Source organism: Actinophytocola sp. (assembly GCF_036555685.1).
In the GTDB taxonomy this organism is placed as follows: domain Bacteria; phylum Actinomycetota; class Actinomycetes; order Mycobacteriales; family Pseudonocardiaceae; genus Actinophytocola.
Genome location: NZ_DATBKY010000016.1, coordinates 1 through 57,671 on the forward strand (window position 1 = coordinate 1; position 57,671 = coordinate 57,671).

Sequence of the window (57,671 nt, forward strand, 5' to 3'; positions counted from 1 at the left end):
CTTGCCGCCGGGGTGGTCGTCGGGGTGCTGACCAACGGTGAGCACGAGCAGCAGGCCGCGAAGCTCGAGGCGACCGGGTTGGCGAGGGAGGGGCTACGGCTGATCGCGTCGTCCCGGCTGCCGGCCGCCAAGCCGGATCCAGGGGCGTTCATCGCGGCGTGCGACCTGCTCGGCGTCCCGGCTGGCGAACGTCCGTTCGGTGCGCCGGGCGGGATCCGCGGTCAGTGCGACCGCACGCTTCAAGAAGGCGGCCGCGGCTGCCATTCCGCCACGTGCCTGCGCGCGGCCGGACGACGCATCGAGCTCGGCGGCGACCTGTTCGTCCCTGCCAGGGTGGCGTGGGCCTGGTGCCAGGCCCGCCGGTCGGGATCGACCTGGGGGTCTGTTGCCTCGGCCAGCGCGAGGTGGGCCGCCTGGCGCGCTCGGAGCGATGCGGAACGGTAGGCGACCGACCGGACCAGGGGATGCCGGAACCGCACCCGCGCGCCGACCTCCAGCAAGCCTGCTTCTGCGGCCGGTGTCGCCGCCTCGGCTCGAATTCGCAGGCGCTCGGCGGCCCGCCACAGCAGCACCGGATCTCCGACCGGTTCGGCCGCCGCCACGAGCAGCAGCCCCCGGCTCTCGGTGGGAAGCGCTCCGGGCGCCTGCGGAAGCTTTCCTCGATCCGTCCCGACAGCGGCATCGCATCCGGGAGGGCGAATCCGCCGGCCAGCTCAGCTGGCGTCAGGCCCTAGAAAATTTATGGCGGCCGGAGTAGACATCCAGCGGCCGGTGTGTGTAATGTTCTGCTCGTACCGAGAGAGACAACGTTACGCGAGCGCGGGAGATGACGTAACTACCCGCGAGGTGAGGCAACACGGTCAGGCAGCACGGAGCCACGCAGCAGACCGGTTCGGCTGGCGACCGGGCAGGACCCGGGACCATGCAGTGAAGAGGCGAAGAGGTAGCTGGTCCCGAGCTAGTGCAGTGCAAGACGCGGGCGAAGTCTGGTGCCCGTGGAGTAGTGAAGAAGGCGGTCAGGTGTGCCGGAACCGATCAGTGAAGTGGTTCCGGCACACCTGGCTATCAGGTAAGGAATTTCAGGAGAGAAGGGAGAGGGCGCATCATTGGATCGCCCGCCCTGGCTGTCTCTCGCCGGGCGGGTACCGCAGGCCCATCGGATTGGTAGGTGGTTCTCGGTTACTGATACGCGATCCCCGCACGGTCCGTTTCTCGACCGGACATAGCGGGTGCACAACGCCGACTCACGGTCGGCTGACAATGGTGAAACCCAACCCCTGGGCCCCTGGATGCCGTGCCCGGCACCCAGGGGCCCTTATGACGTGGAGGTGGAATGATCCCTGACCAACCCGACGCGACCGCGCCGAACGCGGGCGACAAGTTCGATGATGAGCACTACCCCGGCTATACCATGGGCCGGGCCGCGGACATGCTGGGCACCACCCAGGGATTCCTGCGCAGCCTCGATGAGAACGGGCTGATCCAACCGCAGCGTTCCGCCGGCGGGCACCGCCGCTACTCCCGTCACCAGCTGCGCTTGGCCGCGCGTGTGCGGGAACTGGTCACTCAGGGCACCCCGGTCGACGCGGCCTGCCGCATCATCAGCCTCGAAGACGAACTCCACGAAGCCCAGCAATCTAACGCCCAGCAACGCGACGCCCAAAACCGCGGCGCCGAGATCCGTTCCTCCGAGTGAATCTGTGCTGGTGTGCCTCCCCGCGGCTCACCGGCGCACGACGGAACCGTCGCCGGCGAGATCTGGTCCTTCGGTCGTCCCCGCACCCGCGGGGCTGTTCCCCCGCGCCGACACCGGCGATGATCGACGCGCCGTCGTCCTCGCGCCCGCGGTGGGTGTTCCCACCTGGTAGCCCTGCTCGGGCGGGGATGTCCGCGTCGTCCGTGCGCTCGCGGGTTGTTCCTCGGCCGGGTCGCGCTCATTCGGGCCGGTGGCCGGGCCGACCTCCCCGCGGCGTTGACACCAACGCCACCGACAGCGAACCGGGCGGTGGAGATGCCTTCTCCCGATGGGGCCGCCTGGGTTGCTTGACTCTATGTGACATCGCTCTGCATTCTGGGGAGGTAGTCGTCTCTGGCGGAGATTGGCTGTGACGACAACATCTATGGACGAATCTGCCGCACATCCTGGCTATCTGCCGCAGTTCAGAAGAGTGGCGTCTGTAGCTCAGGACGTGGGCGTGTCTCCGATGACGTTGTATCGGATGATCAGCGAGGGGCAGTATCCGGCGGTTCGGATCCGGACCCGGCTCGTCGTTCCTGTTGAGGACGCCTCCGAGGTGGGGCGTGATCATCTGCCGAGGCTGAGGACTTCCAAACCCGCATGGCCGCCAACACAACGAACCTCGGCCATGATCTCTCCATGACCAGGTTCGAAAGAATCATTCCTGGTGTCCCCGGCAGGATTCGAACCTGTGACCTGCCGCTTAGGAGTTGGTCATTGTCCGGCGATCGAATCAGCCACTCGCGCTGGCAGTTGGCTAGACGCCATTCTTGCTCGGTTGTGTGAGCCGACTTACTGTGCATGAGCAGCGAGTCCCCCCGATAGATGGAGGGGGACCGTGCGTCGGATCATCGTGTTGCCGCTGGTCGGGTTTCCGTTGGAAGTTGGTTCAGCGCTGGCCGCGGTCGCGGAGGTTGTTGCGGGCGTCGCGCCTGAGCGGCTTGTGATCGCGGGTCTGCGGTTCGGGCCGGCTGGGTGCGCAATTGATGGTCGGGTGGGGGTCGGCGAGCGGGAGTTGGTGGCGGCTGTTGATCAGCTTCGCGCCACACATCGGGGAGCGATCGACGTCTTGGGCCTGGACGAGTTGCATCGGCTGGCTGGCGAGCGATGTGGCCGCGGTGTCGGCGAGCAACTGGGCCTTCAGCCCGTACCCACCGTGTACGGTGTCGCGCCCGGCTGGTCGGTTGTCGCGCGCCGACGGCGGGTCCGGCCAGGCACCTTGCCAGCCGGTACGAGTGCTCTTTCCGCGGCGCGTGCTCTTGGTGGTTCGGTCGTCCTCGGTGACTCCGGGCGTCTGGGTGTCGGGCGAGTTGTGACCAGGCACGCGGACGCGGTGGAGACACTCATGGGTGTGGAAGCCGGCGCGCCGGTCGACGAGACCACTGTCGACGCTCGGGTTGATCGGCACCGGTACTCCGAGCGGGGACTCGTCGTCCTCACGATCGACGACGACGGGCAAGCGAGCGCGGAGTGCCAGACGCTCTGACAGGGTTGGCTCTGCTACTGCAGTTCGTCCGGGATGAGCTTCAGGCTGATCGAGTTGATGCAGTAGCGCTGGTCGGTGGGTGTGGGGTAGCCCTCGCCTTCGAAGACGTGGCCCAGGTGGCTGTGGCAGTTGGCGCAGAGGACCTCGGTGCGGGCCATGCCCAGGGAGCGGTCCTCGCGGAGGATGACCGCCGCGTTCTCGGGGGCGTAGAACGACGGCCAGCCGCAATGCGAGTCGAACTTGGTGTCGCTTCGGAAGAGTTCCGCGCCGCAGGCCCGGCATTCGTAGACGCCGACCGCCTTGGTGTCGGTGTACTCGCCGGTCCACGGGCGCTCCGTGCCGGCCTGGCGCAGGACCGCGTACTCCTCGGGCGTCAGCTCCTTGCGCCATTCCTCGTCCGTCTTCACCACGTTCGGGGCGGCTAGCTCCTGGCTCATGCCATCCACGTTACTTGGCGAGCGCCGAGATCGCGTACACCAGCGCGTCCCACAACGTCACGGTCACGCCCAGCAGGATCAGCAGCACGAGGATGCTCGCCATCAGCTTGCGATGCCCGCCCAGCCGGTTCGCGGACGCGGCGAAGTCCGTCATGTCCGACAGGTAGCCCTCGACCGTGAAGCTGGGGTGCACCTGACGCTGCCGCTGGAGGTGCTCGGCGAAGGCCCGGGCCTCCGGATCGTTCGGGTCCAGGCCCAGCAACTCGTCGCTGAACAGCGGATCCACCCCGCGGCGCGGGTTCTCCTCCGGCTCCTGGATCCCGTTCACCGACATGCCCCCACGGTAACCTGACGCCGTGGCGGAGGCGATCGAACTGACCGTGGGCGAGCGCACGGTCCGGGTGTCCAACCCGGGCAAGACCTACTTCGCGGAGAAGGGGATCACCAAGGGCGACGTCGTCCAGTACTTCCTCGCCGTGGGCGAGGGCATCCTGGGCGCGCTGCGCGACCGGCCGACCACGCTCGAGCGCTGGCCGGGCGGCGTCTTCGAGGGCGCCAAGCTCTCCACCCGCGCCGACAACCGCGGCGACGCCTTCTACCAGAAGCGCGCTCCCAAGGGCGCCCCCGACTACGTCGAGACCGCCCGCATCACCTTCCCCAGCGGCCGGCCCGCCGACGAGGTCTGCCCGACCGAGCTCGCCGTGGTCGCCTGGGCGGTCAACCTCGGCACGCTGACCTTCCACCCCTGGCCGGTCCGCCGACCGGAGGTCGACCACCCCGACCAGCTGCGCGTCGACCTCGACCCCCAGCCAGGGACGTCGTTCAAGGACGCCGTCACGGTGGCCCACGAGCTGCGCGGGCTTCTCGACGAGCTCGGCATGGCCGGCTTCCCGAAGACGTCCGGCGGCCGCGGCATGCACGTCTACGTCCCGATCGAGCCGCGCTGGAGCTTCGTCGAGGCGCGCCGGGCGCTGATCGCGCTCGGCCGGGAGCTCGCCCGGCGCATGCCCGACCAGGTGACCGTCAACTGGTGGAAGGAGGAGCGCGGCGAGCGGATCTTCATCGACTTCAACCAGATGGCCCGCGACCGCACGATCGCCTGCGCCTACTCGATCCGCCCGACGCCCCGCGCGCTCGTCTCCGCCCCGCTGACCTGGGACGAGATCGACGACGTCGCGCCCGGCGACTTCGACGTGCACACGATGCCGGCCCGCTTCGCGAAGGTCGGTGACCTGCACGCCGGCGTCGCCGAGCAGGCCTACTCGCTCGAGCCGCTCCTGGAGATGGTGGCCCGCGACGAGCGCGACGGCCAGGGCGACATGCCCTACCCGCCCGAGTACCCGAAGATGGCCGGCGAGCCCAAGCGCGTCCAGCCGTCGCGGGCACGCCCGGCGGAGTGAGTCAGGTCCCGCGGCGCCACGGCAGGCAGCCGGCCGAGTCGATGCGCTCGCCCTTGCGGACGGTCACCGAGCCCGGCTTGTTGACCACGCCGTTCTTGATCACGTCGCCGCGCGCGTCGCTGCGGCTCCAGTAGCAGCCGCCGGCGTTCGTGCCGTTCGGGCCCTCTGTCCGGTAGGTCCCGGGCTGCACGTCCACGCCCACCAGGAACAGGCCGTCGGAGAACTCCGCCTTCGGGCCCGGAGGCGGAGTCGCGGTCACCGTCGCGGTGATCGTCTTCGTCTCGAACTGGGTCGCGGTGATCGTCACCCGGGTCGCGGCGGGCGGCTCGCCCCCGGACGAGTTGGAGCTCGCGACAGTCCCCACGATCGCGGCCACCGCGGTGACCACGATCCCCGCGACGGTCAGGACCAGCCACGGCCAGAGTGGCCACCGGTGCCCCGTACCGCTGGTCTCCTTCTCCATTCCCGCTCCTTGCGCCGCTGCCTGGCAGTCGTCACGTCGTCCGTTTCCGTTACGGTTTCACCGAACGTGCCCCGGTCTGGCGCCGTTCCAACGCCCTGACCACGGATTTCTAGCCGCGCACGACCCGATGGTGCGAACCGGAGTTGATTTCGGCCCACTCAAGAGGAAGCATCGATAGGGACCGGCGAACTCCGAGCCGAGAGGGGCATCGTGTCGCAGCCGTACGTCGTTCGCTATGTCGGCGGGCCACTCGACGGTCGGGTGGACACGCTGGCCGAGCTGCCCGACGAACCGCGCAGCACGGTGACCCACGTGCACCTGCACGAAGGTCCGAAGATCGTTCATCACTACGACCTCTGCTACGCCGTCGAGTACGGCTGCGAGTACCGCGTCCGCGCCGAGGAAGAGTAGTACTGACGGCGTTCGCGCAATACGCCCATTCGTGGTCGAAACGCGGCCAATCCGGCCACGCACCGCGAGATCGGCTAGCGATGTACCGCCAGATCGGTGACAACAGGACGGTGATCGGAGGCCAATGTGTCGACGACCACCGAATCGAGCGCCCGCACTCCCGGTGAGACGGTGACGTAGTCGATCCGCTTCTGGGGCACGTCCGCCGGATACGTCAGGCCGGGTTCGGCCGACGTCCACGCATCTGACAGGTGCATCCACAGTGGAGCGAGTTCGGGTGCGTCCGGCTCCGCGTTGAAGTCGCCCAGCAGCACCTGCCGCGCGCCGCCCGGGTCCTCGGACAGGATCCGCAACGTGTCGGCAACCTGCATCTCCCGCACCGCGGGGTCCGGCCGGTAGTCGAGGTGTGTCGTGTAGACGTGCACGGGGATCCCGTGCACCAGCACGACCGCCTCGGCGAACCCGGGCGCCGGCGCGGGCACCGGGTTCGGGTCCTGGGTGGACAGTCGGGTGATCCAGTGGTTCTCCGCGCGCAGGATCGGGTAGCGGCTCAGCACCGCGACCCCGTACCGCCGCCGCGGCGCGCCCTCGGTCAGCGGCGGCAGGTCGTAGATCGGCGCGAAGAACACCCGCATGTGCAACAACTCCGCGAGGTCGCGAGCCTCGTCGCGGAAGTCGCTTCGCGCGTCCCAGTGCACGTCGACCTCCTCGAGGCCGACGACGTCAGCGCCGCTGTCGCGGATCACCGTCGCGGTCCGGGCGAGGTCCAGCGCGCCGTCGGAGCCGATGCCGGTGTGGATGTTGTAGTTCATCACCCGCAGCGCGACGTCGCGGCCGGGCGTGGCCGACGCCGCGGGGGTGGCGACGGACAGGGCGAGAAGTGCGGCCAGGAGCAGGGAAATCCGGCGCATTCGAAGACCTTTCGTGCAGTGCCCGTGAAGTGCCTGTGCAGTGCCTGTGAAGCGCCCGTGCCGGGCACGTCAGGGTGGGCAGACCGTCCCGTTCCGCGGCACTTTAGCGTCGGAGAGGAAACTCAGGGCGGCATCGGTGGCACAGGCGGAGTAACCGAGGGCCCCGTGCCCGCCGCCCTGCCACGACACGTACACGCCGGAGTCGAGCTGTTGCACGGCCCGCTCGGTGCCCTCCTCCGGCGTGACCGGGTCGGCCGCGGTGCCGAGCACGAGGATCGGGGGCGCGCCGGCCGCGGTCGGCGTCGGCAGCGGCTGGTTCGGCACGGTCCACGGGCTGCACAGCGCGAGCCGCTCCACGACGAGCGCGCCGAAGAGCGGGTACTTCTTCGCCCAGTCCTCGCCGTACTGCTTGATCCGCTCCGGCGACAGCCGGGTCTTGGTGTCGTTGCAGGTGGTCACGAGCACCGAGTCCAGGGTCGCGACCTGCTCCTTCGTCCCGATCACCACCGGCACGAGCAGGTCGACGAGCCCCGAGGGGTCGCGGTCGTGCGCCTTGGCCAGCGCCTGGGACAGGGCGGGCCACGTGGCCCGGTCCGACAGCGCTATCAGGACCGCGTGCATGGCCGACCCGGCGGTGATGTCGAGCTCCTCGGGGTCGGTGACTGGGTTCTCGCGCAGCTCGCCGAGCAGGTTGAGCAGCGCCCGCTTGGGCTGGGTGCCGACCTCGCAGCCGCGGCCGATGCAGTCCGAGGAGAACGCGTTGAACGCCGCCTCCGCGCCCTTGGCCACGCCCTCGAGCGAGGTCGCCGCGTCCTGCGTCGGGTCGGGCAGCCCGTCGAGGACGAGCCGGCCGACGCGCTCGGGGAAGCGGTCGGCGAAGACGGACAGCACCCGCGAGCCCTCACCGTGCCCTATGCCGTTCAGCTTCGGCACACCGAGCGCGTCGCGCAGCGTCTCGAGGTCGGCGGCGGTGCGCCAGGTGTCGAACGCGGGGAGCTGGGTCTCCAGCTGGATCGAGCACTGCTGGCCCGCGGTCTGCGCGGCCTGCAGCCACACGTCGATCGGCAGGTCGGCGGGGTCGGGATCCACCATCGCGCGCCGGATCTCCTCGGGCACGCAGCCCGCGGGCGCCGACTTGCCGGTGCCCCGGCGGTCCACGCCGATCAGCGTGAACTTCTCGAAGAACTCCTGGGGTAGCGACTTGGCGAGGTGAGCGGCGTAGATCGAGCCCGGCATCCCGTCGATGTCGTTGACGACGACCAGCGGCACGTTGCCCGACCCGACCCGCAGCAGCTGCAGCCGGGTGTTGCCGCGGCCGGGCGCGTACGGCGAGTCGAGGATCGCGTTGATCTTGCCGCACTGCACGGTCAGCCAGCCGGGCAGCGCCTCGGCGGCGAGCTGGACGCGGATGTCCTCCGGACACGACCGCCAGGCCATGCCCTGGGTCATCTCCTCCAGCTTCGGCACCTCGGGCTTGCCGCCGGACTTCTGCGTGGTCGCGGCCGGAGCGTCGTGCACGACGATGCCGGGGCGGGCGGACGGACCGGCGGTGCAGGCGGTCGCCAGGCCGGCGGTGACGAACAGGAGGGCGATCCGCCTCGCCCAGCGCCGGCCGGTCAACAAAGTCCTCCCCAAACACCTGGTGAGTCCGCAGCGTCGCACGCGCGCGGTGAGGCTGCGGTGAGCGCGGTGGCGCGGATCGTCGGCACCGTGAGCGAGAGTGGAGCCGCGTCCGCCGTCTGGACTGACGAGCAGCGCAGCCGTGAGGAACGATCGGCGAGCAGCGCGGGAGGGAAGACGGCGGGGTTGCGGCGGAGCGCAGCGAACCATGGACACTGTGCGTAAGAATGGCCGGGTGCAGCTGCCTGTGATGCCACCCGTGTCCCCCATGCTGGCCAAGGCCGTCCCGTCGATCCCGGACGGCCAGTTCTACGAGCCGAAGTGGGACGGCTTCCGCTCGATCATCTTCCGGGACGGCGACGAGGTCGAGATCGGCAGCCGCAACGAGCGGCCGATGACCCGGTACTTCCCGGAGGTCGTCGAGGCGGTCAAGGCCAACCTGCCGCAGCGGTGCGTGATCGACGGCGAGATCGTGATCGCCAGCACCGAGAAGAAGGGCCTCGACTGGGAGGCGCTGCAGCAGCGGATCCACCCCGCGGCGAGCCGGGTGAAGCTGCTGAGCGAGCAGACGCCAGCGAGCTTCGTGGCCTTCGACCTGCTGGCGCTCGGCGACGAGTCGTACCTGGAGCGCCCGTTCGGCGAGCGCCGTGCCGCGCTGGAGAAAGCGCTGGCGTCGGCGACGGCGCCGGTCCACCTCACGCTCGGCACGACCGACAAGGACAAGGCGGCCGAATGGTTCGACCTGTTCGAGGGCGCCGGGCTCGACGGGCTGATCGCCAAGCACCTCGACGAGACGTACCAGCCGGACAAGCGGGTGATGAAGAAGATCAAGCACGAGCGCACCGCGGACTGCGTGCTCGCCGGGTACCGGGTGCACAAGTCCGGCCCGGACCGGATCGGCTCGCTGCTGCTCGGGCTGTACAACGAGGAGGGCAAGCTCGCGTCGGTCGGCGTGGTCGGGGCGTTCCCGATGGAGCGGCGCAAGGAGCTGATGGTCGAGCTGCAGCCGCTGGTCACGACGTTCGACGACCACCCGTGGGCGTGGGCGGCGCACGAGGCGGGGGAGCGGACGCCGCGCAAGAACGAGGTCAGCCGGTGGAACGCGGGCAAGGACCTGTCGTTCATTCCGCTGCGCCCGGAGCGGGTGCTCGAGGTGCGCTACGACTACATGGAGGGCCCGCGCTTCCGGCACACGACGCAGTTCGTCCGCTGGCGCCCGGACCGCGAGCCGGAGTCGTGCACCTACGACCAGCTGGAGCAGCCGGTTCGCTTCGACATCGCGGACATCCTCAAACCGTAGGCCGCAAGCTGGGGTCACGAGCCGAGAACCCGCCGCTCAAGAAGGCTGCCGGCGGTAGCGCAACATCAGGAAGCCCTCGTCGGTGAGGACGGACGCGAGGTCCATCCGCAGTGGCTCGGGCGGGAAGACGCCCTCGGCGATGCGCGGGGCGTCGCCGCCCATGAGCAGGGGGGCGAGGGTCAGGCACAGCTGGTCGACGAGGTTCTGCGCCATCAGCTCGCCGAACAGGTGCGGGCCGCCCTCGCAGCAGACGCGGTGCAGGCCGCGCTCGCCGAGCTCCGCGAGCGCGCGGTGCAGGTCGACCTTCTCCTCGCCGGCGACGATCACCTCGGCGCCCGCCTCGGTCAGGTCGTCGCGGGAGCGGGCCGGCGCGGCCTTCGTGGTCAGCACGATCGGCGGCACCAGCGTGTCGGCGACGAGCGGGGTGAGCGGCCCGATCGAGCAGCGGCCGGTCACCACGGCGATCGGCGGGAGCTCGGACAGGCCCAGCCGGGCACGGCGCTCGGCGCGCACCTCGGTCCGCTTGACGCCTCGATAGCCCTCGACGACCGCGGTGCCCGCGCCGACGAGCACGACGTCGGCCAGGTCGCGGCCGAGCGCGAAGATCTTCTTGTCCGCGGGGCTGGACAAACCCGCCGACCGGCCGGACGCGGTGGCCGCGCCGTCCGCGCTGCTCACGAAGTTGACCTGTACCCACGGACGGTCGAGCTCCGGCGGGTAGGCGTAGATCTCCTCGAGCTCGCGGTCGCTCAGGGGCGGGGCGTCCGCGTTCAGCGGCAGGAGGTGCACCGGTTCATCTCAGCACGCCGCCGGGGCGGCTGCGCGGTCAGCGGCGCTTGCCGTTGCGGTGCTGGTTGACCAGCGCCCACACCGAGACAGCCTGGCTCGACTCGCCGGCGCGCGATCGTCGGGCGAGCGGCTCGGACCGGTCGGCGCCCGCCTCGAGCTCCTGGCGGATCTGGTCGTAGATCGGGGTGTCGGTCAACGCCAATCCCTTCCCGTCGCAGCAGCCCTCGCAGGCTACGCAGCGTACTCTCTTCGATCCGCAGCGACGCACGGCCTCCCCTTGTGCGAGCAGCGGAAAACCGTTCGCGTCCGGCCGTCGGATAACGGACGATTTCCGGAATGGGCACGGGTTTCCTCGAGGCGAACGGGCTGGGTCATCGGCTCGACGACGGGCGTGAGCTGTTCGCCGACGTGTCGTTCCGGGTGAGCACCGGCCAGGTCGTCGCGCTCGTCGGCGCCAACGGTGCCGGCAAGACCACGTTGCTGCGGATGCTCGCGCGGGAGCTCGCGCCGCGTGCCGGTGGGCTCACCGTCCAGGGCGGGCTCGCGGTGATGCCGCAGTTCATCGGGTCGGTGCGCGACGACCGGACGGTCCGCGACCTGCTGCTCGCGGTCGCCTCGCCCGCGCTGCGCTCGGCCGCCGCCGGGCTCGAGGCAGCTGAGCTCGCGCTGATGGACGCCGACGACGAGCCGACGCAGCTGCGGTACGCGAACGCCCTGCACGAGTGGGGCGAGGCCGGCGGGTACGACGCCGATGTCCTGTGGGACACGGTGACCGTGGCCGCGCTCGGCGTGCCGTTCGACCGCGCGCGGTTCCGCGAGGTGCGGACGCTCTCCGGCGGCGAGCAGAAGCGGCTGGTGCTGGAGGCCATGCTGACCGGCCCGGAGCAGGTGCTGCTGCTCGACGAGCCGGACAACTACCTCGACGTGCCCGGCAAGCGGTGGCTGGAGGGCCGGCTCGCGGAGAGCGGCAAGGCGGTGCTGCTGGTCAGCCACGACCGGGAGCTGCTCGCGGCCGTGGCGACGCACGTGGTGACGCTCGAGGGCGGCACGACGTGGGTGCACGGCGGCGGCTTCGGCACGTGGCACGAGGCGCGGCTGGCGCGCTGGGAGCGGATGGCGGAGGTGCGCCGGCGGTGGGACGAGGAGCACGAGCGGCTCAAGGAACTGGTCCGGTGGCTGCAGCAGCTGGCGAAGACCAGCGAGGCGATGGCCCCGAAGTACAGGGCGGCGCAGACGCGGCTGCGGAGGTTCGAGGAGGCCGGGCCGCCGCCGATGCCGCCGCGGGAGGAGCGGGTGCGACCGCGGTTGCGCGGCGGGCGGACAGGACTGCGCGCGATCACGTGTGAGGCACTCGAGCTGACCGGGTTGATGAAGCCGTTCGATCTCGAGGTGTTCTTCGCCGACCGCGTGTGCGTGCTGGGGTCGAACGGGTCGGGCAAGAGCCACTTCGTACGGCTGCTGGCCGGTGATCCCGTCGAGCACACCGGCGTGGCGCGCCTGGGCGCGCGCGTGGTGCCGGGACTGTTCGCGCAGACCCACCAGCATCCGGAGTGGGTCGGCCGCACGCTGACCGACATCCTGTGGCAGGGCGACGACTCCCGGTCCGGCATGGATCAGGGCAGGGCGTCGGCGGTGCTGTCCCGGTACGGCCTCGCCGCGGCTCGCGAGCAGCGGTTCGAGACGCTGTCGGGCGGGCAGCAGGCGCGGTTCCAGATCCTGCTGCTGGAGCTGTCCGGCGCGACGCTGCTCCTGCTCGACGAGCCGACCGACAACCTGGACCTGACGTCGGCGGAGGCGTTGCAGGACGCGCTGGAGTCCTATGAGGGCACGGTGGTGGCGGTGACGCACGACCGGTGGTTCGCCCGCTCCTTCGACCGGTACCTGGTGTTCCGCTCGGACGGCGTCGTGTCCGAAGTAGACACCCCGGTGTGGGACGAGGGCCGGGTGCAGCGCGCCCGCTGAGCCGCGGCCGCTGGTCGCCGACCGGGCCACTGTGGTCAGGACACGCTAGCCGGCCAGTACGTCGGCGATCGTGTCGATGCCGTGGTCCAGGTCGGCCTGCGAGATCACCAGTGGCGGCGCCACGCGCAGCGTCGTGTCGTGTGTCTCCTTGCAGAGCACGCCGCGCTCCATCAGCGTCTCGCTGATCTCGCGCGCGCGCCGGCCCGGCGCGATCTCCACGCCCGCCCACAGGCCACGCCCGCGGACCTCGGCGACCCCGCGCCCGACGAGCTCGCCGAGCCGGCGGTGCAGGTGCTCGCCGAGCGTCCGCGACCGCTCCTGGATCTCGCCCGTCTCGAGCAGCTTGATGACCGCCCGGCCGATGGCGCACGCCAGCGGGTTGCCACCGAAGGTCGAGCCGTGCTCGCCCGGCCGGAGCACTCCGAGCACGTCGCGGCGGCCGACCACCGCGGACACCGGCAGGATGCCGCCGCCGAGGGCCTTGCCCAGGGTGTACAGGTCCGCGCGGATGCCCTCGTGCTCGGACGCGAACAGCGTGCCGGTCCGCGCGAGGCCGGACTGGATCTCGTCGGCGATCAGCAGGATGTTGTTGTCGTCGCAGAGCTGGCGGACCTCGCGCAGGTAACCGGCCGGCGGCACGAGCACGCCCGCTTCGCCCTGCACGGGCTCGACCAGCACGGCAGCGGTGCGCGGCGAGATCGCCGCTTCCAGCGCCTGCAGGTCGCCGTACTTCACCACCTGGAAGCCCGGCGTGTACGGCCCGAAGTCGTTGCGCGCCACCGAGTCCGTGGAGAACGAGATGATCGTCGTGGTCCGGCCGTGGAAGTTCGAGCCGGCCACGATGATCTCCGCGGTGCCGTCCGGCACGCCCTTGACCTGGTACGCCCACTTGCGCGCGACCTTGATCGCCGACTCGACGGCCTCGGCGCCCGAGTTCATCGGCAGCACCATCTCGGTGCCGGTGAGCTCGGCGAGCTCGCGGCAGAACAGCCCCAGCTGGTCGTGGTGGAAGGCGCGGCTGGTCAGCGTCACGCGCCCCAGCTGCTCGACGGCGGCGGCGATGAGCGCGGGGTGCCGGTGGCCGAAGTTGAGCGCCGAGTACCCGGCCAGGAAGTCCAGGTACCGCTTGCCGGCCACGTCGGTCACCCACGCGCCCTCGGCCGCCGCGATGACCACGGGCAGCGGGTGGTAGTTGTGCGTGCTCCACGCCTCGTCGAGCGCGATCAGGTCGGCGGCATTCTGTGGCATACCAGCTGGCATACGACCAGGTTAAGGCCCGGCGCCGATGGTTTCATCCGCAGACCATTGCGCGGAGCGTGCCATCGTTGCGTCGTTCGAGCCGATCGCGACCGATCGTTGCTCAAGTCGTGAGCTTGGGGATGATTTCGTTCCCGTACGCCGCCAGAGTCTGCTCCTTCTGATCGTGCATGAGGTAGACGGCGAACTGGTCGACACCCAGCTCGGCCAGCTCGGTCAGCCGGTCCACGTGCGCGGCCGGCGGGCCGAGCAGGCAGAACCGGTCGACGATCTGGTCGGGCACGAAGTCCGTCGACGGGTTGCCGGCCTTGCCGTGGTGGGCGTAGTCGTAGCCCTCCCGCTCGCGGATGTAGTCGGTCAGCTCGTGCGGCACCGGGCCGGACTCGCCGTACCGCGCGACGAGGTCCGCCACGTGGTTGCCGACCATCCCGCCGAACCAGCGCAGCTGGTCGCGCTGGTGCGGCAGGTCGTCGCCCACGTACGCGGGCGCGGCGACGCACATGGTGATGCCACCCGGGTCCCGCCCGGCATCGCGTGCCGCGGTGCGGACGGACTCGATGGTCCATCGCGCGATCGCCGGGTCCGCGGTCTGCAGGATGAACCCGTCGGCGTGCTCGCCGACCAGCTTGAGCGCCTTCGGCCCGTACGCGGCCATCCAGATCTCGAGCCGCCCGTCGCGTACCCACGGAATCCGCACCGGCGCACCGTGATGCTCGACCTCCCGCCCCTCGGCCAGCTCCCGGATCACGTGCATGGAATCACGCAGCACCGACAGGTTCGCGGGCTTCTGGCCGATGACCCGCCGGGCCGAGTCGCCGCGCCCGATCCCGCACACCGTGCGGTTGCCGAACATGTCGTTCAGCGTGGCGAACAGCGACGCGGTGACCGACCAGTCCCGGGTGGACGGGTTGGTGACCATCGGCCCGACGACCATCGACTTCGTCTGCGCCAGGATCTGCGAGTAGATGACGAACGGCTCCTGCCACAGCACGCACGAGTCGAACGTCCAGCCGTAGTTGAAACCCAGCCCCTCCGCGGATCTCATCAGCCGGACGACCTCGCTCGCCGGCGGGTCCGTCTGCAGCACGACACCGAAGTCCATCAAGGACCCTCCCAATCAGACGAGGTACTGCGACAGCTCTCGGGACAGGAACTTGCCGTGGCCTTCGGCGCCGTGGAACGCGCCGTCGGCGATGACCACCGAGCCGCGCGACAGCACGGTCTCCACCTTGCCGGTGATCGCCATGCCCTCGTAGGCCGAGTAGTCGACGTTCATGTGGTGCGTCTCGACCGACAGCGTCTGCCGCGCGGCCGGGTCGTAGACCACGACGTCCGCGTCCGCGCCCGGCGCGATGACGCCCTTGCGCGGGTACAGGCCGAACATCCGCGCCGGCGTCGCCGAGCACACCTCGACCCACCGGGTGAGCGAGATCTCGCCGGCCACGACGCCCTGGTGCAGCAGGTCCATCCGGTGCTCCACGCCGGGCATGCCGTTCGGGATCTTCGAGAAGTCCCCGCGGCCCAGCTCCTTCTGGTCCACGAAGCAGAACGGGCAGTGGTCGGTCGACACCACCGACAGGTCGTTGGTGCGCAGGCCCCGCCACAGGTCCGCCTGGTGGTCCTTGGGCCGAAGCGGCGGCGACGCCACGTACTTCGCGCCCTCGAAGTTCGGCTTGGCCAGGTCCTCGATGGACAGGTAGAGGTACTGCGGGCAGGTCTCGGCGAACACGTTCTGGCCGGTGTTGCGGGCCTCCGCCACCGCCTCCAGCGCGTGTCGCGCGGACAGGTGCACGATGTAGAGCGGCGCGCCGGTCACCTTCGCGAGCCGGATCGCCCGCGACGTGGCCTCGCCCTCCAGCTCCGGCGGCCGGGTGATGCCGTGCTCGACAGGGTCGGTCCGTCCGGACGCGACGGCCTGCGCGACCAGCTCGTCGATCGCGATGCCGTTCTCCGCGTGCATCATGATCGTCGCGCCGGTCTCGGTGGCCTTCTGCATCGCGCGCAGGATCTCGCCGTCGGTCGCGTAGAACACGCCCGGGTAGGCCATGAACATCTTGAAGCTGTTCACGCCCGCGTCGATGCAGGACTCCATCTCCTTCAGCGACTGGTCGTTGACGTCGGAGACGATCATGTGGAAGCCGTAGTCGATCGCGCAGTGCGAGTCGGCCTTCTCGTGCCACTTGTCCAGTGTGGACAGCAGCGAGGTGCCCTTGGCCTGCACGGCGAAGTCGATGATCGTCGTCGTGCCGCCCCACGCCGCCGCCGTCGTGCCGGTGGCGAACGTGTCGGCGGAGAACGTGCCGCCGAAGGGCATCTCCATGTGGGTGTGGGCGTCGATGCCGCCGGGGAGCACGTACTTCCCGGCGGCGTCGATGACGGTGTCGGCCGTGTCGAACACGCCCGGGGCGGTCACCGCCGCGATGGTCTCGCCGTCGACTAGGACGTCCGCGGCGACCGCGCCGCCGGCGTTGACCACCGTGCCGTTGCGAATGAGTGTGCGCATGAGCCTTTCCTTGGCGGTAATGATCCAGCGCTGATGATCTAGGCGCTGGTGAGCGAGTCGTAGCTGTCCGGCCGGCGGTCACGGTAGAACTGCCACAGGTCGCGCACCTCGGTCAGCACGCTCATGTCCAGGTCGCGCACGAGGACCTCGTCCTTGTCGTCCGTCGCCGCGTCGCCCACGAGCTGCCCCCGCGGATCGGCGAAGTAGGACTGACCGTAGAAGTCGTTGTCGCCCAGGGGCTCCGTGCCGACCCGGTTGATCGCGCCGACGAAGTACTCGTTGGCCACGGCCGCCGCGGGCTGCTCGAGCCGCCACAGGTACTGCGACAGCCCCCGGCTCGTGGCCGACGGGTTGAACACGATCCGCGCCCCGCCGAGGCCCAGCGCCCGCCAGCCCTCGGGGAAGTGGCGCTCGTAGCAGATGTAGACGCCGATCTTGCCGACCGCCGTGTCGAACACCGGGTAGCCGAGGTTGCCGGGCCGGAAGTAGAACTTCTCCCAGAAGCCCTTCACCTGCGGGATGTGGTTCTTGCGGTGCTTGCCGAGGTAGGTGCCGTCGGCGTCGATCACCGCGGCGGTGTTGTAGTAGACGCCGGGCTGCTCCTGCTCGTACATCGGCACGATCAGCACCATGTTGTGCTGGTCGGCAAGCTCGCACATCAGCTGCGTGGTCGGTCCGTCGGGGATCTGCTCGGTGTAGGAGTAGTAGTCCGCGTCCTGCACCTGGCAGAAGTAGGGGCCGTAGAACAGCTCCTGCAGGCACAGGACCTGGGCGCCCTGCGAGGCCGCGGTCGCGATGTGGGCCACGGCGGCCTCGATCATCGACTCCTTGTCCCCGGTCCAGCGCTGCTGGACGAGTGCGGCCCTGATGATCTCAGACAATGACTTCTCCCTCTTGCATGCGAGCGGGTGTGCTCGCCGTGCTCGTTCGCGTGATCGACAGCGCCCAGTAAACAACGAAACCGACGACGAGGCCCGCGACCCAGCTGTAGTCGTAGAACGGCTTCAGGAACGGGATGACCCCGTCGGCGGGGAACGGTCCGGCGGTGCCGGGCGCGGTGTAGGCACCGCCGACCGCGATCAGCGCGCCGACCACGGTGGCGGCCACGGCGCGCCAGTTCCAGCCGCCGGAGAACCAGTACCGGCCGCGGTCGACGTAGAGGTCGGACAGGAAGAGCTGCGTGCGGTCCCGCAGCCAGTAGCCCGCGATCAGCACGCCGGCCACCGCGCCGAGCACGCCGCCGTAGAACCCGAGCCAGGTGAAGATGTAGATGTTCGGGTCGGAGATCAGCCGCCACGGCTGGATGGCGATGCCGATGACGCCGGTGATCAACCCGCCGACCGCGAAGCTGATCCGCTTCGGGAAGGCGTTGGAGAAGTCGTACGACGGGCTCACGACGTTGGCCGCGAGGTTGCACGACACGGTGGCGAGCACCAGGGCGACCATCGCGATGACCACGAGGGCGGGGCTGGAGAACCGCGCGGCGAGCTGCGCCGGGTCCCAGATCGCGTCGCCGGGGAAGAGCAGCTGCGCGCCGGAGGTCGTGAAGATCGCGACCAGGGCGATGAACGACATCGTGGTCGGCAGGCCGAGGATCTGGCCGCGGACCTGCTGGCGCTGGCCCTTGCTGAACCGGGTGAAGTCCGGCATGTTCAGCGACAGCGTCGACCAGAACGCGATCATGGCCATCAGGGCCGGCGCGAACACCTTCCAGAAGTCGGCGCCCCAGCCGAGCTTCGACGGCGCGGACAGGATCGGGCCGACGCCACCCGCCTTGACCAGCACGTACGCCATCAGGATGAGGAAGCCGACCGACACCAGCGGCGCGGTCCAGTTCTCGAACCGGCGCACGGCGTCCATGCCCCGCCAGATGATCAGCATCTGGAACACCCAGAAGATCGCGAAGCACAGCCACAGCGTCCAGGGCTGGCCACCGATCTGCGAGGCGTTGATCCACGAGTCGCCGACCAGCTTGCCGACGATCACGTAGAGCGCCTCCGAGCCGACCCAGGTCTGGATGCCGAACCAGCCGCAGGCGATGAACGCGCGCAGCAGCGCCGCGAGGTTGGCGCCGCGCACCCCGTAGTAGGCGCGGGCGAACACCGGGTACGGGATGCCGTACTTGGTCCCGGGGTGGCTGTTCAGCAGCATCGGGATCAGCACGATCAGGTTGGCGATCGTGATCGTGAGGAAGGCCTGCAGCCAGTCCATGCCGAGCACGATCAGCGACGCGGCGAGGGTGTAGCTGGGGATGTTGTGCGCCATCCCCATCCAGAGCGCGAAGTAGTTGTAGGTGGTCCAGGTGCGCTTCTCGACCGGCACCGGGGCGAGCTCAGAGTTGTAGAAGCGGCTGTCGCGTATTTCGGCGTGGTCGTCGAGATCGACCCGGCCGTCCGGGAGAGTGCTCTGCGCCATCCCGGCATGGTGGGCGCAGTTACTAGGGGTGAGGCAGTGGCACTGTGTACGCCGTTGGCGGACACGGTGGACACTCTGACACTTGCGCGCTCCGCTCGGCCGTGCCCGGTTACGACCCGGCTACACGCAGGTCACGAGCTTGCCACTCGATCTTCGAGCTGGTTGAGCAGCCAGCGAGGGCCTGTTACCTCGGCCCCCTTCGCGATGACCCTGCGGCGCAGCTCACGGTCCGCCGTGACGACCACGCACAGCACGTCCGGCCCGGTGGTCGAGGCGACCGTGTCGACGATCGTGTCGTCGCCTTCGTGCGGCGCGGAGACCACGCGCACCGAGTCGCCGTTGTCCCGGCCCGGCCCGATGTCGCGCGCCTTGCCCTCCACGACGAGGATCTTCTCCGGGTACGCCAGGTCGAACGGGCCCATGTCCGCCACCCGCTCGAGCCGGGCCACCTGGTCGCGCAGCCGGGCCGCCGCGCCGGCGCGGTCGCGCCACCAGCCGTCCGCGCGCGAGCCCATGACGTTGGCCGCGTCGACGACCAGCACCGGCCGGCGCAGGCACCGGCGCAGGCGCGGCCAGGTGTTCGCGAACGCGGGGAACAGGTCGTAGCCCTCGACCTCGTCGACCGGGGCCCACGCCGCGTCCCTGGTCTCCCACGACGCCGGCCGCACGTCCAGCAGCTGCGGCACCGTGCCGACCACCGTGTCGTACGCCCAGTTGCCGTGGTCGTCGTGGACGAGCCCGTGCACGGTCACCCTGCTGATGTCCAGAGTGGACTCCTCGGCCGCCTCCCGGAGGGCCGCCGTGACCGGGTCCTCGGCGCTGTGGCGCGCCCCGCCGAACACCCCCCACGTGCCGCCGCCGATGGTCATCTTCGCGCGGTGCTGGAGCAGTACCCGCCCGTCGTGGTGGGCGAGCAGCCCCGCCGCGCCGAACCGCCCCCAGTGCGTGTGCCCCTGCGCGCAGCGGGCGAACCCGTCGCCGTCTCCCCGATTCACGGTGCCTCCGGTTCGCTCTCGCTCACGTGGCCATCTTCCGCCCACCCACCGACAGCGTGCTCAGCCGATGTCGCTCACCAGCAGCGCCACGTGCAGCGACAGCACGGACTCGGGGTCGTCCAGCGACACACCCAGCACCTGCTCGATGCGGGACAGCTGCTGGTAGTAGGCGGTCCGCGACATGTGCGCGGCGGCGGCCGCGGCGGACTTGTTGCCGCCGTGCTCGCAGAAGTGGCGCAGCACCTCGATCAGCCGGCTCGCGTGTGCCGCGTCGCGGGCCAGCAGCGCGCCGAGCTCCCGCTCCGCGAACGCCGTGACCCGGTCGTCGTCGGCGAGCAGGTGCAGCAGGCCGCGCAGCCGGACGTCGTCGAGGCGGTGGTAGGGCCGCGAGTCGGACGAGGCCGGCGCCCGCAGCGCCGCCTTCGCCACGTGCGCGGCCTCGACCAGGCTGCGCCGCGCGTCGGGGACCCCGTCCACGGTCGTCCCCACCGCGAGCACGACCGGCAGCGCGCGCGGCGACGCGGCCGCCGCCTGGTGGATCTCCTTCGCGAGCCGTCGTACGACCATGTCCGCGTCGGCCTGCGGGGTCAGCGACAGCAGCGCCCGTACGGAGATGTCGTCGACCACGCCCACGAGCGCCGCCACCCGGGCCCGGCGCGCGGCGAGCGCGGTCGCCTCGGCCAGGTCGCGCAGCACCTCCTGGGTCGCCATCGTCGGCGCGAGCACCCCGGACGGGCGGGCCGGCGCCACCGCGGAGGGCCGCACCGAGACACCGACCAGCTGCCGGCGCTGCAGCGGCACCCCCAACGCCGCCGACCGCGCGGTCAGGTCGGCCGGCGTGGTGGCCGAGGCGAGCAGCTCGGTCAGCAGCGTGCGGTGCGCGTGCCGCTCGAGGCCTTCCCGGTCGCGGGCCACGAGCCGGTGCACGGCGAGCGCGGACGCGGCCCGCTCGGCGATCACGACCTGCCGGTGTGCCGGCTCGGCGGGGCAGACGAGCACCAGCCGGCCCCAGTCGTTGCCCCGCGCGCCGACGACGGTGACGAGCCAGCCCGCCTCCGCGTCGTAGCTCGTGCGTGCGGTGCCCGCGACCGCCCGCGAGCGCGCCGCCCAGTCGGCGACCAGCTCGCTCGGGTCCGCGCCGGCGGCGTCGTACGCGAGCACGTCGTGGCCGAGCGTCTCCAGCACGACCGGCAGCCCGGACGCCCGCGCCACCTCGCGCAGCACCTCGCCCGGCTCCGCGCCCGCGACCGTCAGCGACGTGAACGTCTCGTGCACCCGCTCCGCCGCGCGCAGCTCGGCCACCTGCGCCTCGACGATCAGCCCGACCACCGCCTCGGTGACCGCGACGAACCGGGTCTCCCGCGACAGCGTCACCAGGGGCAGCGAGTGCTCCTCGGCGGCCACCACGAGCGCGGCCGGCAGCTCGTGGCTCCAGTGCCGGACGAGCTCCACGACCACGCCCACCACCCCGGCCGCCGACAGCTCGCGGACGTAGCGCGCCAGCGCGTCCGCGTCGTCGGGCAGGGCGATGCCAGTGGTCAGCACCAGCTCGCCGCCCTTGAGCAGCGGCGCGATGTCGGCGATTTCGGCCACGTGCACCCAGCGCACCCGCCGCTCGAGCCCGCTCGCGCCGGCGACCACGGTGGCGCGGCCCTGCTGGATCACCGGCAGCGCGAGAACGTCCGAGACGGTGGGGTACATGTTGTGCACACTCTACGGCTCCGGCGATACACAGTGTCCATGGCGCGCGAGCGGTGGCCCGGCCACACTCGGACCATGGGTGAACCGCGTCTGATCGATCGCCACCGCGCCGTCATGCCGAACTGGCTCGCGCTGTACTACGACGACCCGATCGAGATCGTGCACGGGCACGGTCGCCGGGTCACCGACTCGGACGGCAAGTCGTATCTCGACTTCTTCGCCGGCATCCTGACCAACGCGATCGGCTACGACGTGGCCGAGATCAGCGACGCCGTGCGCAAGCAGCTGGACTCCGGGATCCTGCACACCTCGACGCTGTACCTGATACGCAACCAGGTCGAGCTCGCCGAGCAGATCGCCCGGCTGTCCGGGATTCCCGACGCGAAGGTGTTCTTCACCAACTCGGGCACCGAGGCCAACGAGACCGCGCTGATGCTCGCCACCCAGTACCGGCGCAGCAACCAGGTCCTGGCGCTGCGCAACTCCTACCACGGGCGCGCGTTCGCCACGGTCGGCGTCACCGGCAACCGCGGCTGGTCGGCCTCGGCGCTCTCGCCGGTCAAGGTGTCCTATGTGCACGGTGGGTACCGGTACCGCAGCCCGTTCCGGGACCTGTCCGACGCCGACTACATCGCCGCCTGCGTGGACGACCTGCGCGACGTGCTGAACACCGGCACGTCCGGCGACGTCGCCTGCATGATCGCCGAGCCGATCCAGGGCGTCGGCGGCTTCTCCTCGCCGCCGGACGGCCTGCTGGGCGCGTTCGCCGAGGTGCTCGCCGAGACCGGGATCCTGCTCATCTCCGACGAGGTGCAGACCGGCTGGGGCCGCACCGGCGACCACTTCTGGGGTATCCAGGCGCACGGCGTGACGCCGGACATGATGACCTTCGCCAAGGGGCTCGGCAACGGCCTCGCGATCGGCGGCGTCGTCGCGCGCGGGGAGATCATGGACTCGCTCGGCGCGAACTCCATCTCCACCTTCGGCGGCAACCCGGTGTCCACAGTGGGCGCACGCGCGGTGCTGGACTACCTCGTCGACCACGACCTGCAGGCCAATGCCGCGAAGCTCGGCGCGCGGCTGCTCGGCGGGCTGCGCGAGGTCGCCGGCAAGCACAAGGTCGTCGGCGACGTGCGCGGCAAGGGCCTGATGGTCGGCGTCGAGCTGGTCGAGCCGGGCACCATGACGCCCTCGCCGCCGGCCGCGGTGACCGTGCTCGAGGAGACCCGCCGGCGCGGGCTGCTCGTCGGCAAGGGCGGCCTGCACAACAACGTGATCCGCCTCGCGCCGCCGATGACGCTCACCGCCGATGAGCTGGAGGAGGCGCTGGACATACTGGCCGCGGCCATCGCCTCGGCGGACGGGGGAAGCTAGGTGTCTCGCGGGTCGGTGTGCATGGTCTTGTACCGACAAACGGAACCCCAGGGGACCGTGACGGCACCCAGCCACGAACAACTGCGTGTCCGAACCGTTCGCCGGAACGCAACCAACACTGTTAATTCCGGGGAGGCGGCATGAGAATCAGCCACTGGATCGACGGCAAGCCGTGGGCGGGCGTCGCCGAGCGGACCGGCGACGTGTTCGACCCGGCCACCGGCGAGGTCACCGGCCAGGTGGACTTCGCCGCCCAGTCCGAAGTGGACGAAGCGGTGGCAGCCGCCGCGCGGGCCTTCCCGGCGTGGCGCGACACCTCGCTCGCGGCCCGGTCGAAGATCCTCTTCGCGTTCCGCCAGCTGCTGCACGAGAACCGCGACGAGCTGGCCGCGATCGTGACCGCCGAGCACGGCAAGGTCCTCGACGACGCGGCGGGCGAGGTGCAGCGGGCGATCGAGAACGTCGAGTTCGCGTGCGGGATCCCGGCGATGCTCAAGGGCGGGTTCAGCGAGAACGCCTCGACCAGGGTCGACGTGTACTCGATCCGCCAGCCGCTCGGGGTCGTCGGCGTCATCTCGCCGTTCAACTTCCCCGCGATGGTCCCGCTGTGGTTCACGCCCAACGCGATCGCGTGCGGCAACACCGTGGTCCTCAAGCCGAGCGAGAAGGACCCGTCGGCGTCGAACTTCGTGGCGGAGCTGTGGGCGCGCGCGGGCCTGCCGGACGGCGTGCTGAACGTGCTGCACGGCGACAAGGTCGCGGTCGACGGCCTGCTGACTCATCCGACCGTGCGCGGCGTCTCGTTCGTCGGCTCCACCCCGATCGCGCGCTACGTCTACGAGACCGGCACCGCGCACGGCAAGCGGGTGCAGGCGCTGGGCGGGGCGAAGAACCACATGGTCGTGCTGCCCGACGCCGACCTCGACCTCGCCGCGGACGCCGCCGTGTCGGCCGGCTTCGGCTCGGCCGGCGAGCGGTGCATGGCCGTGTCGGTCGTGGTCGCCGTCGACCCGGTCGGCGACGAGCTGGTCGCCAAGATCCGCGAGCGGATGGCGAAGCTGCACGTGGGCGACGGCCGGCGGGCCGGCTGCGAGATGGGCCCGCTGGTGACCGGCGCGCACCGCGACCGGGTGACGTCCTATCTGGACGCCGGGGTGTCGGCGGGCGCCTCGCTCGTGGTGGACGGCCGCGACCACGAGATCGACGGCTCGGCCGACGGCTTCTGGCTCGGCCCCACGCTGTTCGACCACGTCGAGCCGCCCATGTCGGTCTACACCGACGAGATCTTCGGCCCGGTGCTGTCGGTGGTCCGCTCGGACAGCTACGAGTCGGCCGTCGGCCTGGTCAACGACAACCCGTACGGCAACGGCGTCGCGATCTTCACCAACGACGGTGGCGCCGCGCGGCGGTTCCAGAACGAGATCGAGGTCGGCATGGTCGGCGTGAACGTGCCGATCCCGGTGCCCGTCGGCTACTACTCCTTCGGCGGCTGGAAGGCCTCGCTGTTCGGCGACACGCACGCGTACGGGCCGGACGGGCTGCACTTCTTCACCCGCACGAAGGTCGTCACGTCGCGCTGGCTCGACCCCTCCCACGGCGGCGTCAACCTGGGGTTCCCCCGCAACGACTGACCAGCGGGCGGCAGCTGACCGGCGACTGACCGGACCCGGACACCCCGGTGGGGGCGAAACCTCCCACCGGGGTGTCTCGTTTGCCGTATGGTCGCCTCGCCGGTGGGGGCATGGGGGAACCGGCAACCGATTTCTCCCGTCCCACCTCAAGGTGTACGGCCTGGTCATGGCCGCTAGGCTGGACTTTCGATCATTTGGGGACGTAGCGAGGGGTGTGGTGGGCGTGCCCGACGGCACAAACGCTGACACGAATCCGGGTACGCCGGAGGAGCAGATCAACAACACCGTGACGTCGGTGTCGCTCTACGAGACGGTCTCGAACGCCATGGCGCCGGTACTGGGGATCCTCGGCGCCGGCATGCCCACGGCGCTCCCGACCGGGGGCGGTGGGGGCGGGGGCTCCTACATGTTCGCGAACCTCGAGGAGCTCGACGGCGTCATCAGGCAGTGGCGCGACCTCGTCGACGAGCTCAAGGCCGACCAGGGCCGGGTTCGGCACGCGGTCGACAACCTCGCCCGCCCGGCGGGCGACGACGTGAGCGGGGAGAACTTCCGCGAGTCCAACAAGGTCGTGTCGGCCATGCAGCGCCACAACGAGACGCTGATGAAGTATGCCGCGCACTACGTGAAGAAGCTCGAGGACTGTCGCAAGCAGATGGCGACCACCGAAGAAGGCAACCAGACCTCGATGAACCAGGTCCACTGACCACCGGGAGACGACAAGCATGGCGCCATCAGGCATGACCGGTGAGCAGATCTGGAACAACTTCCACAGCGGCACCGGGGACGACGGCCGGGGGTTCACGGCGTCGGCGACACAGGTGAACGTGGTCGCGCAGGCCTACGCCGACCGCGCTGACTCGATCATGCGGCTCACCAAGCGCATGGAGGCGTCCTGGCAGGGCAACGCCGCGGGCGCGGCGCAGCGCGGAGCCGGCCCCCTCGCGGTAGAGCATCTCGTCGCGGCCCGCGAGATCGACCGCACGCAGCAGGCGATCAACGACCAGGTCAGCGCGTTCACCACGGCCAAGTCGACGGTGATCCAGGTGCCGCCCGTGCCGGACAAGCCCGGCTTCTGGGACAACCTCACCTCGCTGGGCGGCGCGAGCGACAGCTACGAGAAGAAGATGGCCCAGGTCAACGCCGCGAACGACACGAACCTCACGGCGATGAACGTCTACGACGACGCGAGCTCGAGCGCACGCAACGCGATGCCGACGTTCACCTCGAACCTGCGGGACGACAAGTCCGACGTCGGGATCGTGAAGCCCCCGCCGCCGCCCCCGCCGCCACCGGTCCAGCCGCCGCCCCAGACCCGGCCAACGCGGCCGGGTGGCGGGACCAACCCGCCCGGCACGTCCAACCCGCCCGGCACGAACGACCCGTCGAACCACGGCGGCACGTTCGTCCCGGCCGGCCAGAGCCACGACCCGGGCCAGAACCAGACGACGACGCCCGAGCAGACCGGTCCCGGCCTGCCCGGACGTCCTGGCGGTCCTAACGGACCCTTCGGACCGAACGGCCCGTTCGGTCCCGGTGGCCCCAACGGGCCGTTCGGTCCCAACGGTCCGGGCGGCCCCAACGGTCCATTCGGGCCGATGGGACCGGTCGGGCCCTTCGGGCCTGGCGGTCCGGGGGGCACGGGTGGCCCGCGCGGGTTCGGACCGGGCGGCTCGGGCTTCGGGCCCGGCGGTTCCGGTGGTCCGGGCTCGGGCGGGCCCGGCTCGGGTGCTGGCGGCCCGGGTGCCCGCGGCGCCGGCGGGTTCGGTTCCGGGGCCGGCGCGGGCGCCGGCGGCGCGGCTGCCGCCGAGGGCGCGGCCGCGCGTGGCGTGGGTGCCGCCGGTGCGGCCGGCGGCCGTGGCGGTGCCGGGGGCATGGGCATGGGCGGCGCCGGCCGGGGTGGCCGCGACGACGACGCCGAGCACGAGCGGCCGACGTACCTGGTCGAGCCCGACCCGCACGAGACGTTCGGCACCGACGAGATCACCGCGCCGCCGGTGATCGGCGAGTAGGGCCGCGGTGGTCCTGTCCCGCCCCCTGACGCTCGACGCCGAGGCGCTCGCCCGGCTCGTGCGCCTCGAGAACCTGGGGGAGCTGCACGTCACGCTCAAACCGCTGGGCGTGTGGCGCCCGCGTGCCGAGGAAGTACGGGTCGAAACCGAGACGCGAGCGCGGTTGCTGCGCGAGGGCCTGCTCGACCGGCGCGGCCGGCTCGATGTGGAGGTGGCCGCGTCGCTGGCCGTGCTCTGCCGCGCCGGCGCGGAGTTCTACGGCTGGATCAACGAGGGCGAGCGCACCCGGGCCGTGCTCGCGGCGGCCATCGGCCGGGAGGCGGTCCTCGCGATCCGCGAGGACGACGAGGTGACGATCGCGCAGATCCGGCCGGAGTCGCTGCCGCAGGTGCTGGTCGCGCAGATCCCCGACGTGCCGCCCGCGCGCGGCGAGGCGCACAACATCATGCGCTCGGAGGCCGTCGCCGCGGTCGGCGGCCGCCACCGCACCGAGGCCGGCGTGGGCAGCCGCCCCGCGCCCCGCGAGGTGCGTGCCGTCCAGCAGATCGCCGCGCTGCCCACCACCGGCGGTGGCGAGCTGTACGTGGCGGTGCGCGACCGGGCCTCGCGCCGCAGGCCGGTCGCGAACCCGTTGCGCTACGCCGACACCTCGATGGGCCGCTGGCTCAACCTCATGTCCGACGCGGGTGGCGGGGAGCAGCGCGTGCTGGTCGCCCCGGCCACGAAGGCCGACCTGATCCGCCGGCTGCAGGAGATGCACCGGTCGCTGGCCGGGTGAGCCGTCAGCCGGTGCCCGACTCCGGCTTCGTGACCGCACGCAGCCGCGCCAGGGCGCGGTGCTGGGTGAGGCGGACGCCGGCCGGCGACATGCCGATGGCCTCCGCGGTCTCCTCGGTGGACAGCCCGACGACCGTGCGCAGGATGACGACGTCGCGCTGGGCGGCCGGCAGCCGGTCCAGCGGGTGGCCGGGTCGCGGCCCTGCCACGCCGTCCACCGTGGCCGCGGCGATGTCGTACACGAAGGCGAGGAAGGGCCTGCTCTGGTCGGGATAGCGGGGGAGCGCGGCCAGCACCGAGAGGCACGCGCGCTGCGCGATCTCGTCGGCGGCCAGGAAGGTCCCGCCGTCGCCGCCGAGCCGCGCCCGGCAGTAGCGCCCGACGATCGGGCGGAAGGCGGCCAGCAAGCGCTCGACGGCCCGGGGGTCTCCCCCGAGCGCGGCAGGCAGGTTGGTTCGCAGAGCTTCGCGGTATGTCATCGTCCATGCTTCGGCGCGGTGCTTCCCCCAGGCTGCGCCGGACGCCGAGGCTACCGCACGACCCCGTACCGTTGGCGTGTGGACACGTGGACCTCGTGGCTCGCTCTGGTGCTGGTCCTCGCGGCTTCAGTGGTGCTCGTCCGCGCCGTCGTCGAGGTGCGCAGGCTGCGTGCGGACGTCGCCGCTCTCGAGGAGCACGCCGGCGAGGTCGCCGGCGAGCTCGGCGCGCTGCCGCCCGAGCTCTCCCGGACCTTCGGCACCGGCGCACGGCACCTGATCTCCGTGGAGATCCTCAACCTCTTCGAGCTCGCGCACCGGGAAAGCGCGCTCACCCGGCCGCTCACCGCGCTCACCCCGCGGCTGCTGCGGGACGTGGTGCATCGGCGGATCATCGGCCGCGTCCGGCAGAACCTGAACGAGCAGGGCGTCCGGGCCGACGTGCGGTTGCACCGTGCTCGCTGAGCTGACCGTCGCCGCCGGGGTGCTCCTCACGGCGGCCGCCGCCGCGCTCCTGGTCTGGGCGCGGCGGCTGCGCAAGACGGTGCGCAGGGCCGACTGGCTGCTCACCCGCGCGTCGCTGGCGGTCGCCGAGGCGCGGCGGGCGAGCATCACGGTCGGCGGCTCACAGCTGGTCGATCACCTGCTGGGCGGTGTTGCTCGGAATCGCGAAGCCGATCCCGACGCTTCCGGCTGACCCGTCCGGTCCGGACACGGGGGAGTAGATCGCCGAGTTGATGCCGACCACCTCGCCGGCCGCGTTGAACAGCGGGCCGCCGGAGTTCCCCTGGTTGATCGACGCGTCGGTCTGGATCGCCTTGTAGCTCACGGTGTTCTGCGAGCTCTGGTCCTCCTGCTGCATGTACGGGAACGGGCTGTTCTCGTCCTGCTGCTGCGGTTCCTGCTCCTCGCCCGGCACGGTCACGTCGCGGTTGAGCGCGCTGACGATGCCCGTGGTCACGGTCCCCTGCAGGCCGGCGGGCGAGCCGATGGCGATGACCTCGTCGCCGACGTGCACGGAGCTCGAGTCGGCGAACTTCGCCGGGGCCAGTCCGGAGACGCCGTCGGCCTGGATGACCGCGAGGTCGCTCGACGGGTCGGTGCCCACGACATGCGCGTCCACGGTCTTGCCGTCGGCGAGCGTCACGGAGAGCTGCTCCGCGCCCGCGACGACGTGGTTGTTCGTGAGGATGCGGCCGTCGGCGCTGATGATGACGCCCGAGCCGACGCCCTGCGCGTTCGCGGTCCGCATGTTCACCTGGACGACGCTGTTCTGGACCTTGGCGACGACGGAGCTGACGTCGACCGGCCTGGTGTCCGACGTCGTGGCGGCCGGTGCCGAGGTGGTCTGGACGGCGGCGCCGTCGTCGCCCGCGACGAGCGCGCCCACCGTGCCGCCGATCCCGCCCGCGGCGAGCGTGGCGGCGGCGAGCAGGGCGACGGTGTTGCGGCGGAAGCGGTTCTTCTTCTGCGGCGGCTCCGGCGGCAGGACGCCTGAGCCGGGATAGGTCCACGGCGGGATCGGTGGCTGTCTGGGGGGCAGGTAAGTCTCGGTCATGCCTCTACATTGAGGCCGCTACCTGGGAAGAGTCTGTGAGTAGCCGGAGGCCTCACCAAGAAGTTGCCGTGGATTGCCGTTGACTCCGGAATCGGTAAGTTGTAACTTACGGTTCGTGTCGACTTACCAAGTGGCCGCGCTCGGCGCGCTCGGCGATCCCACCCGCCGGGCGATCTTCGAGCTGCTGGTGACCCGGCCGCGGGCCGTCGGTGAGTTGGCGAACGAGCTGCCGGTGAGCCGGCCGGCCGTCTCACAGCACCTGAAGGTGCTCAAGGAGGTGGGTCTGGTGACCGACCACGCACAAGGCACCCGCCGGCTCTACCGGGTCGAACGCCGCGGCATCGCGGCACTACGCGAATACCTCGACCGCCTCTGGGACGACGCGCTCCTCGCGTTCGCCACGGAGGTCGAGCGTGGCGACGACACAGCCGCCGAGAACGCCGACAAGGAGCAGTCATGACAACCGAGACCAAGAACCTCACCATCACGAAGACGATCACCGTGCGGGCCGGCCGGGAGCACGCGTTCACCGTGTTCACCGAGCGGTTCTTCAGCTGGTGGCCGAAGGGCCACCACATCGGCGAGGCCGACCTCGCCGACGCGGTCATCGAGCCGCGCGAGGGCGGCCGCTGGTACGAGCGCGGCGCGGACGGCAAGGAATGCGACTGGGGCCGGGTGCTGGGCTGGGAACCGCCGGGCCGGCTCGAGCTGTCCTGGCACCTGAACGGCGACTGGGCCTACGACCCAGACCCCGCGAAGGCCAGCGAGATCGAGGTCCGGTTCGTCGCCGAGTCGGCCGACGTGACCCGCGTCGAGCTCGAACACCGGCACATCGAGCGGCACGACAAGGCCGACGACGTACTCAGCGGCGTCGGCGGGTCGGGCGGCTGGAGCGGCATCCTGGCGGCGTTTGCGGCGCAGGCCGCCTGACCGCTTAGGGTCTGGGGGTGACCAACGAGAGCTCCTTTCTCCGCCTCCAGGCGCGGACCCAGCGGTTCACCCTCGGCACCCCGCGAGGCTTCCAGGTGTCGCCGGACGGTGCGCGCGTGCTGTTCCTGCGCTCGGCGTCCGGCGAGGACCGCCGGCACATCCTGTGGCGGCTGGACGTGCGCAGCGGCGTGGAGACCCGCCTCGCCGACCCCGCCGAGCTGCTGGGGCAGGGTGACGAGGACCTGCCGCCGGAGGAGCGCGCCCGCCGCGAGCGCAGCCGGGAGCAGGGCGGCGGCGTGGTCGGCGGCGCCGCGGACGCGGACGTGCGGATCGTCGCGTTCGCGTTGTCCGGCAGGCTCTTCGTGGTCGACGCGGTCACCGGCGAGAACCCCCGGGAGCTCGCCACCGCGCCCGGCGTGATCGACCCGCGGCCCGACCCGACCGGCCGCCACGTCGCGTACGTGTCCGGTGGCGCGCTGCGGGTCGTGGACGTGGACGGGACCGGCGACCGGGCACTCGCCGAACCGTCCGGCCCGGACGAGGCGTGTGGCGTCGCGGAGTTCATCGCGGCGGAGGAGATGGGCCGCGCGCGGGGGTACTGGTGGTCGCCCGACGGCACCCGGCTGCTGGTCGCCTTCACCGACAAGAGCCCGGTACGCCGCTTCCACATCGCCGACCCCGCCAACCCGGAGACCGAGCCGAACGTGGTGGCCTACCCGGCGGCCGGCACCGACAACGTCGAGGTCCGGCTCGCCGTGCTGAGCCTCGACCGCGACGACGTGTCCCGCGTGGACGTCGATTGGCACGGCGGCGAGCTGCCCTACCTCGTCACCGCGAACTGGACCGCCGCGGGCCCGCCGCTGATCGCCCTGCAGAGCCGCGACCAGAAGCGGCTGGAGCTCCGCTCGGTCGACCCGGCCACCGGCGTCACCACGCTGCTCGCCACGGAGACCGACGACACCTGGGTGGAGATCGCGCCCGGCGTGCCGGCGTGGACGCCCGACGGCCGGCTCGTGCGCATCGGTGTCAGCCAGGGCGGCTACCGGCTCGTCGTGGACGACAAGGAGATCACCCCGCCCTCGATGAACGTGCGCGCGGTGCTCGACATCGGCCGCAACGTCGGCACCGACATCCTGTTCACCGCCACCGAGTCCGACCCGACGCAGGTGCACGTCTACCACTACGACGACGCCGGCATCACCCGCGTGTCCACTTCGGACGGTGTGCACTCGGCGGCGCGCGGCGGAGCCACGACCGTGCTGTCGTCGTGGACGCTGGACCGGGCGGGCGTCACCGTCGAGCTGCTGCGCGGCGTCGGCGACGTCGCGGAGCGGATCGGCCAGGTGGAGTCGCGCGCGGTCGACCCGGGCGTGACGCCGAACGTGCGGCTCCTGACCCTCGGCAAGCGCGAGCTGCGGGCCGCGCTGGTGTTTCCCACCGGGCACGAGCCGGGCAGCGGCAAGCTGCCGGTCCTGCTCGACCCGTACGGCGGGCCGCACGCGCAGCGGGTGCTGTCGACCCGCAACGCGTTCCTGGGCCCGCAGTGGCTCGCCGACCAGGGCTTCGCCGTGCTGATCGCGGACGGGCGCGGCACGCCGGGCCGCGGGCCGGACTGGGACCGGCAGGTCGCCTTCGACTTCGCCGGCGCCACGCTCGACGACCAGGTCGACGCGCTGCGGGCGGCCGCCGAGCAGTACCCCGACCTCGACCTGTCCACTGTGGCCATCCGGGGCTGGTCGTACGGCGGGTACCTGGCCGCGCTCGCCGTGCTGCGCCGCCCGGACGTGTTCCACGCCGCGATCGCCGGCGCACCGGTGACCGACTGGAAGCTGTACGACACCCACTACACCGAGCGGTATCTGGGCCACCCGGACGAGAAGCCCGAGGTGTACGCGGCGAACTCGCTCATCGACGACGCCCCGAAGCTCGAGCGCCCGCTGCTGATCATCCACGGCCTCGCCGACGACAACGTCGTGGTCGCGCATTCGGTGCGGCTGTCGGCCGCGCTGGTCGCCGCCGGCCGCCCGCACGCGCTGCTGCCGCTGCCCGGCGTCACCCACATGACCCCGCAGGACGACGAGGTGGCCGAGAACTTCATGACCATGCAGATCCAGTGGCTGCGCGACGCGCTGGGAGTGGCGCGCGAGCGGAGCGAACCACGGAGCACCGAATGAACCGCTGGGGCATCACGCTGCCGCTGACCGGCGTGCCGCTGGCCGCGCACCGCGACCTGGTCCGCGAGCTGGCGGACATCGGCTACACCGACGTGTGGTCCGCGGAGACCGCCGGCACGGACGCGTTCACGCCGCTCGCGCTCACCGCCGAATGGGCTGGGATGTCGCTCGACCCCGCAAGCGGGTCTTCGGCCGGACTTCGGCTCGGCACGGCCATCGCGCCCGTCTACACCCGCGGCCCGGGCCTGCTGGCCATGCAGGCAGCCACGATCGCGGAGCTCGCGCCCGGCCGGTTCGTGCTGGGCGTCGGCACCTCGACGCCGACGATCGTGACCGGCTGGAACGCCACGGCGTTCGACGAGCCGTACGCGCGCGCCCGCGACACCGTGCGCTTCCTGCGCGCGGCGCTCGTCGGCGGCAAGATCAGCGAGTCGTACGAGACGTTCTCGGTGGCGAAGTTCCGCCTCGAGCGGCCGCCGAACCCACCGCCGCCGATCGTGCTCGCCGCGCTGCGCCCGGGCATGCTCCGCCTCGCGGCGCGCGAGGCGGACGGCGCGATCACGAACTGGCTCGCGCCCGACGACGTGCCGACCGTGCGCTCCGCCCTCGGCGACGGGCCCGAGCTCGTGGCCCGCATCTTCGTGTGCCCCACCGACGACGCGGACGCCGCCCGCGGCCTCGGCCGCATGCTGATCAGCAGCTACCTCACCGTGCCGGTGTACGCGGCGTTCCACGAGTGGCTGGGCCGCGGCGACGCGCTCGCCAGGATGCACGAGGCGTGGGCGGCCGGTGACCGCCAGGCCGCCAACGCCGCGATCCCGGACGAGGTCGTCGACGACCTCGTCGTGTGGGGGCCGGTCGAGAAGTGCCGCGAGCGGGTGGCCGCGTACGTGGAGTCCGGTTTGGACACGCCGGTGATCGGCGTGCTGCCGACGGGTGGGGACCCGGCCGAGCTGGTCCGCTCGCTCGCCCCGGCCTGACCCGATAGTGGTGGGCCCGCGCCCGGCCGTATTGTGGCCTCGAGTTAGGTGAACCTAAGAAGGGGTCCGATGGGCGCTTCGATCTCCGCCTCCGCCGAGCCCGCGCTGGCCGGCGGACCCGCGGGCGCGGCACGGGTGCGTGCCCTCGCGGACGCGGCGATGACCGCGATGGCCGACACGGCGGCGACCCGGCAGGGCCCGGTCCCGGGCGGCGGCCCGGCCGCGGTGGCCGCCGTGCTCGCCGCCGCGCTCGGCGAGCCGGGCCTGCTGCCCGAGCGCGGGGTCGGCGAGCGGCGCGCGCTCGACGAGCTCACCCGGGTGCTGACCGCGGGCTCCGTGGACCCGGGACACCCGTGGTGCGCCGCCCACCTGCACGGGCCGATCCTGGCCGTGGCGGCCGCGGCCGACCTCGTCGGCAGCGTGCTCAACCCGTCGATGGACTCGTGGGACCAGGCGCCGATCGCGAGCGAGCTGGAACGCGAGCTCACCGCCACGCTGGCCCGGCTGTGCTTCCCCGACGCCGTCACCCCGGACGCCGTGCTCACCAGCGGCGGGACCGAGTCGAACCTCGTCGGACTGCTGCTCGCCCGCGAGCACGGGCACACCCGGATCGTGTGCGGGGCGAACGCCCACCACAGCGTCGCCCGCGCGGCCTGGCTGCTCGGCCTGCCCGCACCCCGGGTCGTGCCCGCCGAGCGGGGCCGGCTGCGCGCGGACGCGCTGGACCTGAGCGGTGGCGAGGTCGTCGTCGCCACCGCGGGCACCACCGACGCCGGCACGATCGACCCGTTGCCCGAGATCGCCCGGGCCGCCCGGCGGGCCGGGGCGTGGCTGCACGTCGACGCGTCCTACGGCGGCGCCGCGCTGTTCTCGCGGCGGCTCGCCGGCAGGCTCGCGGGCCTGGCGCAGGCCGACTCCGTCGCGCTGGACCTGCACAAGTTCGGCTGGCAGCCGATCGCCGCCGGCGTCCTCGCCACCCGCGAGACCATCACCGCGCTGCACGTCCGCGCCGACTACCTCAATGCCGGCGACGACACCGAGGCCGGCCTGCCCGACCTGCTGGGCCGCTCCATCCGCACGTCGCGCCGCCCGGACTGCGTCAAGATCGCGGTCACCCTGCGCGCGCTCGGCCGGGCCGGCATCGCCGGGCTCGTCGAGCGCTGCTGCGACCTCGCCCGGGAGGTCGCCCGCGAGGCCGGCCGGCACCCGGACCTGGAGCTGTGGGGCGAGCCGGCGCTGTCCACGGTGCTGGTCCGGCCGCGGCACGGGGACGCCGCCGGGCACGCCGCCGCGATCCGCCGGCGGCTGCTCGAGGACGGCACCGCGGTGGTCGGCCGGGCCACGGTCGACGGCGCGGTCTGGCTCAAGCTGACCCTGCTCAACCCGCGCGCGACCGTCGACGACTACCGCGGCCTGCTCGACCTCGTCGGGAACCTCGCGGACGAGACCGCGCGCCGGGCGATGCCGTGACGCTCGACCTCGCGGGTGTGGGGATCGGCCCGTTCAACCTCTCGCTGGCCGCGCTCGCCGAGCCGGTCGCGGGCCTGGACGCGGCGTTCTTCGAGCGGGAGCCCGAGTTCCGCTGGCATCCCGGGCTGATGATCGAGGGCGCCGCGCTGCAGGTGCCGTTCCTCGCCGATCTGGTGTCGCTCGTCGAGCCCGCGCACCCGCTGTCGTTCCTGAGCTACCTGCGCGACCGCGGCCGGCTCTTCCCGTTCTACTTCGCCGAGCGCTTCCACATCCCGCGCGCGGAGTACGAGGACTACTGCACGTGGGCCGCCGGGCGGATCACCAGCGCCCGGTTCGCCCGCGACGTCCGCTCGATCGGCTGGTCCGGCGGGACCTTCGAGCTCGCCGTCGAGCCGGGCGGGGTCGTGCGCGCGTACCACGTCGTCCTCGGCGTCGGCACCGAACCCGTGCTGCCCGAGCCGCTGGAGCACCTCGCCGGCGAGCGGATCCTGCACTCCGCGGACTACCTGCCCGCACGCGACCGGCTCCTCGCGGCCGACGACGTGACGATCGTCGGCTCCGGCCAGTCCGGCGCCGAGGTGTTCCTGGACCTGCTCCGCGCCCGCCCGCGCGGCGGCCTGCGCTGGCTCACCCGCACGCCCGCGTTCGCGCCGATGGAGTACTCCAAGCTCGGCCTCGAACAGTTCACCCCGGACTACACGCGCTTCTTCCACGGCCTCGACGAGCCGACCCGCGACCGCCTGGTGCCGTCGCAGTGGCAGCTGTACAAGGCGATCAGCGCGGACACGATCGGCGCGATCCACGACGAGCTGTACGAGCGCACGGTCGGCGGCGGCTGGCCGGACGTCACGCTGGCGCCCGGAGTCGAGGTCACCGCGGCGGCCGAGCGCGCGGGCCGGGTCGAGCTGGAGCTGCGCCACGTCCAGCAGGACCGCAAGGCGACCGTGACCACCGACGCGGTCGTGTGCGCGACCGGGTACCGCGAGCGCGCCCTCGACGAGCTGCTCGAGCCGCTCGCCGGGCGGATCGAGCGGGACGCGGCCGGGCGGATCGCGGTCGACGCGGACTACCGCGTGCGGCTGGATGCCGGTGGATCCCTCTTCGTGCAGAACGCCGAACGGCACACGCACGGGGTCGGCGCGCCGGATCTGGGGTTGGCCGCGTGGCGCTCGGCACGGATCCTGAACGTGGTGTGCGGGCGGCCGGTGTACCCGTTGCCGGACCGGACCGCGTTCACGACCTTCGGGCTGGAGCAGCCGTGAGCGAGAGTGACGGAGCGAACCATCGGACGCAGCATGAGTAGCTCATGGCGGGCGGCAGGGACGCTCGTCGTGCACAAGATGCTCGGGGAGCTGAGCTACGAGGGCCTGCTCGAACCCAAGCCGGACGGCCCGGACGGCTGGGTCCTCGAACTGCCCGCGGGCGTCGTCTACCGGTTCCGCGCGCGGCGCGGGGCCTTCGAGTCCTGGCACGTCGAGCCGGGCAGCGCCACCCGCGACGGCGAGCCGGCCACCGACCCGCGCGCGCTGGTCGTCGACGCACGGGAACGGCTGGGGCTCACCGGGTTGCGGCTCGCCGACGTGCTGGGCGAGCTGACCGCGACCGTCGCGAACGAGGCCGTCCGGCTCGACCGCGCGCCCACCGCGGCCGAACTGTCCACGATGGACTACGACCGGGCGGACGGGCACCTGACCGGCCACCCGCGGCTCGTGCTCAACAAGGGCAGGGTCGGCTTCTCCAAGCCCGACCGGGAGCGCTACGCACCCGAGTCCGGACCGGAGTTCCCCCTGCGGTGGTACGGCGTGCACCGCGACCACGCGTCGTTCCGGTGCGTCGCGGAGCTCTCTGAGGAGCGCCTGCTCGCCGAGGAGCTCGGCGACCTGCTGCCGGCGTTCCGCTCGCGGCTGACCGACCCGGAGCGGTACGCGCTCGTGCCGGTCCATCCGTGGCAGGCCGACGAGATCATCGGCACGCTCTACGCCGCCGAGCTGGCCGAGGGCATCGTCGTGCCGCTGGGTGAGAGCGCCGACCGCTACCGTCCACACCAGACGATCCGGACGCTCGCCAACGCGAGCCACCCGACCCGCCGCGACGTGAAGACCGCGGTCTCGGTGCGCAACACGCTCGTCTACCGCGGCCTCGCGTCCGCCGCGACGCTCGCCGCGCCGGCGGTCACCACGTGGCTGCGCGACGTCTCCGCGGCCGATCCGCTGCTGGGGGAGAAGTACCGGTTCGAGCTGCTCGGCGAGGTGGCGAGCGTGTCCGTGCGGCACCCGGTGCTGGGCAACCTGGCCGAGCTGCCGTACCGGTTCCACGAGACGCTCGGCGCGCTGTGGCGGGAGCCGGTCCGCACCCGGCTCGGGCCGGGGGAGCGGGCGATCTCGTTCGCCGCGCTGCCCTACCGCGGCCCGGACGGCGAGGCCGTGGTCACCCGGCTCATCCGCGAGTCCGGTGTGGACCCCGAAGTGTGGCTGGGCAGGGTGCTCGACCTGCTGCTCACGCCGCTGCTGCACTGGCTGCTGCGCTACGGGGTCGGGTTCTGCCCGCACGGCCAGAACCTCGTCCTGATCGCCGACGAGCGCGGGCTGCCGCGGCGGGTGGCGATCAAGGATTTCGCCCAGGGCGTGGACCTGCTCGACGAGGACGTGCCGGAGTACGCCGCGCTCGCGACCGAGGCGACCGCGCACATGCTGCGCTGGCCCCCGCACCTGCTCGCCCAGTCGCTGTTCAGCTCCGTCTTCGCCGGTCAGCTGCGGTTCCTGGCGGAGATCCTGCTCGACGACCTCGCCTACCCCCGCGGTGCGCTGTGGGCGCAGGTCAGGGAGGTGACCGGCCGCTACCGTGACGAGCATCCGGAGTCCGCGACGAGGTTCGACGCCTGCCGGCTTTTCGCGCCGGACGTCGAACGTGTGACACTGAACCGGGAGCATCTCGCGGGGCAGGGATTCGACAAGGTCGACCGGGACGACGAGTTCGACGTACGGTTCGGGCGGGCACGCAATCCTCTCGCGGGGCCCGCGGAGGACGGTGCATGGTGATGGAGCATCAGCGACCCGGCGGACCGCGCACGCTGGCGGCCCGGGACGAGGCGGCGGCGACGCTCGCCGAGGCGGTGCGCACGGAGGTGCTGGCCCGGACGGTGACCGGGCTGGTGCTGCTCGTGCCGGACCCGCATGCCCGTTTCGCGGCGGTCGGGGTCGGCGCCCGGTTCTTCGCCGACACGGTGCTCGAGTACGGGTACGGCGTGTGCAGCTACGTGTTCGGCTGGACGCCCGAGCGCGAGGCGATCGAGGCGCCGGTGTTCCGGCCCTACCTCGAGCACTACGGCGACCTGCGGATGCGCCCGGACATGGCCACGCTGGCGCCGCTGCCGGGGCAGCCCGGCACGTGGCTCGTGGTCTGCGACGTGGAGTGGCCGGACGGGTCCCAGGTGCCGATCGCGCCGCGGTCGCTGCTGCGCGAGCAGCTGGAGGCGGCCGAGGCGGAGGGCTTCGTGCCGTCGGTCGGGCTGGAGCACGAGGTCACGTTCATCGACTCCTACGGCGCGCCGCTGACCGCGGACGGGCTCGACTACGCGGCTGGCGGGCTGGACGCCATGCACCCGCTGCTGGCGAACGTGCAGTCCGATGTGGACGAGCTGGATCTCGGCGTGGAGTCCCGGCGCGGCGAGTGCCACCCGGGGCAGTACGAGAGCGTGCTCGGCCACCGCGACGCGCTCGCCGCCTGCGACGACGCCATGATGCAGCAGCTGGCGATCCGGCGGGCGGCGTCCGCGGCGGGCGTGCGGGCGAGCTACCTGGCCGCCGAGCGGGCCGGGACGGGCAGCTCGTGCCACGTCCACCTGTCGCTGTCCGATGTGGACGGCAAGCCGCGGTTCGGCGAGCTGTCCGTGATCGAGCACTTCACCGCCGGCGTGCTGACCGCCGCGCCGGACCTCACGGCGATCTGGGCGCCGACGTGGAACTCCTACGTGCGGCTGCGTACCGGCCCGTTCGCGCCGGGCGAGGTCCGCGCGGGCGCCGACGACCGCACGGCGGCCGTGCGCATCGCCGGCTCGCAGGACTCGCTGCGCATCGAGGCCCGGTTCGCCGGCGCGGACGCGCAGCCGCACCTGGTGGTGGGTGCCCTGCTGGCGGCGGGCATGTGGGGCATCCGCGAGGAGGTGCCCATGCCCCAGCCCGGCCGGCTGCACGACACGCCGTGGGAGGCGGTGCGTGCGCTCGAGCACTCCGAACTGGCCCGCAAGCTCCTGGGCGACGCCATGGTCGACGCCCGCGTCGCCCTGCTGAACGAGGAGATCACCTCGGGCCTCGAAACCGTCACCGACTGGCAGCGCACCCGCGGCGACCGCCGGGTCTGAGCCCACTTCGAACGCCGCTGCCGTTCGGGTGATCTCGGTAGAAAAATCAAGCATGCATGCTTGAAATGGCCGTGCGCCCCGTGCCATGGTTGTCGCCGTGGTTGAGCTCAAGGGGCTGCTGGCCGACCTCCGCGACGAGAGTGCCGAGATAGACGCGCTGGTCAGCGGGCTGTCCGCGGAAGGCTGGGCGACGCCGACGCCCGCCCCGGGGTGGACTGTCGCGCATCAGGTGGTGCATCTGGCCTGGACCGACCAGCGGGCGCTGCTCGCGGTCCGGGATCCGGCGGCCTTCCAGGCCGAGCTGGCCGAGGTCGTCAAGGGCTCCCGGGAGCGGATGGAGCGGCTCGTCGACGCCGCCGCCGAAGACGGGGCGCGTGCGCACCACTCGCAGCTGCTCTACGAATGGCGCCAGGGCCGCGACGACCTGGCGGACGCGCTCGAGAAAGTGCCCGACGGGACCAAGCTGCCCTGGTACGGCCCGCCGATGTCGGCCGCCTCGATGGCCACCGCCCGGCTGATGGAGACCTGGGCGCACGGCTACGACATCGCCGACGCGCTCGGCGTGCGCCGCGTGCCCACCGCCCGGATCCGGCACGTCGCGCACATCGGTGTGCGCACCCGTGACTTCGCCTACGTGGTGCGCGAGCTCACGCCGCCCGCCGAGCCGTTCCGCGTCGAGCTGACCGGACCGTCCGGCGAGGTGTGGACCTGGGGCCCGGCCGACGCCGGGCAGCGCGTCACCGGCCCGGCGCTGGACTTCTGCCTGCTCGCCACCCAGCGGACCAACCGTGCGGACACGACGCTGAAGGCCGTCGGCCCGGACGCCGACCGGTGGCTGGACATCGCGCAGGCGTTCGCCGGGCCTCCCGGCGACGGGCGGGAGAAGGGAAGCCGGGAGCGGAGCGAACCATGACCACCGGGGTGATCAGGATCGGCAACGCCTCCGGTTTCTACGGCGACCGGTTCTCCGCCGTGCGGGAGATGCTCACCGGCGGCGCGCTCGACGTCCTCACCGGCGACTACCTCGCCGAGCTGACCATGCTCATCCTCGGCCGCGACCGCATGAAGGACCCCACCCGCGGCTACGCCCGCACGTTCCTGCGCCAGCTCGAGGAGGGCCTCGGCCTCGCACGGGACAAGCGGGTCAAGATCGTCACCAACGCCGGCGGGCTCAACCCGGCCGGCCTCGCGGCGGCCATCCGCGAGCTGGCCGACCGGGTCGGCGTGCCGGTCGGGGTGTCCCACGTGGAGGGTGACGACCTGCTGGGCAAGGGGTTCGAGGGCGCGCTCACCGCGAACGCCTACCTCGGCTGCTGGGGCATCGTCGAGTGCCTGAACGCCGGCGCGGACATCGTGGTCACCGGCCGGGTCACCGACGCCTCGCTGGTCGCCGGGCCGGCCGCCGCACACCACGGCTGGGACCGCTCGGACTTCGACGCGCTCGCCGGCGCGACCGTCGCCGGGCACGTGATCGAGTGCGGTGCCCAGGCCACCGGCGGCAACTTCGCGTTCTTCACCGACGTGCCCGACCTGGCCCACCCCGGCTTCCCGATCGCCGAGATCGACGCGACCGGTGGCGCGGTGATCACCAAGCACCCCGGCACGGGCGGCGCGGTCACCGTCGACACCGTCAAGGCCCAGCTGCTGTACGAGATCGGCGGGGCGCGCTACCTCGGCCCGGACGTCACCAGCCGGTTCGACACGATCGAGCTGGCCGACGCCGGCCCGGACCGGGTCGCGATCACCGGGACCCGCGGCGAGGCACCGCCGGACACCGTCAAGGTCTGCGTCAACACGCTCGACGGCTTCCGCAACAGCATGACGTTCGTCCTCTGCGGACTCGACATCGACGACAAGGCCGCCCTGGCCCGCCGCCAGCTCACCGACGCCGTCGGCGCCGAGGGCCTGCACTGGACGCTCGCGCGCACCGACCACGCGGACGCGGACACCGAGGAGGCCGCGAGCGCCCTGCTGCACGTCACGATCAAGACGCCGGATCCCAAGCGTGCCAAGGCGTTCTCCCGCGCGTCCGTCGAGCTGGCGCTGGCCTCCTACCCGGGCTTCACGCTCACCTCGCCACCCGGCGACGGCACCCCGGTCGGCGTCTACCGCCCGGAGTACGTGCCGCAGCAGGCGATCGAGCAGGTCGCCGTGCTGCCCGACGGCGAGCGGCGCCCGATCGACCCGCCCGCCGCGACGGCCACGCCGCACGGCGAGGTCCACCACGACGAACCGGCCTACGTCGCCGCTGGCGCGGCCCGCCGCCTCCCGCTGGGCACGCTCGCCGGTGCCCGCTCGGGCGACAAGGGCGGCGACGCGAACCTCGGCGTGTGGGTCCGCGACCCGGCCGCCTACCCGTGGCTCGCGAGCGAGCTGACCACCGACCGGCTCCGCGAGCTCCTGCCCGAGACCAAGGATCTCGACATCGAGCGGCACCCGCTGCCGAACCTGCACGCGATCAACTTCGTGCTGCACGGCCTGCTCGGCCAGGGCGTGGCCGCGTCCACCCGGTTCGACCCGCAGGCCAAGTCGCTCGGGGAGTGGCTGCGCTCCCGGCTCGTCGACATCCCGGAGGCACTCCTGTGACCGATCCGTTCAGGACACCGGAGCGCGTCGCGCTGCGGGAGACGACCCGCCGGTTCGTGGCGAAGGAGATCCTGCCGCACCTCGACGAGTGGGAGCGCGCCGGCGAGCTGCCGCGCGAGCTGCACCGCAAGGCCGGCGAGCTCGGCCTGCTCGGCGTGGCCTTCCCCGAGTCGGCCGGCGGCGGGGGCGGCAACGTCATCGACGCGATGACCGTGACCGAGGAGATCCACTACGCGGGCGGCTCCGGCGGGATCGTCGCGGGCCTGTTCACCTCCGGCATCGCGCTGCCGCACATCGCGCACGCGGGTGACGCCGAGCAGATCGAGCGCTGGGTCAAGCCCACGCTCGCGGGCGAGCTGATCGGCTCGCTGGCGGTCACCGAGCCCGACGGCGGCTCCGACGTGGCCAACGTGCGGACCACCGCCAAGCGGGACGGCGACCACTACATCGTCAACGGCGCCAAGACGTTCATCACCTCCGGCGCCCGCGCCGACTTCGTGACCACCGTCGTGCGCACCGGCGACGCGGGCGCGCACGGGCTCTCGCTGCTCGTCGTCGAGAAGGGCACGCCGGGGTTCACGGTCAGCCGCAAGCTCGACAAGATGGGCTGGCTCTGCTCCGACACCGCCGAGCTGTCCTACGTGGACGCGCCGGTGCCGGCGGCGAACCTCGTCGGCGGCGAGGGCACCGGGTTCGCCCAGGTCGCCACCCACTTCGTCACCGAGCGGCTCGCGCTCGCCGTCCAGGCGTACGCCACCGCGCAGCGCGCCCTCGACGTGACCGTCGAGTGGTGCCGGCTGCGCGAGACGTTCGGCCGGCCACTGATCTCCCGCCAGGTCGTCCAGCACAAGCTCACCGAGATGGCCCGCCGCGTCGACGTCGCTCGCAGCTACGCCCACCAGGTCGCGATCCGCCACAGCGAGGGCGAGGCGATGGTCGCCGAGGCGTGCTTCGCGAAGAACACCGCGGTCGAGGCGGGCGAGTGGGTGGTCAACGAGGCCGTCCAGCTGCACGGCGGCCTCGGCTACATGCGCGAGTCGGAGGTGGAGCGCCACTACCGCGACATCCGGATCCTCGGCATCGGCGGCGGCACCACCGAGATCCTCACCGGCCTGGCCGCCAAACTCCTGGGATACACATGACACCGCGAGTCCAACACTCACCCCCCGCGAGTCCAACCCCCAGCCCGGCCGAGTTCAACGCTCCGGTCCGGGTGCGGGGCCCTGGTCTGAACGGACGACTCGCGAGGGTCGAACGTTGGACTCGCGCGTGCGGAGCGTTGGACTCGCGAGGGGAGGTGCGGGGATGACACGGATCCGCTCCACGGTGGACACCACGACGGCCGAGTTCGGGGCCAACCGGGAGGCCATGCTGGGCAAGCTCGCCGAGATCGAGGCCGAGCAGGCCAAGGCGGTCGCCGGTGGCGGCGAGAAGTACGTCGAGCGGCACCGCAAGCGCGGCAAGATGCTGGTGCGCGAGCGGATCGAGATGCTGCTCGACGAGGACTCGCCGTTCCTCGAGCTCTCCCCGCTCGCCGCGTGGGGCAGCGACTACCGGGTCGGCGCGAGCGTGGTCACCGGCATCGGCGTGGTCGAAGGTGTCGAGTGCCTGGTCAGCGGCAGCGATCCGACGGTCAAGGGCGGCGCGAGCAACCCGTGGACGGCCAAGAAGTCCTACCGGGCCGCGGACATCGCCGCACAGAACCGGCTCCCGGCGATCCACCTGGTCGAGTCGGGTGGCGCGGACCTGCCCACGCAGAAGGAGATCTTCATCCCCGGTGGGCGGATCTTCCGCGACCTGACCCGTTCCTCGGCCGCCCGCATCCCGACCGTGGCGCTGGTGTTCGGCAACTCCACGGCGGGCGGCGCGTACCTGCCCGGCATGTCGGACTACGTCGTCATGGTCAAGGAGCGCGCCAAGGTGTTCCTCGGCGGACCGCCGCTGGTGAAGATGGCCACCGGCGAGGAGTCGGACGACGAGTCGCTCGGCGGTGCCGAGATGCACGCCCGCACGTCGGGCCTCGCCGACTACCTCGCGGCCGACGAGCAGGACGCGATCCGCATCGGGCGGCGGATCGTCGCGCGGCTGAACCGGCGCAAGCAGGGCGACCCGCCGGACGCGGAATACGCCGAACCCGAGTACGACGCCGAGGACCTGCTCGGCATCGTGCCCACCGACCTCAAGGTGCCGTTCGACCCACGCGAGGTCATCGCCCGGGTCGTGGACCGGTCGGACTTCGACGAGTTCAAGCCGCTCTACGGGACGAGCCTGGTCACCGGCTGGGCGCGCGTCCACGGCTACCCGGTCGGCATCCTGGCCAACGCCCGCGGCGTGCTGTTCAGCGAGGAGTCGCAGAAGGCCGCGCAGTTCATCCAGCTGGCCAACCAGATCGACACGCCGCTGCTGTTCCTGCACAACACCACCGGCTACATGGTGGGCAAGGAGTACGAGCAGGGCGGCATCATCAAGCACGGCGCGATGATGATCAATGCGGTGTCCAACTCGAAGGTCCCGCACATCTCGATCCTCATGGGCGCCTCCTACGGCGCCGGGCACTACGGCATGTGTGGCCGGGCCTACGACCCGCGCTTCCTGTTCGCCTGGCCGAGCGCGAAGTCCGCGGTGATGGGCCCCCAGCAGCTGGCCGGCGTGCTGTCGATCGTGGCCCGGCAGGCGGCCACTAGCCGCGGCCAGGAGTACAGCGAGGAGCACGACCAGGCGATGCGCACGATGGTGGAGAACCAGATCGAGGCCGAGTCGCTGCCGATGTTCCTGTCCGGCATGCTCTACGACGACGGGATCATCGACCCGCGGGACACGCGGACCGTGCTGGGCATCTGCCTCTCGTCCATCCACAACGGACCGATCGAGGGCGCGCGCGGCGGCTTCGGCGTCTTCCGGATGTGAGCACCATGATCACGAACCTGCTCGTAGCCAACCGCGGTGAGATCGCCCGGCGGGTGTTCCGCACCTGCCGCACGCTCGGGATCGCGACCGTGGCCGTCCACTCCGACGCGGACGCGACCGCCCTGCACGTGCACGAGGCCGACGCCGCCGTCCCGCTGCCGGGCACCGCCCCCGCCGACACGTACCTGCGCGCCGACCTGCTGGTGGCCGCCGCGACCGGGGCCGGCGCGGATGCCGTCCACCCCGGCTTCGGGTTCCTCTCCGAGAACGCCGACTTCGCCCGTGCCGTGCTCGACGCCGGGCTGACGTGGGTCGGCCCGCCGCCGGAGGCCATCGAGGCGATGGGCTCCAAGATCGAGGCCAAGCGGCTGATGGCGGACGCGGGCGTGCCCGTGCTGTCCGAGCTGGACCCGGCGAAGATCACCGAGGCCGACCTGCCGGTGCTGGTGAAGGCGTCGGCCGGCGGCGGTGGCCGGGGCATGCGGGTGGTCCGCACGCTCGCCGAGCTCGAGTCGCAGGTGGAGGGTGCGCGGGCCGAGGCGGCGTCGGCGTTCGGCGACGGCACGGTGTTCTGCGAGCCGTACCTGGAGACCGGCCGGCACATCGAGGTGCAGGTGCTCTGCGACCTGCACGGCACGGTGTGGGCGGTCGGCGAGCGGGAGTGCTCGATCCAGCGGCGGCACCAGAAGGTCGTGGAGGAGTCGCCGTCGCCGCTCGTGGAGCGCACGGCCGGAATGCGCGACGAGCTGTTCGCCGCCGCCCGCAACGCGGCGAAGGCCATCGGTTACGTCGGCGCCGGCACCGTGGAGTTCCTCGCCGGCGAGGACGGCCGGTTCTACTTCCTGGAGATGAACACCCGCCTGCAGGTCGAGCACCCGGTCACCGAATGCGTCACCGGCCTGGACCTCGTCGAGCTGCAGCTCGCGGTCGCGGAGGGGCGGGCGCTCCCGGCCGGGCCGCCGGAGCCGCGCGGGCACGCGATCGAGGTCCGGCTCTACGCCGAGGACCCGGCCGCGGACTGGCGGCCGGCGAGCGGTCCGCTGCACCGGTTCGACGTCCCGGGTGTGGCCGCCGAGTTCACCCCGCCGGCCCGCGGGATCCGGCTCGACTCCGGCGTGGCGAGCGGCGACGTCGTCAGCCCCCACTACGACCCGATGCTCGCCAAGGTCATCTCGGTAGCGCCCACCCGCGACGTGGCCGCCCGCGGGCTCGCCGCCGCGCTCACCCGCGCCCGCGTGCACGGCGTGACCACCAACCGGGACCTGCTCGTGCGGATCCTCACCCACCCGGCGTTCCTCGCCGGCGACACGGACACGGCGTTCTTCGACCGGCACGGCCTCGGCACGCTCGCCGCCCCGCTCGCCGGCGACGACGCCGTGCGGCTCTCCGCGCTGGCCGCCGCGCTGGCGCACGCCGCGGCCAACCGCGCGAACGCGCGGGTGCTCGGCCGGATCCCGAGCGGCTGGCGCAACGTGGTCGCCGGACCGCAGGTCAAGACCTACCGCGCGGGCGATACCGAGCACGAGGTCCGCTACCGGCTGACCCGGTACGGGCTGGCCGGTCCGGCGGGCGTGTCGCTCGTGTCGGCGACGCCGGCCGAGGTCGTGCTGGACGTCGGCGGGCTGCGCCGCCGGTTCGAGGTCGCCACCTACCCCGGCCTGTCCTGCGTGGACTCCGCGCTGGGGTCGGTGTCGCTGGTGCCGGTGGAGCGGTTCGCGGACCCGGCCGATCAGGTCGCCGCCGGCTCGCTGCTCGCCCCGATGCCCGGCACCGTGGTCCGGGTCGTGGTGGCGGCGGGGGACAAGGTCACCGCGGGCCAGCCCCTGCTGTGGCTCGAGGCCATGAAGATGCAACACCGGATCGACGCTCCGGCCGACGGCGTGGTGGCCGAGCTCGGGGTGTCGGTCGGGGACCAGGTCGAGGTCGGCCGCGTGCTGGCCGTGGTGAGTCAGGAGGACCAATGACAGCGTTCAGCGAGTCCGCGGAGCGGCAGGCCCTGCGCGCGGCGGTGGCCGACCTGGGCAGGCGTTACGGCGGCGAGTGGTTCCAGCGCAAGGCCCGGTCGGGTGAGAAGACGACCGAGCTGTGGGACGAGGCCGGCAAGCTCGGCTACCTCGGCGTGAACGTGCCGGAGGAGTACGGCGGCGGGGGCGGCAACATCGGCGACCTCGCCGCGGTGGCCGAGGAGCTCGCCGCGCGGGGCTGCGGGCTGCTGCTGATGGTGGTGTCGCCGGCCATCTGCGCCACGATCATCACCCGGTACGGCACCGACGAGCAGAAGCAGACCTGGCTGCCGCGCTTCGCGGACGGCTCGCTGCGCATGGCGTTCGCGATCACCGAACCGGACGCGGGCTCGAACGCCCACAAGCTCACCACCACGGCGCGCCGCGACGGGGACGGCTGGGTCCTGAGTGGACGGAAGATCTACATCTCCGGGGTGGACGAGGCGGCGGCCGTGATGGTCGTCGGCCGCACCGAGGACGCGAAGACCGGGCGCCTCAAGCCGGCATTGTTCATCGTGCCCACGGACGCGCCGGGCTTCGAGTACAAGCCGGTCGAGATGGACCTGATCAGCCCGGACAAGCAGTTCATGCTGTTCCTCGACGACGTGCGGCTGCCGGCCGACGCGCTCGTCGGCTCGCAGGACGCGGCGCTGCTGCAGCTGTTCGCTGGGCTCAACCCGGAGCGGATCATGGCCGCCTCGTTCGCGATCGGCATGGGCCGCTACGCGCTGGGCAAGGCCGTCGAGTACACGAAGACGCGGACCGTGTGGAGCACGCCGATCGGCGCGCACCAGGGCGTCGCGCACCCGCTCGCCGAGGCCAAGATCCAGCTGGAGCTCGCGAAGCTGATGACGCAGAAGGCCGCGGCGCTGTACGACTCCGGCGACGACACGGGCGCGGGGGAGTCGGCGAACATGGCCAAGTACGCGGCCGCCGAGGCCACGGCCAAAGCCGTGGACACCGCGATCCAGGTGCACGGCGGCGCCGGGCTGACCGCCGAGTACGGCCTGGCCGCGCTGCTGCCGGCGTCCCGGGCGAACCGCGTCGCACCGGTGAGCCGGGAGATGATCCTCAACTACGTCGCCCAGAACACCCTGGGCCTTCCGAAGTCCTACTGAGATGCCCGACGTGCCCAGAACTCCTCAGCAGGACCGCAGTCGTGTTACGCGACGGCGGTTGCTGGAGGCGGCGATCGAGTGCCTGGCGGAGGTCGGCTGGTCGGGCAGCACGGTCGCGGTGGTCGCCGAGCGGGCCGGCGTGTCCCGCGGCGCGGCCCAGCACCACTTCCCGACCCGCGAGGACCTGGTGACCTCGGCCGTCGAGTACGTCTCGCAGGAGCGGCTCGCGCTGTTGCGCTCGCACGCGGCCGACCTGCCGTCGGGGCCCGGCCGGACCCAGGCCGTGGTCGACATGATCGAGCAGTGCTACACGGGCCCGGTGTTCCGTGCGGCCATCCACCTGTGGGTCGCCGCGTCGTCCGACGAGCGGCTGCGCGAGCGGGTGCTGCGCCTCGAGGCCCAGGTCGGCCGCGAGACGCACCGGCTGGCGCTGGACCTGCTCGGCGTGGACGAGTCGGTGCCGGGCGTACGCGAGGCGGTCCAGGCGACGCTGGACATGGCGCGCGGGCTGGGGCTGGCGAACCTGCTGTCGGACGACGGCAAGCGGCGCGCGCGGGTGCTGCGGCAGTGGGCGGTCATGCTCGACGTGGCACTCGCCGACGCGCGGGTCGCCTGATCGCTACCGGCGTTTGGGCGCCGGGACAACGGGGCCTTCGCCGGGGCCCGCCGCTGAAGTAGCCCCGGGCGGGCTCGAACAGCTCGAGCACGCCGGGTTCGTCCTCGGGCTTCAGGTGCCGGATACGAAACCGCGGATCCGCACTTGACATAGTGAGTAATAATCGATTGTTCGCATATTCCGGCGCTGACACGGAATTAGCGGGAATTGCGGTTATGATAGCGGATGAGGGGCACGTTTGTCAAAGCCAGGGCTGGATAAAGCACGGTATGATACCGAGCTCGCAGCGGAACGAGAGCACATCGCGTTTCTCTACCGCCGGCTCGACGCCGAGCGGGCGGCGGCGTCCGCCGAGCTGAGCGGTGTGCTGCGCAACGGTTCGACCGAGACCACCGAAGACCTGTGGCAACGCGACGTGGCGGCCAGTACGGTCAACGCCCGGCTCGGGCGCCTGCGGGTGGCTGACAGCGGGCTGTGCTTCGGTCGGCTCGACCAGGAATCGGGCGAGACATTGTACATCGGCCGAATCGGTTTGTTCGACGAGAACGATGATTACCGGCCGCTGCTCACCGATTGGCGTGCGCCGGTGGCGCGGCCATTTTACTGTGCCACCGCCGCCAATCCCGAGGGGGTCACCCGGCGTCGTCATTTCCGCACGCGGGGGCGCCGCGTCCTCGATTTCCACGACGACGTCCTCGACCACGGCGTGGCCGACGGCGACGAGGTGCTCCTGGCCGCGCTGAACGCCCCACGCGGCGAGACCATGGGCGACATCGTCGCCACGATCCAGGCCGAGCAGGACGAGATCATCCGGCTCGGCCACACGGGCGTGGTCGTCATCGACGGCGGGCCCGGCACCGGCAAGACCGTGGTCGCCCTGCACCGGGTCGCCTACCTGCTCTACGCGCACCGCGAGCGGATGTCCCGGCGCGGCGTGCTGATCATCGGCCCGAACACGGGCTTCCTGCGCTACATCGGCGACGTGCTGCCCTCGCTCGGCGAGACCGACGCGGTGTTCGCCACACCGGGCGAGCTGCACGTGGGCCTGGAGACCTCGGCCACCGACCCGCCGGACGCACGCCGGGTGAAGGGCGGCCTGGCGATGGTCGACGTGCTCGCGGCCGCGGTGGCCGACCGCCAGGAGCTGCCCGGCACCCCGATCGAGATCGAGCTGGACGACGTGACCGTCGAGATCGACGACCGGGTCGCCGCCCGTGCCCGGGAGCGGGCCCGCGCGTCCGGGCTGGTGCACAACCAGGCCCGGCCGACCTTCCGCGACTCGTTGATCCTCGACCTGACCGAGCAGGCGGTCGGCCGTATCGGCGGCGACTGGCTCGAGGTGCGCGACATGCCCGAGCTGGCCGACGACATGCGGGCCGACCTCCGCGCGGAGCTGTCGCGCAGCCGCGCGCTGTCGGCGGCGGTGAACCGGCTGTGGCCACGGCTGACGCCGTACGGGCTCCTGGTCGAGCTGTACGGCTCGGCCGCGCGGCTGGCGGCGGCGTGCGACGGGATCCTCCCGGCGGCGGACCGCGACGCGCTGTACCGCGAGGCCGGCTCGGCGTGGACGGTGTCCGACGTGCCGCTGCTGGACGAGTCCCTCGAGCTGATCGGCCCGCTGACCAGCGATGACGGCGCCGTCGAGCGGATCCGCCGCGCGGAGCGGCGCTACGCGCGTGGCGTGCTCGCCATCCTGGACACCGACGAGGACCCGGACGAGGAGACGCTGCGCGCGGTGGACCTGATCGGCGCGGAGACACTGGCCGAGCGGCACGAGGAGCGCGACCACCGGTCGCTGGCCGAGCGCGCGTCGGCCGACCGGGAGTGGACGTACGGGCACGTGGTCGTCGACGAGGCGCAGGAGCTGTCCGAAATGGACTGGCGGCTCGTGATGCGCCGGTGCCCCAGCCGCTCGATGACGATCGTGGGTGACCTGGCCCAGCGCGAGTCGCCGGCGGGCGCGCGGTCGTGGGCGCGGATGCTCGAGGACTACGTGCCCTCCCGGTGGGCCTACCGCCAGCTGACGATCAACTACCGCATGCCGGCGGAGATCATGGAGGTGGCGGCCGGGGTGCTGGCGGAGATGGACCCGTCGCTGCAGCCGCCGAAGTCGGTGCGGCACAGCGGCGTCCGCCCGTGGTCGGCCTCGTGCGACCCCGGGGAGCTCCCGACGGTGGTCGCCGAACTCGCGCGCGCCGAGCAGGCGGCTGTCCCGGACGGCACGCTGGCCGTCATCGCCCCGCCGGACGTGGCCGCCGGCGTGGCGACGGTGACCCCGCGAGCGGCGAAGGGCCTGGAGTACGACGCGGTCATCATCGTTGAGCCACAACGGATCCTGGCCACGGAACCGTCGGGCGCGGCCGACCTCTACGTGGCCCTGACCCGCGCGACGCAACGCCTGGGCGTGATCCACACCGAGCCCCTGCCGGACGCGCTGCGTGGCCTGGAGTCCCGGGAGGTCACTTCTTCCAGGTAGTCCACCGGAAGGTCATGTCGTCCCCGCCGTTCGAGTCGGGGAAGCTCGTGAGCTCGAGGTACGCGAGCCTGCCCTCGTCGGTTCGCACGCAGAGGATCGGGTTGTCGACGAACTCGGCGAACGGGATGTGGCTGCGGTAGTCGGCCTTGGGCACCGTTGCGCAGCGGGTGTACTCGTCATCGGCGGTCCGGCCCAGCGCTATCACGGCGCCGTCGTGGCCACTCACCGCTTCACCGTCGTGGACGATGTCGCCGATCGAGCTCCACTCGGAACCGTCGTCGAGGTCGAATATCCAGTCGGAGCCCAGCTCGTGCTGGCCGCTCAGGAAGACCTCCGGCGCCGGTACCCGCTTGGGGGTCGCGGCGGTGGCCGGTGCCGTCGTGGTCGCGACAGGCGAGGTCGTCGTCGGAGCCTGGCTGGGTAGCGCCGTCGAAGATGACGTGGTGGTCGTCGTCGCCGTGGTCGTCGCGGTGGTCGCGGTCGAGCTCGCCGATCCTTCGGTGGATGCCTGTGGCGCGAACATCGTCAACGCCACGACCATGAAGACGAGGACGAGGAGAACGAGCGTCGGGACGACGATGATCATCGTTCGCTGGTTCCGCTGGAGCTGCTTCTTCAGCGCCGCGACCTCACCCCGCAACCCGGCGTCGTCGTTGCCGACGACGTGTGCGGGCTCGGCCTTGTCGAGCCGCTCGGCCTTCGCCCTGACTATCTCGCCGGCGCCATCCGCACCGGCTTGTCGGGAGGTGGCGTCGTCGTTGGAATCCGTCGGCACGCGCGGGAGGGTAGTGCATCACTTCCTGACGTCGACGCCTGCGCGGCTCAGCGGGCGTGCAGCGCCACCGGCAGGCCGTCGGTGGGGACCGGGAGCGACGTCGGGTCCCAGCGGACCTCGTAGTCCGGTGGCAGCGACCACTCGAAGCGCCGCAGCATCTCGTGCACCAGGGTCTTCACCTCGTACATGCCGAAGTGCATGCCGATGCACTTGTGGACCCCGCCGCCGAACGGCATCCACGCGAACCGGTGCACTTTGTCCTCGCGGCGGCCCTCCGCGAACCGCTCGGGATCGAAGCGGAGCGGGTCCGGCCAGTACTGCGGCAGCAGGTGGTTCACCCACGGCGTGAGCGAGACCAGCGTGCCGGCCGGCACGTAGTGGCCGAGCAGGTCGGTGTCCTTCACGGTCTTGCGCACCAGCGAGGGCACCGGCGCGACCAGCCGCAGCGACTCCTTGATCACCAGGTCCAGCGAGCGCAGCCCGTCCAGCGCGGCCATGTCCAGCGGCTCGTCGCCCAGCGCAAGCGACTCCGCGCGCACCTTGTCCTGCCACTCCGGGTGCTTGCCGAGGTAGTACGACACCGCGCTCGTCGTGATCGTCGACGTGTCGTGCGCGGCCATCATCAGGAAGATCATGTGGTTGACGACGTCGTCGTCGGTGAACATCTCGCCGTCGTCGGTGCGCGCATGGCACAGCGCCGCGAACAGGTCGTCGGAGTCCGAGGCGCGCTTGGCCGGGAGGCTGCGGCGGAAGTAGTCCTCCAGCACCTTCCGGCCGCGCAGCCCCGCGCCCCAGCGCCCGACCGGCAGCCGGATCAGCGCGGTGCCGGCCCGGACCGTGTCGATGAACGCCCGGGTCAGCCTCCCGGAGTCCGCCGCGCCGAGCTCGGACGCCATGAAGATCTCGGTCGCGATGTCCAGCGTCAGCCGCTTGAGCGCCGGGTAGACCTCGAACGAGGCGTCCGGCCGCCAGCCACCGAGCCCGCGCCGGGCCACCTCGGCGACCCGGCCGAGGTAGGCGGCCAGCCGGTCGCTGGTGAACGCCTGCTGCATGAGGCGCCGGTGGTAGAGGTGCTCCTCGAAGTCGAGCAGCATCAGGCCCCGGTTGAAGAACGGCCCGATGAAGTACGTCCAGCCCTGCTGCGAGTACGCCTTGTCCTTGTTGGCCAGCACGACCTGCGCCGCTTCCGGACCGGCGGCGGCCACCACCGTGATGCCGAACGCCTTCACCCACGAGACCGGCCCGTGGGTCTGGTAGCGCTTGAGCCCGTACCGCACGCCGAGCCGCAGCATCTCGAGGCTGTGGCCGACCAGCGGCAGCCCGGGGTCGCCGGGCACCGGCTCGAGGCCGGAGAGGTCACCGTCCGCCGGCGGTGCCGTGAGCTGCTTGGCTGTCCACTTCTTGTTGAGCAACCACCTGTCGATGACGCCGTTCGACCCGACGGACATGGCACACCTACTTCCTTGCCGAAAGGACGGTCACCGCCAGTTCGGCGAGCTCCGCCGAGATGGCCGGGCGGGCGGCGGCCACTCGCGGCGTGCGGGCGAGGTCGTTCACGACCGTCAGGGCGGCGTGCACGGTGATCCGCGCGTCCGGTTCGGGCAGGCCGGGCGCGACCGTGCGCAGCAGCTCGACCCACTGCGCCACGTACGCCCGCTGCACACGCACCAGCTCCTTGCGGTCCGGGTCGGGCAGGTTGCCGATCTCACCGGCGAACGTGGCCATCAGGTTGTCCGACCGCAGCACGGTGTCCACATAGGACGAGGCGAGGCGGGCGAGCCCGTCGCGCGGGTCGGCCGCCCCGGCGATGGCGTCGTCGGCGGTACGGGCGAGCCGCTCGGCCATCCGGTACCCGGCGGCGACCAGGATCGCCGACTTGCCGGGGAAGTAGCGGTAGATGCTCGGACCGGCGATGCCCGCGGCCGCACCGATGTCCTCCATGCTCACCGCGTGGTAGCCGCGGTCGCGGAACAGGCGGGTGGCCGCCGACAGCAGCTCCTCGCGACGGGACGGGGCGGCGAGCCCGGCCGGGCGCGGCGGCGCCGGCGGCTCGGACCGCGCGGGCGGCGGCGCCCAGGCGAGGACCGCGGCCGCGAGCTCGACCAGGCACGCCTCGAACCGGCGCCGCGGCAGGTTCACGTGGTGCACGGACACGCTGCCGAACACCGATAGCGCGGCCCAGCAGAGGAGCTCCGCGTCGGCCTCGCCGAGGTCGGGGCGGGCGTCGCGCAGCGCGATGCCCCACTGCGCCATGAGCTCGCCGCCGCGGAGGCGGATCTTGGCCTGGTCGGCCTGGTCGAGGTGGCGGCCCTCCCAGCGCCACAGCGCGGTGATCTCGCGGCGGTCCACGGCGAGCGCGGCGACCGCGCGCAGCAGGGCTTCGAGCTGCTCGCCGGGGGAGCCCGGGGTGGCCAGGGCCTCCTCGGTGACCAGGCCGAACACGTCCATGCCGGAGAGCAGCACGTGCGCGAGGATGTCCTGCTTGCCGCGGAAGTGCCGGTACACGGCGGGCCCGGTGACCCCGGCCGCGGCGGCGATGTCGTGCACGCTCACCTGGTGGTAGCCGTGCCTGCCGAACAGCTCCGCGGCCTCCTCGGCCAGCTGAGCCTTCCGGTTGCGCGGCCGGCGGACCGTCACGCGTCCTCCTCAACGTGAAGCGTCACTAGCGACGGTAGACGAGGGCCAAGCTGTTGGCAATCAGTCAATGCGCGCTGATAAGTGAGTGACGATTAGCTAGCTGACCTGGTTGTGTGGGTCACACCACCCGGTCATTGACAACCGTGGATCCAGTGCCACGATGTTAATGAGGATTAGCAGTCGAGAGGACCCTGAGCGTGCCTACCGAAGCATTCGTCTACGACGCGATCCGGACCCCGCGCGGTCGGGGAAAGAAAACCGGATCCCTGCACGGAACCAAGCCGATCTCGCTCGTCGTGGGACTCATCGACGAGCTGCGCAAGCGCAACCCCACCCTGGACGTGGACCGGGTGTCCGACCTGCTGCTCGGCGTCGTCACGCCGATCGGTGACCAGGGCAGCGACATCGCCAAGACCGCGGCCATCGCCGCCGGCCTGCCCGACACCGTCGGCGGCGTCCAGCTCAACCGCTTCTGCGCCTCGGGCCTCGAGGCGGTCAACATGGCCGCGCAGAAGGTGCGCGCCGGCTGGGACGAGGTCGTCATCGGCGGCGGCGTCGAGTCCATGTCGCGGGTGACCATGGGCTCCGACGGCGGCGCCTGGGCGATGGACCCGGCCACCGCGTACGACACCTACTTCGTGCCGCAGGGCGTCGGCGCCGACCTGATCGCCACGATCGAGGGCTTCTCCCGCGAGGACGTCGACACCTACGCGCTGCGCTCCCAGCAACTCGCCGCGAAGGCGTGGGCCGGCGACTACTTCCGCAACTCGATCGTCCCGGTCGTCGACCAGAACGGCCTCACGATCCTCGACCGCGACGAGCACATGCGCCCGGAGTCCACTTTGGAGGGACTGGGCAAGCTGCCGGCGTCGTTCGCGGCCATCGGAGACATGGGTGGCTTCGACGCGGTGGCGCTGCAGAAGTACCACTACGTCGAGAAGATCGACCACGTGCACTCGGCCGGCAACTCGTCGGGCATCGTCGACGGCGCCGCGCTGGTGCTCGTCGGCTCCGAGCAGGCCGGCAAGGACATGGGGCTCACGCCGCGGGCCCGCATCGTCGCCACCGCCACCTCCGGCGCCGACTCGACGATCATGCTCACCGGTCCGATCCCGGCCACCGAGAAGCTGCTCGCGACGACCGGGCTGACCACCGACGACATCGACCTGTTCGAGCTGAACGAGGCATTCGCGTCGGTCGTGCTGAACTACCAGCGCAAGCTGCGCATCCCCGACGAGAAGCTGAACGTCAACGGCGGTGCGATCGCGATGGGGCACCCGCTCGGCGCGACCGGCGCGATGCTCGTCGGCACCATGATCGACGAGCTGGAGCGCCGCGAGGCCCGCCGGGCTCTGGTCACCCTCTGCATCGGCGGCGGCATGGGCGTCGCGACCCTCATCGAGCGCGTGTAAGGGAATAGACACTCAGATGACTGACACGATCCGCTGGGACAAGGACGCCGACGGCATCGTCGTCCTGACGATGGACGACCCGAACCAGTCGGCCAACACGATGAACCGCGACTACGCGGCGTCGATGGCGGCCGCCGTGGACCGGCTCGAGGCCGAGAAGGACGGCATCACCGGCGTGGTGATCACGTCGGCCAAGAAGACGTTCTTCGCCGGCGGCGACCTCAAGGACATGATCGAGGCCACGCCCGATCAGGCGCAGGACGGCTTCGACTTCATCACCGGCATCAAGGCCCAGCTGCGCCGCCTGGAGACGCTCGGCAAGCCGGTCGTCGCGGCGATCAACGGCGCGGCGCTCGGCGGTGGCCTGGAGATCGCGCTGGCCTGCCACCACCGGATCGCCGCGGACGTCAAGGGCTCGCAGATCGGGCTGCCCGAGGTCACGCTCGGCCTGCTGCCCGGCGGTGGCGGCGTGACCCGCACCGTGCGGCTGCTCGGCATCCAGAACGCGCTGCTGAACGTCCTGCTCCAGGGACAGCGGCACAAGCCGGCGAAGGCGCTCGAGGTCGGCCTCGTCCACGAGCTGGTGGGCTCGGTGGACGAGCTGCTGCCGAAGGCCAAGGAGTGGATCAAGGCCAACCCGCAGGCCGCGCAGCCGTGGGACACCGACGGCTACAAGATCCCCGGCGGCTCGCCGTCCAACCCGAGGTTCGCGGCCAACCTGCCGGCCTTCCCGGCGAACCTGCGCAAGCAGCTCAAGGGCGCGAACATGCCGGCGCCGAAGGCGATCCTGTCCGCGGCGGTCGAGGGCGCCCAGGTCGACATCGACACCGCGCTGGTCATCGAGTCGCGGTACCTGATCGAGCTGCTGTCCGGCCAGGTCGCGAAGAACATGATCAAGGCGTTCTTCTTCGACCTGCAGCACATCAACTCCGGCGGCTCGCGGCCGGACGGCTACGAGAAGTACACCGCCCGCAAGGTCGGCGTGCTCGGCGCCGGCATGATGGGCGCGGGCATCGCGTACGTGTGTGCCCGCGGCGGCATGGAGGTCGTGCTCAAGGACGTCTCCCAGGAAGCCGCCGAGAAGGGCAGGAACTACTCGGTCAAGCTGTTCGACAAGGCGGTCTCCCGCGGCCGGACCACGCGGGAGAAGGCGGACGAGACGCTCGCCCGCATTCACCCGACCGAGAAGGCCGAGGACCTGGCCGGTTGCGACCTGGTGATCGAAGCGGTGTTCGAGAGCCCTGAGCTCAAGCACAAGGTCTTCGCCGAGATCGAGGACGTCGTCGCGCCGGACGCGCTGCTCGGCTCCAACACCTCGACGCTGCCGATCACCGGCCTCGCGGAGGGCGTGAAGCGGCAGGAGGACTTCATCGGCCTGCACTTCTTCTCCCCGGTCGACAAGATGCCGCTGCTGGAGATCATCGTCGGCGAGCGCACCAGCGACGCGACGCTCGCGAAGGCGTTCGACGTGGCGCAGCAGATCAAGAAGACGCCGATCGTGGTCAACGACTCGCGCGGGTTCTTCACCAGCCTGGTGATCGGCACGTTCATCAACGAGGCGATCGCCATGGTCGCCGAGGGCGTGCACCCGGCGTCGGTCGAGCAGGCCGGTTCGCAGGCCGGCTACCCGGCGCCGCCGCTGCAGCTGATGGACGAGCTGACGCTGACGCTGCCGCAGAAGATCCGCAAGGAGACCAAGGCCGGCGTCATCGCCGCGGGTGGCGAGTGGGTCGTGCATGCTTCCGAGCCGCTGGTGGACCGCATGGTCGACGAGTTCGGCCGCAAGGGCCGCTCGTCCGGCGCGGGCTTCTACGAGTACGGCGAGGACGGCAAGCGGACGCGGTTGTGGCCGGGCCTGGTGGAGCACTTCACCAAGGACGGCCACGAGATCCCGTTCGAGGACATGAAGGAGCGCATGCTCTTCGCCGAGGCCCTCGAGACGGTCAAGTGCTTCGACGAGGGCGTGCTGCGCTCGGTGCCGGACGCCAACATCGGCTCGATCATGGGCATC

50 protein-coding genes and 1 pseudogene (1 of these 51 running past the window's edge) are annotated in these 57,671 nt (G+C 71.7%); 31 read left to right on the forward strand and 20 right to left on the reverse strand.

Annotated features, from left to right (window positions below):
* Nucleotides 1-444 (forward strand): annotated as a pseudogene (locus VH969_RS01520) (HAD family hydrolase); the annotation flags it as partial.
* Nucleotides 445-1,333: 889 nt separating this feature from the next.
* Nucleotides 1,334-1,696 (forward strand): helix-turn-helix domain-containing protein, encoded by a 363-nt coding sequence (locus VH969_RS01525; RefSeq protein WP_331969093.1) that lies wholly within the window; start codon nt 1,334-1,336, stop codon nt 1,694-1,696.
* 931 nt (nt 1,697-2,627) lie between these two features.
* Here the strand turns inward: VH969_RS01525 and VH969_RS01530 are convergent.
* The 3 genes from VH969_RS01530 to VH969_RS01540 form a co-directional block, all read right to left on the reverse strand.
* Complete coding sequence (locus VH969_RS01530) at nt 2,628-3,146, reverse strand: hypothetical protein (protein WP_331969096.1); 519 nt, start codon at nt 3,144-3,146, stop codon at nt 2,628-2,630.
* Between the two features lie 92 nt (nt 3,147-3,238).
* Nucleotides 3,239-3,661, reverse strand: coding sequence for a peptide-methionine (R)-S-oxide reductase MsrB (gene msrB, locus VH969_RS01535; protein WP_331969100.1), 423 nt, complete (start codon nt 3,659-3,661; stop codon nt 3,239-3,241).
* Between the two features lie 10 nt (nt 3,662-3,671).
* Nucleotides 3,672-3,995 (reverse strand): hypothetical protein, encoded by a 324-nt coding sequence (locus VH969_RS01540; RefSeq protein ID WP_331969103.1) that lies wholly within the window; start codon nt 3,993-3,995, stop codon nt 3,672-3,674.
* 22 nt (nt 3,996-4,017) lie between these two features.
* On the opposite strand from VH969_RS01540, the gene ligD reads away from it, so the two are divergent.
* Nucleotides 4,018-5,061 (forward strand): non-homologous end-joining DNA ligase, encoded by a 1,044-nt coding sequence (gene ligD / locus VH969_RS01545; RefSeq protein ID WP_331969106.1) that lies wholly within the window; start codon nt 4,018-4,020, stop codon nt 5,059-5,061.
* Between the two features lies 1 nt (nt 5,062).
* Here the strand turns inward: ligD and VH969_RS01550 are convergent, their stop codons facing one another.
* On the reverse strand, nt 5,063-5,524 hold the full coding sequence (locus VH969_RS01550; RefSeq protein WP_331969109.1) for an Rv1352/Rv1906c domain-containing protein: 462 nt from the start codon (nt 5,522-5,524) through the stop codon (nt 5,063-5,065).
* Nucleotides 5,525-5,734: 210 nt separating this feature from the next.
* Here VH969_RS01550 and VH969_RS01555 point away from each other — a divergent pair, with 210 nt between their 5' ends.
* Nucleotides 5,735-5,935 (forward strand): DUF8847 domain-containing protein, encoded by a 201-nt coding sequence (locus tag VH969_RS01555; protein WP_331969112.1) that lies wholly within the window; start codon nt 5,735-5,737, stop codon nt 5,933-5,935.
* 74 nt (nt 5,936-6,009) lie between these two features.
* Here VH969_RS01555 and VH969_RS01560 read toward each other — a convergent pair whose 3' ends face one another.
* Together VH969_RS01560 and VH969_RS01565 are read right to left on the reverse strand one after the other, a co-directional pair.
* Nucleotides 6,010-6,846: an endonuclease/exonuclease/phosphatase family protein gene (locus VH969_RS01560; protein WP_331969115.1), complete on the reverse strand. Its 837-nt coding sequence runs from the start codon at nt 6,844-6,846 to the stop codon at nt 6,010-6,012.
* 69 nt (nt 6,847-6,915) lie between these two features.
* Nucleotides 6,916-8,466 (reverse strand): alpha/beta hydrolase, encoded by a 1,551-nt coding sequence (locus tag VH969_RS01565; RefSeq protein ID WP_331969118.1) that lies wholly within the window; start codon nt 8,464-8,466, stop codon nt 6,916-6,918.
* A gap of 235 nt (nt 8,467-8,701) precedes the next feature.
* Between VH969_RS01565 and VH969_RS01570 the strand changes: the two genes are divergently transcribed.
* Nucleotides 8,702-9,766 carry an ATP-dependent DNA ligase gene (locus tag VH969_RS01570; RefSeq protein ID WP_331969122.1) on the forward strand — a complete coding sequence of 355 codons (1,065 nt, stop codon included), beginning with the start codon at nt 8,702-8,704 and terminating at the stop codon, nt 9,764-9,766.
* A gap of 36 nt (nt 9,767-9,802) precedes the next feature.
* Here VH969_RS01570 and VH969_RS01575 read toward each other — a convergent pair whose 3' ends face one another.
* Together VH969_RS01575 and VH969_RS01580 are read right to left on the reverse strand one after the other, a co-directional pair.
* Nucleotides 9,803-10,555, reverse strand: a complete 753-nt coding sequence (locus VH969_RS01575; protein ID WP_331969125.1) for a pyrimidine reductase family protein — start codon at nt 10,553-10,555, stop codon at nt 9,803-9,805.
* 37 nt (nt 10,556-10,592) lie between these two features.
* Nucleotides 10,593-10,751, reverse strand: a complete 159-nt coding sequence (locus VH969_RS01580; protein WP_331969128.1) for a hypothetical protein — start codon at nt 10,749-10,751, stop codon at nt 10,593-10,595.
* Between the two features lie 140 nt (nt 10,752-10,891).
* Here VH969_RS01580 and VH969_RS01585 point away from each other — a divergent pair, with 140 nt between their 5' ends.
* Complete coding sequence (locus VH969_RS01585; protein WP_331969131.1) at nt 10,892-12,517, forward strand: ABC-F family ATP-binding cassette domain-containing protein; 1,626 nt, start codon at nt 10,892-10,894, stop codon at nt 12,515-12,517.
* A gap of 45 nt (nt 12,518-12,562) precedes the next feature.
* On the opposite strand, the gene rocD is transcribed toward VH969_RS01585, so the two are convergent.
* The 7 genes from rocD to VH969_RS01620 form a co-directional block, all read right to left on the reverse strand.
* Entirely contained in the window at nt 12,563-13,765 is a 1,203-nt protein-coding gene (gene rocD / locus VH969_RS01590) for an ornithine--oxo-acid transaminase (RefSeq protein WP_331969134.1), read from the reverse strand.
* 112 nt (nt 13,766-13,877) lie between these two features.
* The gene (locus VH969_RS01595; RefSeq protein WP_331969138.1) at nt 13,878-14,876 is read right to left on the reverse strand and encodes a TIGR03842 family LLM class F420-dependent oxidoreductase; all 999 of its coding nucleotides are present in this window, start codon (nt 14,874-14,876) and stop codon (nt 13,878-13,880) included.
* 15 nt (nt 14,877-14,891) lie between these two features.
* Nucleotides 14,892-16,277, reverse strand: a complete 1,386-nt coding sequence (hydA, locus tag VH969_RS01600) for a dihydropyrimidinase (protein ID WP_331969141.1) — start codon at nt 16,275-16,277, stop codon at nt 14,892-14,894.
* Between the two features lie 38 nt (nt 16,278-16,315).
* Nucleotides 16,316-17,158, reverse strand: a complete 843-nt coding sequence (locus VH969_RS01605; protein ID WP_331969145.1) for a nitrilase-related carbon-nitrogen hydrolase — start codon at nt 17,156-17,158, stop codon at nt 16,316-16,318.
* The gene (locus VH969_RS01610) at nt 17,151-18,692 is read right to left on the reverse strand and encodes an NCS1 family nucleobase:cation symporter-1 (protein WP_331969148.1); all 1,542 of its coding nucleotides are present in this window, start codon (nt 18,690-18,692) and stop codon (nt 17,151-17,153) included. The genes VH969_RS01605 and VH969_RS01610 overlap by 8 nt, the downstream gene beginning before the upstream one ends.
* A 131-nt stretch (nt 18,693-18,823) precedes the next feature.
* Complete coding sequence (locus VH969_RS01615) at nt 18,824-19,687, reverse strand: NUDIX domain-containing protein (protein ID WP_331969151.1); 864 nt, start codon at nt 19,685-19,687, stop codon at nt 18,824-18,826.
* 60 nt (nt 19,688-19,747) lie between these two features.
* Entirely contained in the window at nt 19,748-21,388 is a 1,641-nt protein-coding gene (locus VH969_RS01620) for a PucR family transcriptional regulator (RefSeq protein WP_331969154.1), read from the reverse strand.
* A gap of 75 nt (nt 21,389-21,463) precedes the next feature.
* Here VH969_RS01620 and VH969_RS01625 point away from each other — a divergent pair, with 75 nt between their 5' ends.
* The 5 genes from VH969_RS01625 (at nt 21,464) to VH969_RS01645 (ending at nt 27,183) form a co-directional block, all read left to right on the forward strand.
* Nucleotides 21,464-22,762: an aspartate aminotransferase family protein gene (locus VH969_RS01625; RefSeq protein ID WP_331969156.1), complete on the forward strand. Its 1,299-nt coding sequence runs from the start codon at nt 21,464-21,466 to the stop codon at nt 22,760-22,762.
* A gap of 140 nt (nt 22,763-22,902) precedes the next feature.
* Nucleotides 22,903-24,393 (forward strand): CoA-acylating methylmalonate-semialdehyde dehydrogenase, encoded by a 1,491-nt coding sequence (locus VH969_RS01630; protein WP_331969158.1) that lies wholly within the window; start codon nt 22,903-22,905, stop codon nt 24,391-24,393.
* 223 nt (nt 24,394-24,616) lie between these two features.
* Nucleotides 24,617-25,099, forward strand: coding sequence for a hypothetical protein (locus VH969_RS01635; RefSeq protein WP_331969160.1), 483 nt, complete (start codon nt 24,617-24,619; stop codon nt 25,097-25,099).
* 34 nt (nt 25,100-25,133) lie between these two features.
* Nucleotides 25,134-26,405, forward strand: a complete 1,272-nt coding sequence (locus VH969_RS01640) for a hypothetical protein (RefSeq protein ID WP_331969163.1) — start codon at nt 25,134-25,136, stop codon at nt 26,403-26,405.
* A gap of 7 nt (nt 26,406-26,412) precedes the next feature.
* Nucleotides 26,413-27,183 (forward strand): ESX secretion-associated protein EspG, encoded by a 771-nt coding sequence (locus VH969_RS01645; RefSeq protein WP_331969166.1) that lies wholly within the window; start codon nt 26,413-26,415, stop codon nt 27,181-27,183.
* A 4-nt stretch (nt 27,184-27,187) separates the two neighbouring features.
* Here the strand turns inward: VH969_RS01645 and VH969_RS01650 are convergent, their stop codons facing one another.
* On the reverse strand, nt 27,188-27,661 hold the full coding sequence (locus VH969_RS01650) for a sigma factor-like helix-turn-helix DNA-binding protein (RefSeq protein WP_331969169.1): 474 nt from the start codon (nt 27,659-27,661) through the stop codon (nt 27,188-27,190).
* 78 nt (nt 27,662-27,739) lie between these two features.
* Between VH969_RS01650 and VH969_RS01655 the strand changes: the two genes are divergently transcribed.
* Entirely contained in the window at nt 27,740-28,123 is a 384-nt protein-coding gene (locus VH969_RS01655) for a hypothetical protein (RefSeq protein ID WP_331969172.1), read from the forward strand.
* Nucleotides 28,113-28,355 (forward strand): hypothetical protein, encoded by a 243-nt coding sequence (locus VH969_RS01660; protein WP_331969175.1) that lies wholly within the window; start codon nt 28,113-28,115, stop codon nt 28,353-28,355. Before VH969_RS01655 ends, VH969_RS01660 begins: the two co-directional genes overlap by 11 nt.
* Here VH969_RS01660 and VH969_RS01665 read toward each other — a convergent pair.
* Nucleotides 28,284-29,216, reverse strand: coding sequence for a S1C family serine protease (locus VH969_RS01665; RefSeq protein ID WP_331969178.1), 933 nt, complete (start codon nt 29,214-29,216; stop codon nt 28,284-28,286). The genes VH969_RS01660 and VH969_RS01665 overlap by 72 nt on opposite strands.
* A gap of 115 nt (nt 29,217-29,331) precedes the next feature.
* Between VH969_RS01665 and VH969_RS01670 the strand changes: the two genes are divergently transcribed.
* The 16 genes from VH969_RS01670 (at nt 29,332) to VH969_RS01750 (ending at nt 50,836) form a co-directional block, all read left to right on the forward strand.
* Nucleotides 29,332-29,676, forward strand: coding sequence for an ArsR/SmtB family transcription factor (locus VH969_RS01670; protein WP_331969181.1), 345 nt, complete (start codon nt 29,332-29,334; stop codon nt 29,674-29,676).
* Entirely contained in the window at nt 29,673-30,146 is a 474-nt protein-coding gene (locus VH969_RS01675) for an SRPBCC family protein (RefSeq protein WP_331969185.1), read from the forward strand. Before VH969_RS01670 ends, VH969_RS01675 begins: the two co-directional genes overlap by 4 nt.
* Before the next feature lie 17 nt (nt 30,147-30,163).
* Nucleotides 30,164-32,320: a prolyl oligopeptidase family serine peptidase gene (locus tag VH969_RS01680; protein ID WP_331969188.1), complete on the forward strand. Its 2,157-nt coding sequence runs from the start codon at nt 30,164-30,166 to the stop codon at nt 32,318-32,320.
* Entirely contained in the window at nt 32,317-33,300 is a 984-nt protein-coding gene (locus VH969_RS01685; RefSeq protein ID WP_331969191.1) for an LLM class F420-dependent oxidoreductase, read from the forward strand. Before VH969_RS01680 ends, VH969_RS01685 begins: the two co-directional genes overlap by 4 nt.
* Nucleotides 33,301-33,369: 69 nt before the next feature.
* On the forward strand, nt 33,370-34,770 hold the full coding sequence (locus VH969_RS01690; RefSeq protein ID WP_331969194.1) for a pyridoxal phosphate-dependent decarboxylase family protein: 1,401 nt from the start codon (nt 33,370-33,372) through the stop codon (nt 34,768-34,770).
* Nucleotides 34,767-36,032: a lysine N(6)-hydroxylase/L-ornithine N(5)-oxygenase family protein gene (locus VH969_RS01695; RefSeq protein WP_331969197.1), complete on the forward strand. Its 1,266-nt coding sequence runs from the start codon at nt 34,767-34,769 to the stop codon at nt 36,030-36,032. Before VH969_RS01690 ends, VH969_RS01695 begins: the two co-directional genes overlap by 4 nt.
* A gap of 33 nt (nt 36,033-36,065) precedes the next feature.
* Nucleotides 36,066-37,808, forward strand: a complete 1,743-nt coding sequence (locus VH969_RS01700) for an IucA/IucC family protein (protein ID WP_331969200.1) — start codon at nt 36,066-36,068, stop codon at nt 37,806-37,808.
* Nucleotides 37,808-39,130, forward strand: a complete 1,323-nt coding sequence (locus tag VH969_RS01705) for a type I glutamate--ammonia ligase (RefSeq protein ID WP_331969203.1) — start codon at nt 37,808-37,810, stop codon at nt 39,128-39,130. Before VH969_RS01700 ends, VH969_RS01705 begins: the two co-directional genes overlap by 1 nt.
* Nucleotides 39,131-39,227: 97 nt before the next feature.
* A complete protein-coding gene (locus VH969_RS01710; RefSeq protein ID WP_331969206.1) occupies nt 39,228-40,043 on the forward strand; it encodes a TIGR03084 family metal-binding protein in 816 nt (271 codons plus the stop codon).
* A complete protein-coding gene (locus tag VH969_RS01715; RefSeq protein WP_331969209.1) occupies nt 40,040-41,716 on the forward strand; it encodes an acyclic terpene utilization AtuA family protein in 1,677 nt (558 codons plus the stop codon). The genes VH969_RS01710 and VH969_RS01715 overlap by 4 nt, the downstream gene beginning before the upstream one ends.
* Nucleotides 41,713-42,858 carry an acyl-CoA dehydrogenase family protein gene (locus VH969_RS01720; protein WP_331969212.1) on the forward strand — a complete coding sequence of 382 codons (1,146 nt, stop codon included), beginning with the start codon at nt 41,713-41,715 and terminating at the stop codon, nt 42,856-42,858. Before VH969_RS01715 ends, VH969_RS01720 begins: the two co-directional genes overlap by 4 nt.
* A 163-nt stretch (nt 42,859-43,021) precedes the next feature.
* Nucleotides 43,022-44,623, forward strand: a complete 1,602-nt coding sequence (locus VH969_RS01725) for an acyl-CoA carboxylase subunit beta (RefSeq protein ID WP_331969214.1) — start codon at nt 43,022-43,024, stop codon at nt 44,621-44,623.
* 5 nt (nt 44,624-44,628) lie between these two features.
* Nucleotides 44,629-46,587 carry an acetyl/propionyl/methylcrotonyl-CoA carboxylase subunit alpha gene (locus VH969_RS01730; RefSeq protein ID WP_331969217.1) on the forward strand — a complete coding sequence of 653 codons (1,959 nt, stop codon included), beginning with the start codon at nt 44,629-44,631 and terminating at the stop codon, nt 46,585-46,587.
* Complete coding sequence (locus tag VH969_RS01735; protein WP_331969220.1) at nt 46,584-47,744, forward strand: acyl-CoA dehydrogenase family protein; 1,161 nt, start codon at nt 46,584-46,586, stop codon at nt 47,742-47,744. Before VH969_RS01730 ends, VH969_RS01735 begins: the two co-directional genes overlap by 4 nt.
* 1 nt (nt 47,745) lies before the next feature.
* On the forward strand, nt 47,746-48,360 hold the full coding sequence (locus VH969_RS01740; protein ID WP_331969223.1) for a TetR/AcrR family transcriptional regulator: 615 nt from the start codon (nt 47,746-47,748) through the stop codon (nt 48,358-48,360).
* A gap of 253 nt (nt 48,361-48,613) precedes the next feature.
* Nucleotides 48,614-50,836 carry a helicase gene (locus VH969_RS01750; RefSeq protein WP_527249142.1) on the forward strand — a complete coding sequence of 741 codons (2,223 nt, stop codon included), beginning with the start codon at nt 48,614-48,616 and terminating at the stop codon, nt 50,834-50,836.
* Here VH969_RS01750 and VH969_RS01755 read toward each other — a convergent pair.
* Genes VH969_RS01755 through VH969_RS01765 form a run of 3 tightly spaced genes read right to left on the reverse strand, consistent with a single transcriptional unit; the run spans nt 50,820 to nt 54,248 of the window.
* Complete coding sequence (locus tag VH969_RS01755; RefSeq protein WP_331969232.1) at nt 50,820-51,611, reverse strand: hypothetical protein; 792 nt, start codon at nt 51,609-51,611, stop codon at nt 50,820-50,822. The two genes, VH969_RS01750 and VH969_RS01755, sit on opposite strands and share 17 nt — an antisense overlap.
* Before the next feature lie 47 nt (nt 51,612-51,658).
* Nucleotides 51,659-53,059 (reverse strand): cytochrome P450, encoded by a 1,401-nt coding sequence (locus VH969_RS01760; RefSeq protein WP_331969235.1) that lies wholly within the window; start codon nt 53,057-53,059, stop codon nt 51,659-51,661.
* Between the two features lie 7 nt (nt 53,060-53,066).
* Nucleotides 53,067-54,248 (reverse strand): TetR/AcrR family transcriptional regulator, encoded by a 1,182-nt coding sequence (locus VH969_RS01765; protein WP_331969238.1) that lies wholly within the window; start codon nt 54,246-54,248, stop codon nt 53,067-53,069.
* 197 nt (nt 54,249-54,445) lie between these two features.
* Here VH969_RS01765 and VH969_RS01770 point away from each other — a divergent pair, with 197 nt between their 5' ends.
* Both VH969_RS01770 and VH969_RS01775 read left to right on the forward strand, forming a co-directional pair.
* Nucleotides 54,446-55,660 (forward strand): acetyl-CoA C-acetyltransferase, encoded by a 1,215-nt coding sequence (locus tag VH969_RS01770; RefSeq protein WP_331969241.1) that lies wholly within the window; start codon nt 54,446-54,448, stop codon nt 55,658-55,660.
* Nucleotides 55,661-55,676: 16 nt separating this feature from the next.
* A protein-coding gene (locus VH969_RS01775) for a 3-hydroxyacyl-CoA dehydrogenase NAD-binding domain-containing protein (RefSeq protein WP_331969244.1) crosses the window boundary here: on the forward strand, nt 55,677-57,671 show its 5' portion. Its footprint extends 168 nt past the window's final position; only the first 1,995 of its 2,163 coding nucleotides appear in the window; it begins with the start codon at nt 55,677-55,679; its stop codon lies beyond the right edge, outside the window.

What these genes read in the sequence shown, in the direction of transcription:
- VH969_RS01685 (WP_331969191.1), top strand. Translation starts at nt 32,317, where the DNA reads ATGAACCGCTGGGGCATCACGCTGCCGCTGACCGGCGTGCCGCTGGCC.
- VH969_RS01675 (WP_331969185.1), top strand. Translation starts at nt 29,673, where the DNA reads ATGACAACCGAGACCAAGAACCTCACCATCACGAAGACGATCACCGTG.
- VH969_RS01735 (WP_331969220.1), top strand. Translation starts at nt 46,584, where the DNA reads ATGACAGCGTTCAGCGAGTCCGCGGAGCGGCAGGCCCTGCGCGCGGCG.
- VH969_RS01525 (WP_331969093.1), top strand. Translation starts at nt 1,334, where the DNA reads ATGATCCCTGACCAACCCGACGCGACCGCGCCGAACGCGGGCGACAAG.
- VH969_RS01625 (WP_331969156.1), top strand. Translation starts at nt 21,464, where the DNA reads ATGGGTGAACCGCGTCTGATCGATCGCCACCGCGCCGTCATGCCGAAC.
- hydA (WP_331969141.1), bottom strand. Translation starts at nt 16,277, where the DNA reads ATGCGCACACTCATTCGCAACGGCACGGTGGTCAACGCCGGCGGCGCG.
- VH969_RS01595 (WP_331969138.1), bottom strand. Translation starts at nt 14,876, where the DNA reads ATGGACTTCGGTGTCGTGCTGCAGACGGACCCGCCGGCGAGCGAGGTC.
- VH969_RS01550 (WP_331969109.1), bottom strand. Translation starts at nt 5,524, where the DNA reads ATGGAGAAGGAGACCAGCGGTACGGGGCACCGGTGGCCACTCTGGCCG.
- VH969_RS01700 (WP_331969200.1), top strand. Translation starts at nt 36,066, where the DNA reads ATGAGTAGCTCATGGCGGGCGGCAGGGACGCTCGTCGTGCACAAGATG.
- VH969_RS01665 (WP_331969178.1), bottom strand. Translation starts at nt 29,216, where the DNA reads ATGACCGAGACTTACCTGCCCCCCAGACAGCCACCGATCCCGCCGTGG.
- VH969_RS01540 (WP_331969103.1), bottom strand. Translation starts at nt 3,995, where the DNA reads ATGTCGGTGAACGGGATCCAGGAGCCGGAGGAGAACCCGCGCCGCGGG.
- VH969_RS01715 (WP_331969209.1), top strand. Translation starts at nt 40,040, where the DNA reads ATGACCACCGGGGTGATCAGGATCGGCAACGCCTCCGGTTTCTACGGC.
- VH969_RS01585 (WP_331969131.1), top strand. Translation starts at nt 10,892, where the DNA reads ATGGGCACGGGTTTCCTCGAGGCGAACGGGCTGGGTCATCGGCTCGAC.
- msrB (WP_331969100.1), bottom strand. Translation starts at nt 3,661, where the DNA reads ATGAGCCAGGAGCTAGCCGCCCCGAACGTGGTGAAGACGGACGAGGAA.
- VH969_RS01690 (WP_331969194.1), top strand. Translation starts at nt 33,370, where the DNA reads ATGGGCGCTTCGATCTCCGCCTCCGCCGAGCCCGCGCTGGCCGGCGGA.
- VH969_RS01620 (WP_331969154.1), bottom strand. Translation starts at nt 21,388, where the DNA reads ATGTACCCCACCGTCTCGGACGTTCTCGCGCTGCCGGTGATCCAGCAG.
- VH969_RS01740 (WP_331969223.1), top strand. Translation starts at nt 47,746, where the DNA reads ATGCCCGACGTGCCCAGAACTCCTCAGCAGGACCGCAGTCGTGTTACG.
- VH969_RS01560 (WP_331969115.1), bottom strand. Translation starts at nt 6,846, where the DNA reads ATGCGCCGGATTTCCCTGCTCCTGGCCGCACTTCTCGCCCTGTCCGTC.
- VH969_RS01760 (WP_331969235.1), bottom strand. Translation starts at nt 53,059, where the DNA reads ATGTCCGTCGGGTCGAACGGCGTCATCGACAGGTGGTTGCTCAACAAG.
- VH969_RS01725 (WP_331969214.1), top strand. Translation starts at nt 43,022, where the DNA reads ATGACACGGATCCGCTCCACGGTGGACACCACGACGGCCGAGTTCGGG.
- VH969_RS01630 (WP_331969158.1), top strand. Translation starts at nt 22,903, where the DNA reads ATGAGAATCAGCCACTGGATCGACGGCAAGCCGTGGGCGGGCGTCGCC.
- VH969_RS01640 (WP_331969163.1), top strand. Translation starts at nt 25,134, where the DNA reads ATGACCGGTGAGCAGATCTGGAACAACTTCCACAGCGGCACCGGGGAC.
- VH969_RS01705 (WP_331969203.1), top strand. Translation starts at nt 37,808, where the DNA reads ATGGAGCATCAGCGACCCGGCGGACCGCGCACGCTGGCGGCCCGGGAC.
- VH969_RS01610 (WP_331969148.1), bottom strand. Translation starts at nt 18,692, where the DNA reads ATGGCGCAGAGCACTCTCCCGGACGGCCGGGTCGATCTCGACGACCAC.
- rocD (WP_331969134.1), bottom strand. Translation starts at nt 13,765, where the DNA reads ATGCCACAGAATGCCGCCGACCTGATCGCGCTCGACGAGGCGTGGAGC.
- VH969_RS01730 (WP_331969217.1), top strand. Translation starts at nt 44,629, where the DNA reads ATGATCACGAACCTGCTCGTAGCCAACCGCGGTGAGATCGCCCGGCGG.
- VH969_RS01650 (WP_331969169.1), bottom strand. Translation starts at nt 27,661, where the DNA reads ATGACATACCGCGAAGCTCTGCGAACCAACCTGCCTGCCGCGCTCGGG.